Here is a 54,733-nt window from a genome sequence, read left to right on the forward strand (position 1 = left end):
ACCGGCCACGTCTTTCATCAACGACAGCCGTTGGTTCACCAGCTCGCCGATAGCGGCGCCACCGTCCGCCAACGCCGGAAAACTGGTCAGGCAACACGCTATCAATAACGCCCTGAACATGGCGCCTCCCTTATGATGCAGTGAAAAGGTCAGGCGCCAAGTTCACCACGTCAGCCCCGCGCCGGCAAATAAAAAAGGCCCCGCCGCAGCGAGGCCGATGAGACCCAACCGGCGTTAATCGAACACGCCGTTGATGACGGAAGCCACAATCGCGGTGCTGAGCGCGACCAGCACCAGATCGTCGCCGGCGATGCGCCATTCATAACCCGGATACTGCGGCAGTTCACGCAGCATCGAAGACGGCACCATTTTTTTGGCGATGCCCGGCGGCAGCGGTTTGCCGCGCGCCAGATTCTTGGCGATGCCCGGCGGCAACGAGCGGTAGCCGGTCAGCCCGTAGGTGTGCGCCAGCGAACGGGCGCGGTCGCGCGAGAGGCTGACGGAAACCAGATTGTCGTCGTTTCTATAGTCTCTATAGTCGCCTTTATCTTTGTTGCCGTGATTGCCGTTGTTGCCGTGGTTACCGTTATTGCCGTGATTGCCGCTGTTGCCATGCCCGTTGCCGTTGCCGTTACCATTGCCGTTGCCGTTACCATTGCCGCCTTTGTCGGCCATGGCCGGGGCGGATGACAACCCCAGCGATGCAATCAGTGCCAACACCGTGAGAGTCGTACGACGTTTGTTCATGTTGTGTATTCCTGCGTGGGGGACTCTGTTTACTATAGTTGGCCTTTTCCGGGCAAAGTATAAGGAAAACTCCGAGATGACAGTGCGGTTTTACGGCATTCGCGCCACTCTCTTGTTTTAACGCAAAACGCCTCGAGAATTCCGAAATCTACCCCCGATTTTTCTTGAAGAAAAATAAGCCTTCCGCTAGCGTGGGACGGTAACAAAAAAGAGTTAGCGTGCTCTTTTTCGTCGCACCTCAAATCTTATTCTTATCATCCAGAATGATAATATCGAACACTTCCCGCCTTTCCGTGCGGGATTCTTTTTCCCACCGGCATCGCCCCAATCTGGTGCTTTATGTTGAGATTTCGTTGCCGATAATTTACATTCGCTGTCTGAGAAACCTTAACCTCCCGCGGTGGCCAGGCTGGCAACGGGTGGGCGTTCAGGAGCAAAAGACGTGCAAATGACCCTCATGGAATACATCACTCGGCACTTTAACGGCGATCTTCATCGTTACGCGCAGTCGGAAGGCGTCAGCCGTGAACAAATCATTAGTTGGATAAATAATGAATGTCACGTGATCAAAGGCAGGCTGTTTATGCCGGTGAGGCATCTCCCGGTAGAACAAGCCCAGTGATGACGAAAAAAAACCCCGCCTGGCGGGGTTTTCTGTTTCTGATAACACGGAAAATCAGAAGTTATAGCCGACCACCAGGTAGTAACCCCAACCGGTAGACTTGATCGGGCCCTGCGGCGTGCCGATCTCCGCGCCATCCTGCCACTGACCGCCGTTATGGAAATAACGCGCCACGAAAGAATAGTGCCAGTGATCGTAGTTCAGCGCCAAAATATGGCTGGAGGCGATAGAGTTACCGGTGCGCACCTGTTTGCCGGTGCCGTCAACCCAATGGCTGTCCTTGCCCAGATCGGAACCGAAATCGAAGTTGGTGAAGCCGATGTAGCTCAGATTGCCGCCCCACACCTGGGTCAGCGGCACAAAGTATTTCACCTTGAAGCGGTAACCGTCCCAGCTGTTCTCGTTGGCGGCCTGGTAGTTTTCCCACTGGTATTTGGCATAGATGTTCATCGACAGGCTCATCGGCAGGCCGGTGTCGATATCGGTACCCAGGCCCATGTACCAGGTGTTCTGACGGCCGTCGGCGTTATGGCCCAGGTCATAGATGTAGTTGTTGGCGAAGTACCACTCTTTGAACGGACCGAAGCTCAGATCGGTGCCGGTCAGCTTGTCGATGGAGAAGCGCGGTTCAATCTCCATAAACAGCGGGGAGCCTTTGTCCCAGATGCCGCGGTCCGGGGTATTGCCCACGCCGAAGAACTTCGGCACGTCAACGTAGCCGTAGAAATCGAACCAGTCTTTCTTGGCGAAGGCTTCGTATTCGAGATACACGTCGTTATTCAGTTGCGGCCCGAAACGGGTGTGGTAGCTGCCCACCACGTTAACGCTCTGGTGCCACCAGTCGGAGACATATTGACTGTCTTTGCTATCAGCCATTGATGATGCACTGTAAGACGCTGCGAGCAGTACACCTGCTGCGAGAGCTATTTTTTTCATTTTATTACCACATGCTTAAAGGGCCATTTCCTGCCCGTTTAGAAAAGATGACAATGAGTCTGCCGACACCTGGCGTTGTCTTCACACAGAAACTCGGATGACGCGCGCATTATAGAAACCACTGACTGTAAGAATCTGTGATCCAGTTACGCATTTCGCGAATAGGTAATCGATTGCGTTCACATTTGTCAAATTATGTTTCATGCAAATTCACATTCGCTGTGATTTTTGTCATGTGTCGCGTTTTTTAGCGCAGTTTTTAAGCCAAATGACATCAGGGCGTCATCACGAGGTGGAAAAGAAAAAGCCGACGCGCAAGCGTCGGCCTTCATCAGCATCAGGAGAAAGTGCGGAACGTGAAATCAGCTTACCGCCGGCACCGCTTTGGCGATGTTTTCCTGGCGGAACGCCACCTCTTCACCGTTTTTGACCTCCCAGCTGGCGACCGGAATATCGGTTTTGGGCGCCGCCGCGACGACCGAACCGTAAATCAGCTTGTCATCGCGGCGCAAAATATAAACATCGAGCTGATATTCATGCCGCAAATTCGCCGTGGTCAGGCGCACGGTATCGCCGCGCTCATAATGATGCACGTCGATTTCAGGCTGCTGAATAAATTGAATGTCACTTCTCATTGTCGTCGTTCCTTCAGGCAACATGGCTAGTTAAATTCTAGTTCAACATTGCGGCGATGGCGGATAATTTCCGTTAATTTCCGCGAGTTGCCCGCCAACAGATCAGCGAACCCAGGGTAACCATCGCCACGCCCTGCCAGAAATTGACGGTCAGCGAGGTGTGCAGCACCAGCGCGGCGAACACCGCCGACAGCACCGGGGTAAAATAGGAGACGGTCGCCAGCAGCGTCATGTTGCCGTGCAGAATGCCGACGTTCCAGGCGGCATACCCCGCCCCCATCGCCACCCCGGCGCACAGCAGCGTCACGGTCACGCCGACGCTGAACTGCATGCCGCTTTCCGCGCTGAAGGCGTACTTCAGCCACAGCGCCAGCGCGGTCAGCACGATAAACAGCACCACACCGTTGCTGCCCTGGGCGATCTTCTTGGTCAGGTTGCAATACAGCGCCCAGATCACCGCGCCGCTGAACGCCAGCGTATAGCTGAGCGGATTGCTGCGCACGTTGGCCAGCATCTGCGCCGGTGACCAGCCGCCCTCGCCGCTCATGATCCAGCCGATGCCGAACAGCGACAGCAACAGCCCCGGCAGCAGCCACCATTTCGCCTTTTGGCCGTTGAGCGCCAGCGCCATCAGCACGGTGAAACAGGGCCACAGGTAGTTGATCATGCCCACTTCTATCGCCTGCAGGCGGGTATTGGCGTAGCCGAGCGACAGCGACAGGCAGATCTCGTAGCTGACGAACAGCAGGCTGCCGACGATCAGGTAAGGCCGCGGAAAGCTGCGCCATTTCGGCACGCCAAGCGCCACCAGCAAAAACACCGCGCTGACGCTGTAGATCATCGCCGCGCCGCCGACAGGCCCCAGCCCTTCGCTGACGCTTCTGATCAGGCCAACGACGCTGCTCCACAGCACGATGGCCAACAAACCGAACAGCGTGGCACGGGTACGCGAGGGCAAAGCGGGCATAAGGCAGGTCCAATAGGTTATTTTTTATCAGGTTTTTCACTCTACTGCCGCACGTGCCAAAAAGAAAGGCGGGAAACTCCCGCCTGTGAATTTATTGCTGCGGTTGCCGCTCCAACTGCGGCGGCGGCTGGCGAAAGCGTCGGGTCAGCCAGGCCAAATAGCCGAAGCCCAGCGTCGCCCAGATAAGCCCCATGGTCAGCGAGCTTTTCTCCAGGTTCAGCCACAGCACCCCCACCGTCAGCGCCCCCACCAACGGCAGGAACAGGAAGTTGAAGCGATCCTTCCAGCTTTTGTTGCGCCCTTCGCGAATAAAGAAGTGGCTGATCACCGACAGGTTAACGAAGGTAAAGGCCACCAGCGCGCCGAAGTTGATCAGCGCCGTGGCGGTCACCAGATCGAATGACAGCGCCGACAACGCCACCAACCCGACCATCAGTACGTTCAGCGCCGGCGTACGCCATTTGGGGTGGATATAGCCGAAGAATTTCTCCGGGAACACGTTGTCACGCCCCATCACGTACAGCAGGCGCGACACGCTGGCGTGCGACGCCAGGCCGGAGGCCAGCGTGTTGATAAAGGTCACGCACAGGAAGATCGATTGGAACAGCTTGCCGCCGACGTACAGCGCAATCTCCGGCAGTGCGGCGTCGGGCTGATGAAAGCGTTGAATGGACGGGAAAAACAGCTGAATGAAGAACGACACGCTGATAAAGATCACCCCGCCGTACAGCGCGGTCAGGAAGATGGCGCGCGGGATCACCTTGGCGGCGTCGGGCGTCTCTTCACACAGCGTGGTGACTGCGTCAAAGCCGAGGAACGAGAAGCACAGGATAGTCGCGCCGGTAATGATCGGCAGCAGGTGCGCATTCTCGCTGAGGAACGGCCGCAGGCTCCACACCGTACCCATCCCCTCGCCGTTGTGCAGGCCGCGTACCACCAGGTAGATAAATACCAGAATGATCGCCACCTGCGCCAGTACGAACAGGGTATTGAAGTTGGCCACCAGATTGACGCTTTTCAGGTTGATGGCGGTGATCAGAATCACGAAGCCCACCACCCACACCCAGGGCGGCACCTCCGGGAACAGCGCGGTCAGGTAGATCTTGGCCAGCAGCGTGTTGATCATCGGCAAGAACAGATAGTCCAGCAGCGACGACCATCCCACCAGGAAACCGACGTGCGGGTTGATCGCCTTCTGCGCATAGGTGTAGGCGGATCCGGCGGTGGGAAACTGGCGCACCAGTTTGCCGTAGCTGATGGCGGTGAACAGCACGCCGGCCAGCGCCAGCAGGTAGGAGGTCGGCACATGGCCGTCGGTGAGGCCGGAGACGATGCCGAAGGTGTCAAACACCGTCATCGGCGTCAGATAGGCCAGGCCCATCATCACCACCTGCCACAGCTTGAGGGATTTGCGCAGCTGCGGTTTGCCCGCCTGGCCGCCGTCGATGGCTTTAGTCGTCATGGCATTTCCCCTTTTGGTCCTCTGCTGTCAACCGTGCAACGTCATTCAGAGAGGCCGCAGGGAAACTGCTGCTCAGGCGGCGGTAAAAACGGGTTGGGATCGCTGTCGGGCGGCCGGCGACCGGCCCGTCGGCACTGCGGCACAGGCAAACGTCTGCGCAGGGGGATGACTGAGTCATGGTTATTTCCTCGTCGGCGTCCTGTACGCCGTGATAGAAGAAATTCTGTACCGCAGCGCGCAGCCTCGCCGGCCACAGGAGAGCCGATGAAATGCGCCGGACGCGCGCGGTAGTCACAGGGTGAGCGGGATCAGGCGTTTTTCAGCATCCACTCGATCTCGGTTTCGGTGATCAGGCGCTCAAACTGCACCAGCTCATCGGTTTTGCAGGCCAGGTAGACATGGCTGAAGCGTTCGCCCAACAATGCATTGAGCACCGGCTGATGTTCGAACTCGTACAGGGCGTCGCTCTGGCGGATCGGGAACGGCAGCCCGTCCTGCTCCAGCCCGTTGCCGGTCACCGGCTCAGGCAGCGGCAATGCGGTTTCCAGGCCGTAGACGATGCCGGCCAGAATGGTCGCCATCACCAGATACGGGTTGGCGTCGGCGCCCGCCACGCGATACTCCACCCGGTGGTTATCGCGATCGCCGCAGGGAATGCGCAGCGCCACGGTGCGGTTGTTATGCCCCCAGGAGGCCTGGGTCGGCACATACATGCCGGGCTGGAAGCGGCGGTAGGCGTTGACGTTCGGCGCCAGCAGCGCCATCGAGGACGGCATCAGGGCGATCATGCCCGCCAGCGCCTGTTTCAGCAGCGCCGAATCTTCGCCGTCGTCATCGGCGAACACATTGTTGCCCTGCGCATTCAGCATGCTGATGTGCACGTGCATGCCGCTGCCGGCGTGCTCCTCATACGGCTTGGCCATAAAGGTCGCCTGCATGTTGTGGTTCTCGGCCACCATGCGCACCAGCCGCTTCAGCGCCAGCGCATGATCGCAGGCCTGCAGCACGTCGTCGGTATGGTGCAGGTTGACTTCGAACTGCCCCGGCGACGCCTCCGCCACCGCGCCGTCCGCCGGAATGCCCTGCAAACGCGCCAGTTCGTCGATCTCGCTCAGCACATCGGCGAAATGGTTCAGGTTATCGACGGAATACACCTGGCTTTGGGTGTTGCGCTCCTGGGTCCCCGGTGCGCACGGCGGCTGCAGATAGCCCTCTGCGTCGCGTTGACGATCGATGAGATAGAACTCCAACTCTACCGCTACCACGGGGGAAAGCCCGCGCTGACGCAAACGCTGCCACACTCGGTTCAGCACATTGCGCGGTTCAACGTCAAAGGGAGTGCCATCTTCATCCAGCATGGTGAGCAGCACCTGCGCGATATATTGCGGATCCGCCGCCGATGGCGTCAGCGTGCCCGGCACCGGCACGCACACGTGATCCGGCTCGCCCAGCTCCTGCCCCAGCCCGGCCTCTTCGACGACGTTGCCGAGAATATCCATCGCAAATACCGACGCCGGGAAGTAACAGCCCTTCTCCAGCTTGCTCAGGCCGCCGACCGGGATGCGTTTGCCGCGGAAGCTGCCGTTCAGATCGGTCAACAGTACGTCGACATGTTGGGTTAACGGATAACGTTCCAGGTACTTCTTCACTTCGCGCTGGAACGCGCTACTTCGTCTCTCTTCACTGTGCTGAACAAAGTTTTCCACTTCTACGATGTTGGTCTGCATGGTTCACCCGCCGTTTGTGTTTTGCTGTCGTCGATGTTTATTGACCGTCTTGTTCAATATAATGCCCATAAATGAAACGTAGATGAAACAAATTTGTTTTGCAAGTGTTACTTTTGGTTTGAATATTGCCCAATCGACTGCTAGATTTATAGAATATTGAACGAAATCGGCGGTGGAGAAGCTTATCGTTCATAATTTCGAACGTACCAAGGGGATAGCATGGACAATATATTTAACAGACCAGTCATCGGCGTCGTCATGTGCAGGTATAGGTTAAACGGGCACCTTACGCAGACCTTGCAAGAAAAGTACCTGAATGCCGTTATCACCGCCGGCGGTTTACCGATCGCCCTGCCGCACGCGCTGGCGGAGCCTGAGATGCTGGCGGAACTGTTGCCGCGCCTCGACGGCATTCTGTTGCCCGGCAGCCCCAGTAATGTGCAGCCGCACCTTTATGGTGAAAACGGCGATGAGCCTGACGCCGATCCTGGCCGAGACGCGTTGAGCCTGGCGCTGATCCGCCAGGCATTCGACAGGCGCATTCCCCTTTTCGCCATTTGCCGCGGCATGCAGGAAATGGTGGTCGCCACTCAAGGCACCCTGCATCGCCGCTTGTACGAACTGCCCGAGCTGCTGGAGCATCGTGAAGATCACGACCTGCCGCTGGAACAGCAATACGCCCCCGCCCACGAGGTCATCGTTCAGGAAGGGGGGCTGCTTTCGCAACTGATACCGGATTGCAACAGATTCTGGGTGAACTCGCTGCACGGCCAGGGCGCCAAAACCCTGGGCGCGAGCGTTCGCATCGAGGCGCACGCCGCCGACGGGCTGGTGGAGGCGATCAGCGTGCGCGATCAGCCTTTCGCGCTCGGCGTGCAGTGGCACCCGGAGTGGAACAGCGACGAGTACGCCCTGTCGCGCCTGTTGTTTGATGGTTTCATTACCGCCTGTCGGAACTATCAAAAGGAAAAACGCCCATGAGCGACGTCAGCTTGGCACCGGGAAAACGTCTGTCGCAGATCCGTCAACAATTGGGGTTGTCGCAGCGCCGGGTCGCCGAACTGTCTGGGTTAACCCACAGCGCCATCAGTACTATCGAGCAAGACAAGGTCAGCCCGGCCATCAGCACGCTGCAAAAGCTGCTGACGGTATACGGTCTGTCGCTGTCGGCGTTTTTCGCCGAACCGGAAAAACCGGCTGAGCCGCAGATCGTGATAGACAGCGACGACCTGATCGAGATCGGCAGCCAGGGCGTATCGATGAAGCTGATCCATAACGGCGATCCGAATCGCACGCTGGCAATGATGATCGAGACCTACGAACCGGGCACCACCACCGGCGAGCGCATCAAACACCAAGGGGAAGAGATCGGCACGCTGCTGGAAGGCGAAGTGGTGCTGCAGGTCAACGGCCAGAGCTATCACCTGCAGGCCGGGCAGAGCTACGCCATCAATACCGGCATTCCCCACAGCTTCAGCAACACGTCGGCGCGCATTTGCCGGATTATCAGCGCCCATACGCCGACGACATTCTGATCAACGGAGCCAGGCATGAACTTTCACCATTTGCAGTATTGGCAACAACGGGCGCAGGCCCTGAAGATTGAGCACCAGCTGTTTATCGACGGCCGCTACCAGCCGGCCGCCGCGGGGAAACGTTTCGCCGTCGAAGATCCCGCCGGTCGCCGTGAGCTGGCGCAGGTCGCGCGCGGCGAAGCCGCCGACATCGATCGGGCGGTCAGCGCGGCGCGCGCCGCCTTTGAACGCGGCGACTGGGCCCAGGCCGCGCCGGCGCAGCGCAAAGCCACGCTGCTGCGCTTCGCCGAGCTGATGGAACAGCATCACGAAGAGCTGGCGCTGCTGGAAACGCTGGACACCGGCAAACCGATTCGTCACAGCCTGCGCGACGACGTGCCGGGCGCTATCCGCTGCATCCGCTGGTACGCCGAAGCGATCGATAAGGTGTACGGCGAAATCGCCCCTACCGGTCGCGACGCGCTGGCGCTGATCGAACGCGAGCCGATCGGCGTGGTCGGCGCCATCGTGCCCTGGAACTTCCCGTTGCTGCTGGCCTGCTGGAAGCTCGGCCCGGCGCTGGCCGCCGGCAACAGCGTGGTGCTCAAACCCTCCGAAAAGTCACCGCTGAGCGCCATCCTGCTCGGCAAACTGGCGCAACAGGCCGGGCTGCCGGACGGCGTGCTGAACGTGGTGCCCGGCTACGGCCACGACGCCGGCAAGGCGCTGGCGCTGCACCGCGACGTCGACGCCCTCACCTTTACCGGCTCTACGCTGGTGGCGAAACAGCTGATGATTTACGCCGGCGAATCGAACATGAAGCGTGTCTGGCTGGAGGCCGGCGGCAAAAGCGCCAACATCGTCTTCGCCGACTGCCCGGATCTGGATCAGGCCGCCCGCAGCGCCGCCGCCGGCATCTTCTACAATCAGGGGCAGGTGTGCATCGCCGGCACTCGCCTGCTGGTCGAAGCGAGCATTGAGCAAGCGTTCCTGCAGGCGCTGCGCAAACACGCGGCGGCTTTCGTGCCCGGCGATCCGCTCGATCCCGACACAGTGATGGGCACGCTGATCGACAGCGGCCACTGCGAGAAAGTGGCTGGCTATATCGATCGGGGGCTGAGCCAGGGCGCCGCGCTGTTCCTCGACGGGCGCGACCATCCGCAGGGCGACCACGCCGGCTATCTGGGGCCGACCATCCTCACCCGGGTGGACAATGCCATGAGCGTGGCGCGCGATGAAATCTTCGGCCCGGTGCTGGCGGTGACGGCGTTCGACGACGAGCATCAGGCGCTGCAGCTGGCCAACGACAGCGACTACGGCCTCGGTGCCGCGGTCTGGACCCGCGATCTGGCGCGCGCGCACCGCATGGCGCGCCAACTGAAGGCCGGTACGGTGTTCGTCAACAACTACAACGACGGCGACATGACCGTGCCGTTCGGCGGTTACAAGCAAAGCGGCAACGGCCGCGACAAATCGCTGCATGCGCTGGACAAATTCACCGAATTGAAAACCACCTGGATCTCGCTGGAATAAGGGCTTACATCATGACTGAACACGTAAAAAGCTATTATGCGGCCACGGCCAACGCACATCAGCCCTATCTGCAACTGAATGAATCGATCGAATGCGACGTCTGCGTGATCGGCGGCGGCTATACCGGCCTCTCCTCCGCGCTGTTCCTGGTGGAAGCCGGTTACGACGTGGTGGTGTTGGAAGCGGCGCGCATCGGTTTCGGCGCCAGCGGCCGCAACGGCGGCCAGTTGGTCAACTCTTACAGCCGCGACATCGATGTGACTGAAGAGCGTTACGGCGCGGAAAGCGCCCGCCTGCTCGGCAGCATGATGTTCGAAGGCGCGGAGATCATTCGCAGCCGCATCAGCCGCTACGCCATCGACTGCGACTACCGCCCCGGCGGCATCTTCGCCGCCCTGAACAACAAGCAGTTCCATGCGCTGATCGAGCAAAAACGCAACTGGGAGCGCTACGGCAATACCCAGCTTGAGCTGCTCGACGCGGACCGGGTGCGCCAGGAGATCGCCAGCGATCGTTACGTCGGCGCGCTGCTCGATCACAGCGGCGGCCACATCCATCCGCTCAATCTGGCGCTGGGCGAGGCCGAGGCGATTCGCCTGCAGGGCGGGCGCATCTTCGAGCAATCGGCGGTGACGAACATTCGCCACGGCGAACCGGCGCTCATCAGCACCGCCAATGGCCAGGTGAAGGCGCGCTTCGTCATCGTCGCCGGCAACGCCTATCTGGGCGATAAGCTGGAGCCGCGGCTGGCCAAGCGCAGCATGCCGTGCGGTACCCAGGTGGTGACCACCGAACCGCTGGCGCCGGAGATAGCGCAGGCGCTGATCCCGCAGAATTACTGCGTGGAGGACTGCAACTACCTGCTGGATTACTACCGCATCACCGCCGATCATCGTCTGCTGTACGGCGGCGGCGTGGTGTACGGCGCGCGCGATCCGGACGACATCGATAACCTGATCCGGCCGAAGCTGCTGAAGACCTTCCCGCAGTTGAAAGGGGTGCGTATCGACTATCGCTGGACCGGCAACTTCCTGCTGACGCTGTCGCGCATGCCGCAGTTCGGCCGGCTGGAGAATAACGTGTACTACATGCAGGGATACAGCGGCCACGGCGTGACCTGTACCCATCTGGCGGGCAAGCTGATCGCCGAGCTGATGCGCGGCGACGCCGAACGCTTCGACGCCTTCGCCAAGCTGCCGCACCTGCCGTTCTTCGGCGGACGCAATCTGCAGATCCCGTTCACCGCCATCGGCGCGGCCTACTACACGCTGCGCGATCGCATCGGCGTCTAAAACAACAGGCCCGGTCATGATGGCCGGGCCTGCGCATTAACGCTTAGACGATCTTCGGTTGGCCGTCCGAGGCGGTCGCCCCGCCATCGACCGGAATGTTGGCGCCATTGATAAAGCTGGCGTCGTCGCTGGCCAGAAACGCCATCACCGCCGCCACTTCTTCCGGCTCCGCCGCACGCCCCAGCGCGATGCGCTCATTGAACTTGTCGCGGATCTCCTGCGGCCAGCCGTTGGTCATGTTGGTTTTGACCAGGCTCGGGCAGACCGAGTTGATGCGCACGCCGTCACCGCCGTGATCCAGCGCCATGGCGCGCGTCAGGTTAACCACCGCGCCTTTCGCCGCGCAGTAATAGGCCGCGCCCCAGTCGCCGCCCAGGCCGGACACCGACGCGGTATTGACGATACAACCTTTGGTCTTCAGCAGGTGCGGCAAGGCGAATTTGGAGCAGAACACCACGCCGTCGATATCGACCCCGGCGATGCGGCGCCAGTCGTCGACGCTGGTTTCCAGCACGCTGCCCGCCACGTGTACGCCGGCGTTGTTCAGCAGGACGTCGATGCGGCCCAGTTTTTCCGCCACCTCGTTCATCATTTTTTCAACCGCGACGTGATCGGACACGTCGATATGTACCGCCATCGCCCGGCCCTTCGGCAGCGAAGCGGCGACCTTGTCTACCGCTTCCTTGGCCCAGTCGGCCAGCACCACAATGGCGCCCTCGGCGGAGAAACGCCGCGCCGCCGCTTCCCCCATGCCATTGCCCGCACCGGTGATAACCACGACTTTATTGTCAAAACGCATGAGACCTCCTCCATGTAAACGCATTTATATAAGTCATACAAATCTCATTGCCCCGAGGATAAGACGCAGGCTCCCTGAGAGCCAGTCAAAACGTGCGGTTTATTAACCAAAAGGAGGTATGTGAGTCATTTCAATGCGCTGAGTTAATCTTTATCGGATTTTGGCCAACATATTGATGGAGATAATAAAATTGCGGACAGTCACTATTTTCCTGGCGGATTGTCAGCAAGCGGGATTATTGCGGATAGACGGTTATGGCCGCTCAGAGATAAGCGATGCGAATGAAAAAAGCAGCCGCTCGCCGGCGGCCGCGACTACTTTTTCTCGATCGGGATCACCAGCAGATCGACGTTCAACTCATTGATCGCCTGACGCGCCGAAGAAACCAGCCGGCTCCAGACATCGTGGTGATGGCCGAAGATCACCAGATCGAACCCTTTTTCCTTCGCCACCCGATTCAGCTCTTCCGTCAATGCGCCACGGCTGACGATCACCTCTTCCACCGGATAGGAAGACTGCCCTTTGATCGCATTGAGCATATTCTTCACCCGCTCCGAAAACGTGCGATCGGTGTAGTTGTAATCTCCCACGCCCAGATCGACATAATAACCGGCGCGGTGAATATCGATATAAATCAGTGAAAGTTTGGCCTGGAGCGCGGCGGCCAACCTGGCGCCCTTGCCCAACAGGAACTCGGCGTCTTCGCTGAGATCCGTGGCGACAACGATATGCTGATAAGCCATGACGGCGGCCCTCCGCGTCAAACCCATGAACAGGATGGCGTTCCTTGCCGCATGTTTCTCATGCACCTTAAGTTTAGCCCAGCGCCGGCCCCCGCGCCTGCTGCAGTGTCGTTCCATTTATGGAACGATGCATCCCGGCTTTAGGCTCTACCGGATTTCTCTCCTCTCCCTACACTGTAGGCAAGTGCTGAGTTTCAGCCTTATCAATCAAAGAAGATACCCACTGACCTCACGACGAGAAAAGGAAAACACCATGAGCACTCCAGCCAACTTCAACGGCCAGCGTCCTGTTATTGATGCTAATGACGCGGTCATGCTCCTGATCGACCACCAGAGCGGTCTGTTTCAGACCGTCGCCGATATGCCGATGACCGAACTGCGTGCTCGCGCCGCCGCCCTCGCCAGCATCGCCACCCTCAGCAAACTGCCGGTGATCACCACCGCCTCGGTGCCGCAGGGCCCCAACGGCCCGCTGATCCCGGAAATTCACCAGAATGCGCCGCACGCGCAATACGTCGCCCGTAAAGGGGAAATCAACGCCTGGGACAACCCGGACTTCGTGGCGGCGGTCAAAGCCACCGGCCGCAAAACCCTGATCATCGCCGGCACCATCACCAGCGTCTGCATGGCCTTTCCGTCCATCAGCGCGGTGGCCGAAGGCTATAAGGTCTTCGCGGTAATCGACGCCTCCGGCACCTACTCGAAAATGGCGCAGGAAATTACCCTGGCGCGCGTGGTACAGGCGGGCGTGGTGCCGATCGACACCGCCGGCGTCGCCTCCGAGCTGCAGGGCAGCTGGAATCGCGCCGACGCTCAGCAGTGGGCCGAGGTCTACACCAAAATCTTCCCGGCCTATCAGCTGCTGATCGAGAGCTACCTCAAGGCGCAGGACGTGGTGAAAAATAACGAACTGCTGGACTCGCAGCGTTAAGATCGCGGGCATAAAAAACCCCGGCCAAGGCCGGGGCTATTAATCGTGTGCCGGTGACTTTCCCGGCTGTCATGTTATGGCGTAAGCGTCCATCCCACACTCCAACATTACGCAGCCTAAGCGCGACTTTTTCACAACAGAAAAATAGACGGAAACGCGGCGTTATTAATTCTGCGGCAATCTGTTTTTCTGTTGCCAATAATCATTAATTATTGGAACGTCATCGAGGAATCGAACCCCAGTCCGCCAACGAATAATTTCGCTGCCGCTCTTCCTGCTGAGTTAATGACGTATCGAGAAAGACTCCGGGCGAACCCGGAGTTTATTCAGGCTGAGGATTTCATTGCTTAACTGCTCCGGCTTAAACCATCATCGCTGTCGTAAGAAATTGCACCTCGGCCGAAAATTATAACGCGACCACGTTGCCGGCAGAAGGCCCCTTCATGCCATTTTCGATAGTGAACTCAACCTGTTGGCCTTCGTCCAGCGTTTTGAAATCGTTGCTCTGGATAGCGGAGAAGTGTACGAACACATCTTTGCCGCCGTCTGCCGGGGTGATAAAGCCAAAGCCTTTACCTGCATCAAACCATTTTACCAAACCCGTCATTTTATTGGGCATAGAGATATTTCCTTTATATTTTTGCGACGCCATAGGGCGATAGAGGTCTGTTTTTATTGGAAACTTATGGGGCGCTAGAGAAGAGAATTCGCGGAAGAAGAGGTATCTGAGGGATATCGCTAATACTGAGAACTGCTTTACTAAAACTGCTTTCATAAGGTCTGTACTACAAACCGATGACGCTATTTACACACAGCTAAATTATTTAAGCAAGATATATTTTAAATTATATTCATCTGCCTCATAAATTTATTACCGCAAAGCACCGCCTGCATCTGCCGCTAACGGCCTATGAAAAAATTTTTTCGCACTGCTGGATCATGCCGGCGATTCATTATAGAACTAGGTTCCCCCTTCTTACAGGCCGTTAACCGATGATTGATATGCCAGCCGTGCTCGCCGTCTTCACCGTGTATATTGTCGGCGTGGTGATCCCCGGCCCCAACTTTGTCGCCGTTGCACACAAAGCTGTTTCCGCGCGCCGCAGCGAGGCTTTCGCTCTGGTGGCAGGTATTGTCTTGGTCAACCTATTCTGGGCGAGCAGCGCCCTGCTCGGCGTCGGCATGATTTTCACCCTGTTCCCTTGGCTGGCGCTGGCGGTAAAAGTGGCCGGCGCAGGTTATTTGATTTGGTTCGGTTATCGGCTGATCGCCCATGCAGCTCCCGGCTCAGGGGTTATCGGCGCAGCGGGTGGGGTGAACTCCGGCTTCAGATCGGCATTCTTGCAAGGGGTCGCCACCAACATCGCCAACCCCAAATCCGTCGCCTTTTACGCCGCGGTGTTTTCGTCGGCGGCGCCTGCCCATGTCTCCATGCCCACCTTCGCCGCCATGCTGCTGGAGGTCGCGGTAGTCGCTAGCCTGTGGTATGGCCTGGTGGCGCTGGTGCTGTCGCACGCGCCGATCGCCAGCGCCTACCGACGCAGTAAAGCCTGGATCGATCGCGCCTGCGGCGTGCTGATCATCAGCCTGGGCATCAGGCAGCTCTTCAGCCGATGATTGCGATCCCCAGCCGCTCCAGCAGTTGAGCGGCCTGGTGACTGTCCATTTTAACGCCCTGCAGATCGGTGGTGCGCAAATCCAACTCGCCCAGTTCCGCGTTGCTCAGATCGCACTGGGTGACATCGGCGGCGCGCCAGTCAAAACCGGAGAATTCGCCGCCGGACAGATCGGAGCCGCTGAAGCTGGCGCCGAGCACCTGCGCACCGTGCCAACGGTTTTCCCACAGCTCGCATTTCTCCAACACCACTTTGGCAAAATTGGCGTAGCTCAGGTTGCTCTTGGTGATATAGGCGCTGCAAAACCAGGTGCGGCTGGTGATCATATTCATAAAGCTGGCGCCGCGAAAATCTGCTCCCTGCGCGCGACATTCGCGGATCTCCAACCCCAATGCGTCAACGTGGCGGAAATCGGCCATCGATAAATCGCAGCTTCTAAAACTCGCGTCTTTCAGGATCGCGCGGCTGAAGTTACCGCCCTGTCGGCTCTCGCGATCGTAAAATTGACAGCCGATGAATTCGGTGCCGGTCAGATCGGCGCCCGAAAAATCACACAGCATAAAGCTGCCGTTTTCAATTTTTTCGCCGGTAAAGCGGTTACGCGCGATCTTCTCACCCTTCAGCGCCAGGCTCATTGCAACACCCCTGTTTATTTATACAGTCAGTGCGGCATTTAATCCTATTCCGGCGCGGTTGGCAACCGCCGTCGCTCAGCGGCCATCCGCTGCGGGCGGTGCGAACGCCACCTTGACGATGCTGAAGCGCTTGACGCTTTCCGCCTGAGCGACGTCGGCAAAAAGTTTGGGGTAACGCGAGTTGACCACCCACACCTCGCCATCGCGCAGCGCGGCGCCGGTCGGCCCATCCAGCCCCGACGGCGCGGCGACGGCGACGATATGCGCGCTGGCCCAGCCGTCCGTCGAGGAGAGCAGCGACACGTCACCGGACATGCCCCCTGTTCTCCCCGGATAAGACTGTACGATCACCAATTCGTTGGCGTTTTTGAGCCGCAGCCCGTCCGGCCCTTTCAGCCGATGCGGCAGCCTGATTTCACTGACCGCAGGCGTGTTATCCAGCGTCACCTTCCACAGCAGCCCGCGGGTGTAGTCCGACGCAATCAGGTAGCCATCCGGGTGATACACGATGCCGTTGAGATAAGGTTGCGTGCCCTGCGCAGCCGCAGGCGCGTCGGCGGGCAGCAGAAGCGATGAGCGCACCAGGATCGACACCTGGCGCGTTGCCCGGTCGATCTTGTAAATCTGCGGCTGGAAGCTGTCGGTGACGTAGATATTGCCCTGCGCATCGAGCGCCAGATCGTTGGCGAGCGTCGGCCCACGGCTTAACGAAGACAGATCGTACACCTGCTGCAGCGCACCGGTATCGAGACGAAATTCCAACACCTGCGCCACGCGATTGCGCGTGCCGGGCGAAGAGTGGAGGGACACCCCTACGTCTTCATTGCACACCAGCACCCGGTTGCGCTCGGTGTCCACCAGCATGCCGGAGGTGGTAATCAGTCCCTTGCCGGTGGAAAAACGCCGATAGCGGCCATCGGGATAAACCAGGCCAAGTTGCCCGCCGCGCAGGGAAGACACCAAAAACGCGCCGGCGCGCGCATTCCAGGCGACGCCCTCAGGGTAAGCGCCGGCGGGATCCGGCGAAAAGTCGATGCGTTGCGTGGCCTGCGCCTGCATAACGACGCCGATGAACAGTGCGATGCCGGCCAGCCGGGCAGCGCACCGACGTTGCGGCAATAACAAAGAGAATACGCGGAAGGGAAACATGGGCGTGCGCCTGATGAGGAGTCGGAACGCTAGGGTAGCGTCGCGCCGCCGGCGGCACCAGCCGGGAAAAAAGCAATACGCCGCTAAAAAAACCGCAGTAATCGGCGCAAAAAAAAACCGCCCGATACGGGCGGTTGACGTGACGGCGAACCGTTACTTCAGGGCTTCCTGAATAGCGTCGGCCATCGGGCCGATGTGCTTCTCCGCCGCCTTCAGCTGGAAATCCACGCCGTTGCCATCGTTGGTGTCTGACAGCGTAGCCTTGATAAGCTCCAGCGCCGCCTGCACCGCCACCAGCCGCTTGTGCTGTTCGTCCGTGACCGGTTCGGCGCCCATGTTTGCCGGATAGTAATGCTCTAACATCGCGATCTCCTTTTGATGACGTTAAACCTTAACCTACCAGAAAACCGCGCATTTATTAAGGAAACCGCGCCCGGCGCGGCCGAATGGCGATAAATTGCACTATACTGGGCAAACCCGCCCTCCTGCCACAGGATCACCGCCATGTCATTCCAGGGAAGCTGCCACTGCGGCGCCGTCACCTTCTCCGTAGACGCCGAACTGCCGACCGAAGCCCTCAGCTGCAACTGCTCGATCTGCCGCCGCAAGGGGCTGTTGCTGTCGTTCTTTCCCCTCGCGGCCTTCACGCTGCGCAGCGGTGAAGATCAACTCAGCGCCTATACCTTCAATCAGCACCGGATCCGCCATCAGTTCTGCCGAGTCTGCGGAGCCCAGCCCTTCGCCTACGGCACCGCGCCGGACGGCGCCGCGATGTGCGCCGTTAACCTGCGCTGCGTGCCTGACGTCGCGCTGGATGCGTTACAGATCCACCGCTACGACGGGGCCAGCGTCTGAGCGAATCGCGCGCTCAGTCGAAGGCGACCCAGCCGGCGTCGGTTTCGGCGGATTGCACGCAGCGCGCCACCCACTTCACGCCCAGTGCGCCGGCCTGCACGTCCGGGTACCAGAAGTCGGCCAGGAAGGCCGCGTCGCGCCTATCGGTGGCGTCCATCGCCAGCGCGAAGCGGCGGTAAAGATTCGACCAGGCTTCAAACAGCCCCTCCGCATGGCCGCCGCCGATGCGATCGTCCGCCAGCGCCGACGCGGCGAGATACGGCATGCCGCGCTCCAGGATCCGCACCGGCTCGCCCTGCACTTCGAAGCGCAGCTGATTGGGTTGTTCATCCCACCACTCCAGGCTGGCCTTTTCACCGACAATGCGCACCTTTTGGCCGTGCATCGAACCGCAGTTGACCGCCGAAGCCCACACGGAGCCGATGGCGCCGTTGTGATACTCCATCAGCACATAGGCGTTGTCCTCCAACGGCGCGCGCGACGGCACAAAGCTTTGTCGACTGCAGAGCAGCCGCCGGATCTTCAGCTGCGGCGCCATGGTTTCCGCCAGGAACAGCGTGTGGGTCGCCAGATCGCCCAGCACATAGCTGGGGCCGACAAAGCGCGGATCGACCCGCCAGCGAGTGCTGGGATTATCCTGCTCCACCGGCGCGGCGTGAAAGCCGTGGGCGAACTGCATATTCACCAGCCGAATTTCCCCCAGCCGGCCATCGGCAATCATCTGCCGCGCCTGCAAAATCATCTGGTGCCCGGCATAGCCGTAGGTCACGCCGATGACTTTGCGCTGCCGCTCGCACAGCGCCGCCAACGCCTGCGCCTCTTCGACGCGGAAACACAGCGGCTTTTCGCATACCACGTGCAATCCCGCCTCCAGCGCCGCCCGGCAAATGGCGTAATGGGTGTTGTTCGGCGTGGCGATCGAGACCGCTTCGATGCCGTCCGCCCGCGCGGCTTCGGCGCGGAACATCTCGGCATAATCCGCATAACAGCGCTCCGCCGCCACGCCCAGACTCCGGCCAAAATCACGCCCGCGTTCGGCGTCAATGTCGAACGCGCCGGCCAACAGAGTAAACGCACCGTCGCGCAAGGCCGCCGAACGATGGATGTAGCCGATCTGGCTGGTGCCGCCGCCGCCGACCATGCCCCAGCGCAACGATCTCGCCAAAGGTTTGCTGCCGTTGATCATCGTGTTTCTCCTGATTAAAAGCCGAGGCCGCGCAAGTAGCGCAAGCTGGCGGTGACGTCCTGCAGGCTGCCCTGCACATTGCACGGATCGCGTTCCTGCTCGATAGTGATCCAGCCCCGGTATCCGCGCTCGGCCAACAGCGCGCGCAGCTGCGGATAATCGATCGCCCCGCTGCCCAACGGGCACATGACGCCCTCGGCGCAGGCGGTGAAGAAATCGACGCCGCGCGCCAGCACCTCGCGGAACACCTGCGGATCGACGTCTTTGAAGTGCAGATAATCGAGACGTTCAAAGTGCTTGATCAGCCAGGCAGCCGGGTCCAGCCCGGCGTAATACAGATGGCCGGTATCCAGGCACAATCCGGCGGTGTGATGCGGAATGTCCGCCGCCAACCGGTCGATTTCGTCGGCGAACTCGATGCAGCCGCCGGCGTGCGGATGCACCACCGGCCGCACACCGTATTCCCGCCAGGCCAGTTCGCTGATGCGCGTAATGTGCCCGATCATCCTCTGCCACTCCCGCTGCGACAAACGCGGCGCTAAATCTGAACGCCCGGCGAACCTGGCGCGTTGTGGATTGCCGAAATCGATAATCACCAAGAACGGCGGCACGGCGCGATCGCCCTCGGTCGGCTCCGCCCTGGGCGCCCGCGAGAGGTTGCGGCATATCCGATGAGTCAGAGCCAGCAGGCGCTCAATGTTCGCCTCGCTGACCAGATCGTCAAAAATCGTGCCGGCCACCAGCGACAGGCGATGCTGCTCCAGCGCGGCGCACAGCGCCTCGCTCTGCGTCGGCAGATAGCCCCACGGCCCCAGCTCGATGCTGCGGTATCCGGCCGCCGACGCTTCTTGCAGAACCGTGGCATAGGGCGGCAAATGGGGGTTGTTCGGATCATCCACGCCCCAACTGCAGGGCGCATTGGCGATAGGCAAAGTCATGGCGACGGCTCCTTTTTTGCGGGGAATGCCGGCAGTATCAAACAAAAATTCCAAAATCATCAATAATGAAAATTTTATTTTTTGATAGAGATCGCGCTATTTTTGATAAATTATTTGATAGTTTTTAATCAAATTCAGGCGGCACCTGGCTGCGCCCTGACCTCGGCAACCACCACTCAGCGGCCGTCAGAGGTTTTCTTTGGTGATCACATCGAAGCGATTAATGATGTGGCGTAATCCCGGTTGTTCATCGGCGGCGAGAAACGTCTCGACGATCGTGGCGGCCAATTCGGGAATGCGGTGGCACAGCAGCAGATCCACCGTGCCGTCGAGCAGCGCCATTTCACCGCCCTGCACCGGGCCGTGGCACACCAGCGTGATGTCGCGCTGCCGGCCGCTCTCTCGCAACGCCTGAATAATGCCCTCCACACCGCCGCTCGGCGCGTAAAGCGCCGCCAGTTCCGGGTGGTTCGCCAGCAGTTCACGCGTGACCCGGCGCGCCGTTTCCGCGTCCTCGAGGCTGCGCACCGGTTCCAGCACTCGCTGGCCGCTCATCTGCTCACGCAGGTAGGAGCGAAAACCGATCTCGCAGGCTTCCTGGCAAGTAAAACGGTTGTCGCCGATGATCACGCCGACGTCGCCCTGACGCCGGCACAGACGATCCACCGCCCAGCCGGCGGTGCGGCCCGCTTTTTGGTTATCCAGACCGATGTAGCCGGCGCGGCTGGGCACCGATAAATCCGACAGCAGCGCGAAAACGTTGATGCCCGCCTGGGTGGCTTCTTCTACGGCATAGTGGATCAGGGGGTGATCCAGCGCCAGCACGCCGATCGCTTCCACCTGGCGGCTCAATTGGCTAATGGCGGCTGCGGTGTCGCCGATGGCATTGAGAGAGTGGAAGATGAACTGCGGCGGCTGACCCGGCTCATGATACGGCGCCGCTTGCGCCATCAGTTCATCAGCCAGTTGCGCATAGAAAGAGTGTTCACGCCGCAGCAGGATGAACCCCATTCTCAGGCGGCGCTCCGGCCTGCCCAGCACCGCCGACAGGCAGTGGGACTTCTCCAACGCGAACCCCAACTTTTTCGCCGCCTCAATCACCCGGCGCTGGGTGGCGGGCCGCACCGACGCGCGTTGGTTGATCACCCGATCGACGGTGGCGATGCCGACCCGCGCCTCTCTGGCGATGGCCGCCATGGTGGTTTTCTTGCCGCTCATGTTCATCTCCATCAACGATTTGATGGAAAAATATCATAGCCGTTGCCGCCCCTGATGTGATGCCGTTCGCGATTAACGGTAGACGGAGAACTTCTTGGTGAGCGGCTTAAGCTGTTCAGTGTCGCCGTAGAGCGCTACCGCTACGAAGTCCAACTGCTCGTAGGGGGTATTGGCGGTGTCGGCGATCTGCTGCTCGGCGGAATGCGACAGCATGGTGGTGGTGAAGAAGTTGGACAGCACGCCCTCCTCCTTGCATTTGAGGATCAGGTTGCTGAGCTGGCTGCTGTTCTTGGCCTGCAGGATGACGATCGGGTAGTGGCTCATATTGGCGCTGACGCCGTCGAGACTGCTCGGGTAGTGGTGAAACTCGCGCTGCTCGATAAGATCGGTGATGCCCGCCGTCAGATGGCAGGAGGCGTTAAACAGGGTGGCCGGTTCGTGGTTGCGGTTGAGGATGATGTAGAATTTTTTCTCGTTGTCGCTGTACATACTCTTCTCCTTGAATAGGCAGCCAGTTTTACCCAAGCTGCACACGGTTTCAAGGCGTGAAAAGGGGCCGCGTTCGGCCCCCATGATAACGCTGCCGGCTCAGACGGCGCCTTCACCTGGGCCGAGCGGTTGCGCCACCTGATGCAGCACGGTGATGTTCTGCAGGATAGTGCCGCCGTCGATCGGTTTCATCTGGCCATCGCGATCTTTATAGTGCGTCGGTTTGGCACCGTGGAAGAACAGCCCGGCGTTGACCTGCACACCCAGATAGCCTGCGCTGGCCGGCAGGCGCTGCACGTCGGTCCAGGGATTGGAAACCGGCACATACTGGAATCCCTCGCTCGTCCTGGCGTATAGCGGGCGCAGCAGCGTGACAAAGGCCATCATCGGCGACAGCGCGTCTTTAAAGATCTGCACCGGCCGGTCAACCGTCATCAAGAAACCCTGCGGCTGCTCCTCGACCGTGTCGAGACTCAGGCTGCTGCTGATATCGTCACCCCGGCCGCCATAGCTCCATTCAATGGCCGGCGCCCCACTCTCGTTCATCATCTCTGACATACACTGCTCCTTATAAAATGAATTCAACACGCCTGCTGCGTGCCGGAACAGTAAACCGCCGCAGGGGGACCCGCGTCCACGCCGGGCGGCACGCTGGCGAACCAAACAACGAAGGCGCGCAATCAATAAAGCTCGAAATGAATAATTTCCCCGCGTGATAGCGCAGCATTTGAACGACCTCAGCCGTTGCAAGAGCACATAGTGATGGCGTTACCGCCACTGGAGAGTGTTATGACCACGATTAAACCGGACGCCATCGACCGCGTTTCCCCTGCCGCCACGCCCTGGCTAGCCGTCATCAACGTGCTGTTCGCCGGCATCGCCGCGGCGCTGCACGTGGGCAAGGCCACCATCGCGCTGCCGGCGCTACAGACCGAGTTCGGCCGTTCGCTCGAGGCGCTAAGCTGGGTTATTTCGGCCTTTCCCTTCGTCGGAGTGTTCGGCGGCATCGCCGCCGGGCTGCTGGTGCGCCGCTGGGGCGACCGGCGCCTGCTGGCGCTCGGATTGCTGATCGTCAGCGCCGCCAGCTTTACCGGCGCCACGCTCCACGACTTCAGCGGCTTGATCGTCAGCCGCTTTGTCGAAGGCCTCGGCTTCGTCATCGTGGTGGTCGCCTCGCCAGCGGTGCTAAACCGCATCGTCGCCCCGGCGCAGCGCAGCCTGGTGTTCGGCATCTGGAGCACCTTCATGCCGGCGGGCATCGCCATTTCGCTGTTTTTCGGTCCTCACCTGGTGGGCTGGCAACAGAACTGGCAGGCCGGTGCGGCGCTGACGCTGCTGGCCGCGCTGCTGCTGCCGCTGACCACGCCGCGCCGCGCCGCCGACGCGCACGCTCCGCCGTTGCCGCTGCGGCAAGCGCTGGGCGCGATGCTGCGGGCGCGCCAGCCGCTGTTGCTGGCGCTGATGTTCACCGCTTACAACCTGCAGTTTTTCTCGGTGATGACCTTTTTACCGATCTTTCTGATGCAGCGCATCGGTCTGACGCTGGCGGTCGCCGGCGGCATCAGCGCAGCGGCGGTGGCGGCGAACATCATCGGCAACCTCGCCGCCGGGTTCTTGCTGTCGCGCGGTCTGCGGGCCGGTAGCCTGCTCGCGGCCACCAGCCTGGTCATCGGCATCTTCGGCATCGGCATTTTCCTGCCGATGACGCCCAATGGCCTGCTGATCCCGCTGTGCTTCCTGTTCTGCGCCATCGCCGGCATGCTGCCCGCCACCATTCTGGCCGCCACGCCGGCGGCGACGCCGGAGCCCACGCTGCTGCCGCTGAGTCTGGGGTTGGTGATGCAGGGGAACTACCTCGGCCAGGTGATCGGCCCGGTCGCGCTGAGCGCCATCGTGGCCGCGGCCGGTTGGGCGGCGCCGGCGTGGCTGGTGCTGGCGGCGGCGGTGTCAGGGGCGGGCTTGGCGCTGATTTTTCGCCGCGAGCCGCGCAATGCGGCGTAATGGCGCAATAATGAGAAAGGAGGTTCTATTTATTATTAGCGGTGCTGAATATTCCCTGGTGCGGGCGCGTGCTTATCGTGAAGGATAAGGCCAGTGATGATCCAGGCCCGACAATGACAAGGCGCCGGTCGCAACAAGATAAATCAGCAGACCGGCGAAAGCGATCAGCAATGCCTTTTCGATAACGGCAAGTCGTTTGTGTTCTGTCATTTGCATACTCCTGCGTGGTATCGGGCGAACGGCCGCCCTCATCAACACTAGGAAAGTCTGGCGCAGGCGGCAAGCGCAACACACAAAATGAAACACAATCAATAAATTTTGTTAACTATTTAGCGTTCTTTCTTTCCTTGCGCCGCCGCCTGAGCCTCGCGCGGCGCCCTCCTTTCCCCTTAGTAACCCTATGGAATACGCCGTTAAAAATCCCCTACCGGATAAGCAAAGGTAATGATAGTGTTGTTTTCATTCAGTTCATCTATGCTGAAAATTCATCTTTTGAGGGACGACTATGATGTCTAAAGGCATTTCCAAGGGATTCTTTATTCTGATCCTGTTCATCGTTACCGCCGCCTTTCTCGACGTGCTGGGGCCTTATTACTCCTCGGTGCTGTGGGCGGTTATTCTGGCGGTGATTTTCCATCCGGTGAAAAAGAAGTTGAAACAGTACGTCGGCGAACGCAACGGCGTGGTGTCGCTGCTGACGGTGGCGCTGATCTGCCTGATCGTGTTCACGCCGTTAGCGATCATCGCCTCATCGCTGGCGATGGAATTCAACATGATTTACACCAAGCTGCAGACCAACAACAGCCAATTGCCGACCATGCTGGCGGACTTCATGCGTCATCTGCCCGGCTGGGCGCAGCGCTTCCTGGCGGAACATAACCTCAACAGCGCCGCCGAGATCCAAAAACAACTTTCCGAGGTGGCGCTCAAGGGCGGGCAATACCTGGCGGGCAGCGTGTTCCTGATCGGCAAAGGCACCTTCAACTTCGTCGTCGGCTTCGGCGTGATGCTCTACCTGCTATTCTTCCTGCTGAAAGACGGCCCGTACCTGGTGAACCTGGCGCTCGAAGCGCTGCCGCTCTCACAGCACGTGAAGCACCACCTGTTCGTGAAGTTCGCCGCCGTCTCCCGCGCCACCGTCAAGGGCACGGTGGTGGTCGCCGTGGTGCAAGGCGCGCTCGGCGGGCTGGCGTTTTACTTTACCGGCATCGACGGCAGCTTGCTGTGGGGCGCGCTGATGGCGTTCCTGTCGATCATCCCCGCCGTGGGCTCCGCCATCATCTGGGTGCCGGCGGTGATCTACTTCTTCGCCACCGGCATGCTGTGGAAAGGCATCTTCCTGGTGGTGTTCTTCGTGGTCGTAATCGGCCTGGTGGACAACATTCTGCGCCCGCTGCTGGTAGGCAAAGACACCAAAATGCCGGACTACCTGATCCTGATCTCCACCCTGGGTGGCATGGAGATTTACGGCATTAACGGCTTCGTCATCGGGCCATTGATCGCCGCGCTGTTCATCGCCTGCTGGAACATCCTGTCCGGCCGCGACAGCAAGGAAAACATCGAAGAGATCGACGAAGAATTCATCGAAGAAGGCAAGAATCATCCCGACGTGGCGGAGTAAACCTCTCGCGCCGTATCGCACCGGGGCCCGTTTGGGCCCCTTTTTTGTCTGTGGTATCCTTGCCGCGCTAACAAGGAAGAACGGGTTTCGTTATGCTTATTCTCTACGCCACGCTGGCCATCGCCTTCACCCTGCTGTGCCTGCTGGCCTTTATCTCTTGCGCTTACCAGCTTTCGAAGCAGGGCGACGTCAAATTTTTGGCCTCGCTTTCCGTGCTGATCTTCGCGCTGCTGGCCTTCTATGCCGCTTATGGCTACGTCAGCACCTGGCTGCAACAGCAGGCGGTGGATGTCCGGCTGTATTAGCGCAGCGGGATGAAAAAGACCTGCTCCGGATCGCCGTCATCGAGATTGTCAATTTGGCCGCTGGCGACAAACCCGGCGTTCAATAGCAGCCGCTGCATCGGCAGGTTGGAATGATTGGTGGAGGTGAACAGCTTCGGGTGCCGGCAGTGCAACTTAAGCGCCGCAATCAGCGCCTGCCCGACGCCCCGGCGGCGATAGCGCTCGCCGACCATCAGCATCTCCACAAAGCCGCAGCCGAAGAAGTGATAGTGCAGCACACCGTATCCCATCGCCATGCCCTGCTCCTCGGCAAGATAACAGACGCCCTGCCCGCACCAGGCGCGGATCTGCGCCGCGCGCTGCGGCTCGTATTCGGCGACGCTGTCGAGGGCGATCAGGGCTGAGGCATCGCTGTCGGTGGCCTGGCGAACAAACATGTTTTAATCCTCATGCTGATGGATAACGGCGATACCGCATCAACGAAACGGCAACCGCGGCGGGATAGTTTTTACATCCCGGTCGAATTTTGTAATCCTATTACAGAGTTACCAAAACACACGCCAAGGAAGGAAAGCATTTCCCGATGAGAATACCGCAAATCTCCGCCGCCCTGCTGTTTACCCTGCTGCTGGCCGGCTGCCAGTTCCACAAAACCGTGTTCCCGCCGCCGTATATCGGCACCCCGCAAGAGATCGGCACCTACGAAGTGAAAGGGCTGACGTTCGTCACCACCGTCACCTTCAGCGGCCTGTTCGCCGAAGATCTGGTGCGCGAATACGCACAGAAACACCACTATCGCTACTATGTGGTAACGATGCGCAGCAACGGTTTTAAAGACCGAAGCGAGCGCGTAAGCGCGATGATGTATCGGTAGAGAGTGGCGCCACATGCCGTGAAATAATGCCGAAAAAACGGGCTTTAGCATGAGGAAGCGCTATACGAAATATTGCACAACCCAATACTCACAGGCCGCATGAAAATACGGCCTGTGACTTTGGTTTAATTGTCTGACATCGCAGTTTCCGCCCTGCATTTTCACTGCGGACGAAATTCCAATACGCTGCTTTTGACCGCTTCGTAAGCCGCGGCCGTTGGCGGTTTAGGCAAACGTGCATTGACGATTGCTTTTATCGCGGCCTGGCAAAGTTCCGGATCCCCTTGAACAGCCCGAATGCTGATCAGCAGGCCATCCGGCGCCAGCTTGATGCTTAATGTACAACTTCTGCCTGAGTAGGTTTCGGCGTCTTTAAAATGGCGTTGGATCTCCGCTTGCACCTGAGACAGGTAATGTAATTCCTCTTTTCCCGGCGCCTTTGGGTTGCCAAGGTTGGCGAAAAGATCGTCAACCTCTTTATTTGCCGGATCGGTTTGGCTGAGGGCAGTACTCTTGGCACACCCGGTTAACGCCAGTGCGAACATTCCCGCCAATAATGTGGCGGCGCCGGTTTTAAAGCCTGAATGCGTGATTTTCATATCCCTGTCCTTATGGATGACTATCAGCCAAAATCAACGTGGTATTCGACAAGATCCCCGGCGCATACTTATACAGAATTAACGCCAAACCGCCAGAGACATTGCGAGTATCAAGCATCGGCATGCGGAGAATCGTGGGCCGATGATGACATGAAGCCATAGCTCCCCAGGCGGGGCGTACAGCTGAAAACCCTGACCTATCGATAACCTTGTTATCCGAACGAGTAATCACTCCATCAATAAATTAAGTTATTCTTAATTTTTTATCCCATTAGAAGCGCTTTCAACCCTGGCAATCTGGAAAATCTGCCTATACTTACTTTCCTGATATTAAATTTGTTTAAGTAACCAGGATGGTAGGTATGAAAAGCAAACGCCCCTTTGCCGCGCTGCTGGCGGCAACAGCATTGATGTCCCTGGTGGGCTGCGCTTCCAATCAGGCGATCAAAACGACGGATGGTAAAACCATTGTTACCGACGGCAAGCCCCAGATCGATAAAGATACCGGATTGGTCTCCTATCGAAATGCTGAAACGGGCAAAACGGAACAGATCAATCGAGACCAGATTGCAAACATGAGTGAGTTGAATAACTAAAAGGAGCTACAAATGAAAAAAGCGCTTGTTCTTCCCGCGATCGCCCTGGTTGCCATCGCCGCACTGTCAGGCTGCACACGCACCAGCTACGCTATTCATACCCACGATGGCCGAACGATCATCAGTGACGGCAAACCGAAAGAGACTTCTGCCGGGTTGATCGGGTATACCGACGCCAATGGCGTCAAACAGCAAATCAACAAGACGGAAGTCAAAGAGGTGTCGGAAATCCCTCATTAAGGTTCCGATAATCTGAGCCTGCTAAAACAAAGGGAGCCGATGGCTCCCTTTCTATTCAAACAGTAAGCGCGCCCATTGGCGTTTAACGATAACGTCGATAAACGCCTGACATTTCAGCAGACAACGTTGCCAGGTTTGCCATACGGATCTCCCCTTTCCCGGCGTCGAACGGCTATAATCCGATAAGTGGAGTTTTTTAAAACGATAAGGAGGGAGTATGTACAAAACTATTTTGGTTCCCGTGGATATTACCGAGCCGGAATTAACACAGCAGGTCATCCCGCATGTCAACGCGCTCGCCAGGCTCGAAGACTCCCACGTCCATTTCCTGGCGGTGATCCCGTCGCGCGCCACCTACGCGGCCTTCGGCTTTGCCGCCACGGCGGCGGTGGAAACCAAAGATGAAACCATTGCGATAGCGACCGAGGGGCTGGCGAAAGCGGCAAAACAATTCAGCGTTCCCGAGGATCGAGTGACCACGCATGTCGCCGTCGGCGATCCCAAAGATCAGATCCTGGAACTCGCCGATGCGCTTAACGCGGAGATTATTGTGATGGGTTCCAACCGCCCTTCTGCAATGACTTACCTCCTCGGCTCGAATGCCACCGCGGTAGTGCGCCACGCCAATTGCCCGGTGCTGGTCGTGCGTGAATCGGCTAACGCCGCGCGGTGATCTTGTCCGATACCTTTGCATTCGGACAGTAGACAGTCAAAGGCCACCTCCTGCGGAGGTGGCTTTACACGAAGCCCCCTAAAAGGGGGCAATATTCGAGTTAATCCTGCTACAACTCCATCTGCTGCTCGATCTCCTGGTCTTTCTCATCCTGATGCTTTACGTATCGTCTGATAATTTCCTCGTTTACCCTTACCGTATTCCCTTGCCCAAAAATGGTTGCCTCACAGCTTCTTGCGTATGTGCAGAAAACGACTGTAAAGGCGGATTGCACTGCGTCCTTTTAGGACATCCATCAACGTATAAGTCGATAGCTTCGATGGGACAAATGCTCGTGAGTTGGTGAATATTTAGCTCCAAAACCTCACAGACCTTCATGTTGCAGAGGATGTAAATTGTTCAATAGAGCTCTTTCCCCACCTTGTCGCAAAGTATTTGAAATCGATACTTCGGCGTCCAGACTTGGTGGTATTTGCAACGACAGAACACATGTGATGAACTCCTGAATAAACCCATATTGGTAATTTCCAGCTTACTTGTGGTGAGTAAGCTGGAATATTCCGGCATGGGTTTCCTTCAGACTAGATCCTCCCAAGAATAATCCCTCCCCTCCCCCCAGCTTTCCAGCATAAATTTTTGGAAATCAGGTAGAATTGCAGCAAGGGCTTTTAATGTTTAAAGTGGACGTCCGGAGAATAAACGGTAAACTCTCCCCGCTCCCGCTTTCAGAATACCTTAGAGACAAATGCATTTAATTTCAGGAATCTTAAAAGGCATACCCACCCCATAAAAAAACCGCGCATAGCGCGGCTTTCTTGAGGAATAATTTTTATTTAGCAAGCCAGTATTTTAATCTTTTTACAAACTCGTCTTGAACAGCTTTAGGGAGTTTGTATTTAATGTATGTGATATTTGATTGATGCTCGCCAAAAATATAAGAATCACGATTTGACTTTGATATTGACTTGATTTTATTGGCTAATTCCATCACTTCACTGTCATTTAGTGATGGGCTATCATCTTCTGATAGCAATAAGTTATGATCAAATCCATAAAATGAGAACTTGTTTTCTTTCTGTACTTTCAACTGAACCGATACATCACTACCGCAATGCTTGCATTTTATTGCTTCAGGATTTATTTCTTCAGCACAGAACGGGCATTTTACATATACATTGGTTGCCTTAGACGACGATTTCCCAAAGATGATCATCAAAATGGCGCAAATAGAAATAACTGATGATATCAGCAAGTGATTCTGTTTAGATGCGATCAAACCAATGTTATTGACACGTTCACCATAGCCAGTAAAAACATAGGTGTCCATGTTAAAAGCTATCAGCAGCCAAACGACACCTACTGCCAGCAATAAAAACCCAAACTCTCTCATTTAATCCTTTTCCTATAGAATAGTAATCCCCTTTGATGTTAACAGTTGAAGTTAAGAAGTTCACCCGTTAAAACGCAAAATCGTGATCGTTCGTTCTTGCCAATATCACTCGTAAGGGACACGATTACTTAGCTGACCGCACATGTGATGGAGCATCACGCCACCAGCGAGTACACACCAGCATGGTTCAGTTCATCCGTTCTCACTGAGATTATGATGACGTCGCCGATCAGCAACTTTCGTGAGATCAGCACAAATCCAGCCTCCGCACAGCGTGCCATGTAGAGGTTTTCACCACGATTCCATCAGCCGTCTGTCCGGGAATAATGAGGTAACTCGACCCCTTGTTCGTGCTGAAATCAATCTCGCGCAATTGCATAACAGCCCAGCTCTGTTGGCTCCGGCGCCAGATTGCGGCAGCGTAATAACCCATGCAATTGGAACAATAAAAAAAACGGGAGCCCTTAGGCTCCCGCTCTCATTCAAACGCAAACACACTTACATGTGTTTAACGATAGCGTCGCCAAACTCTGAACATTTCAGCAGTTTAGCGCCTTCCATCAGGCGTTCGAAGTCATAGGTCACGGTCTTGGCCGCGATGGCGCCTTCCATGCCTTTAACAATCAGGTCAGCCGCTTCGAACCAGCCCATGTGGCGCAGCATCATCTCTGCGGACAGGATGATGGAGCCTGGGTTCACTTTGTCCTGGCCGGCGTACTTCGGCGCGGTGCCGTGAGTCGCTTCGAACAGCGCGCAGTCGGAACCGATGTTGGCGCCCGGCGCGATGCCGATACCGCCTACCTGGGCCGCCAGGGCGTCGGAGATGTAGTCGCCGTTCAGGTTCATACAGGCGATCACGTCGTATTCCGCCGGGCGCAGCAGGATTTGCTGCAGGAAGGCGTCGGCGATCACGTCTTTAACCACGATCTCTTTGCCGGTGTTCGGGTTCTTGATCTTCAGCCATGGGCCGCCGTCGATCAGCTCGCCGCCGAACTCTTCGCGCGCCAGCTCATAGCCCCAATCCTTGAAGGCACCTTCGGTGAACTTCATGATGTTGCCTTTGTGAACCAGGGTCACGGAGTCACGGTCGTTGGTGATGGCGTATTCGATCGCCGCACGCACCAGACGCTTGGTCCCTTCTTCGGAGCATGGCTTCACGCCGATACCGCACTGCTCTGGGAAGCGGATTTTCTTCACGCCCATTTCGTCGCGCAGGAATTTGATCACTTTGTCCGCTTCGGCGGAGCCGGCTTTCCACTCGATGCCGGCGTAGATGTCTTCGGCGTTTTCGCGGAAGATCACCATGTCGGTCAGCTCAGGCTGTTTCACCGGGCTTGGGGTGCCCTGGTAGTAACGCACCGGGCGCAGGCACACGTACAGGTCCAGCTGCTGGCGCAGGGCCACGTTCAGAGAACGGATGCCACCGCCGACCGGGGTGGTCAGGGGGCCTTTGATGGCGACGCGGTAGTCGCGGATCAGGTCCAGAGTTTCGTCCGGCAGCCACACGTCTTTACCGTAAACGTGGGTAGATTTTTCGCCGGTGTAGATTTCCATCCAGGAGATTTTACGTTCGCCGTGGTAAGCCTTTTTAACGGCCGCATCAACCACGTGGATCATGGCAGGAGTCACGTCAACGCCGATGCCGTCGCCTTCGATGAACGGGATGATCGGGTTATGAGGAACAACCAGTTTACCCTGGGCGTCAACCGTGATTTTTTTACCTTCTGCCGGAACAACTACTTTGCTTTCCATCAACCTCTCCTTCAAGCGCAATTTTGTTAATGCTTTGTAAGATGCGTGTAGATACTACTTGAATATTCGGTCCGCGCCAATCCGAAACGGATTCGGTTATAATGCGCTTATCATCCGTAATCTCAACTGTTATGAAAAAATTCTCTGTTAGAAATCACAACGTTAAACGATTCAGCAAGCCGAATGCCGCCAAACCCGCCGCGCCGAAGGGGCCGCGTCGAATTGTGTTATTCAACAAGCCCTTCGACGTGCTGCCGCAGTTCACCGATGAAGCCGGCCGCACCACGCTGAAAGAGTACATCCCCTTCCCCGACGTTTACGCCGCCGGGCGCCTGGATCGCGACAGCGAAGGGCTGCTGGTGCTGACCAACGACGGCCAGCTTCAGGCGCAGCTCACCCAGCCGGGCAAGCGCACCGGCAAAATCTACTATGTGCAGGTCGAGGGCGCGCCGCAGGAGAGCGATTTGGCGCCATTGCGCTGCGGCGTTACGCTGAAAGACGGCCCGACGCTACCCGCCGGTGTTGAGTTGGTGGCCGAGCCTCAGTGGCTATGGCCGCGCAACCCGCCGATCCGCGAGCGTAAATCCATCCCCACCAGTTGGCTGAAAATCACCCTGTTCGAAGGGCGAAACCGCCAGGTGCGTCGCATGACGGCGCATATCGGGTTCCCTACCCTGCGCCTGATTCGCTACAGTATGGGTAATCTTTCGCTGGGCTCACTGCAGCCTGGTGAATGGAAAAGCATCGATTCTCTGTAGACCGATAACTGATGGAGGCGCCATGAAATCCACGCCGATCGCGCTGCTGCTCGCCGCTCTGGCGGCCCCGTTTGCCGCCCAGGCCGCCAGCTTCGACTGCGCCAAGGCGGCAAGCCGCGATGAGCAAGCCATCTGCGCCAACCGCACGCTGAACGATTTGGATGTGCAAATGGCCACCCAATACCAATTGCTGCGCGGCCTGTTCGCCATGGGCGCGCGCGGCGCGATGCAGGACAGCCAGCAGGCCTGGCTGGCAAAACGCCAGCGGTGCGGCGGCGATACCGCCTGCCTGCTGCAAAGTTACCGCACCCGCATCGCCGAGCTGGACGATATCTATCGGCGCATCGACAAACCGCTGTAAGGAGACCGCATGTTCAAACCGCACGTCACCGTGGCCTGCGTGGTGCACGCCGCCGGCAAATTTTTAATTGTCGAAGAGACCATCAACGGCAAAGCGCTGTGGAATCAGCCGGCCGGCCACCTGGAGGCCGACGAGACGCTGGTGCAGGCCGCCGAGCGCGAGCTGTGGGAAGAGACCGGCATCCGCGCCACCCCGCAGGCGTTTTTACGTCTGCACCAATGGATTGCGCCGGATCGCACGCCGTTCCTGCGTTTTTGCTTCGTCATCGAGCTGGAACAGCCGCTGCCGACCGAGCCGCACGACAGCGACATCGATCGCTGCCTGTGGTTGAGCGCCGACGAGATTTTGCAGGCGCCCAACCTGCGTTCCGCGCTGGTGGCCGAGAGCATTCGCAGCTACCAGCAGCCGGAGCGCTACCCGCTGTCGCTGGTCGGCAGCTTCGCCTGGCCGCATTGAGGGCGCCGGGCAGCACAAGATGAACAGTGCGCCGGCGCGGGCAACGTGGTAAAATCCTGCGCTTGTTTTTATCAGCACGGTTCGTGTTCAAGTTCGTGAGATCCCCATGTCAGACAACAGCCAGAAAAAAGTAATCGTCGGTATGTCCGGCGGCGTCGACTCTTCCGTTACCGCCTATCTGTTACAGCAACAGGGCTATCAGGTCGCTGGGCTGTTCATGAAAAACTGGGAAGAAGACGACGACGAAGAGTACTGCTCCGCCGCGACCGATCTGGCCGACGCGCAAGCGGTCTGCGACAAGCTGGGCATCGAACTGCACACGGTGAACTTTGCGGCGGAATACTGGGACAACGTGTTTGAGCTGTTCCTGGAAGAATACAAGGCCGGCCGCACGCCGAACCCGGACATCCTGTGCAATAAAGAAATCAAATTCAAAGCCTTCCTGGAGTTCGCCGCCGAAGACCTGGGGGCCGATTTCATCGCCACCGGCCATTACGTGCGCCGCCAGGACGTGGACGGCAAAAGCCGCCTGCTGCGCGGCGTCGACGGCAACAAAGATCAGAGCTACTTCCTCTATACCCTGAGCCACGAGCAGGTGGCGCAAAGCCTGTTCCCGGTTGGGGAACTGGAGAAGCCGGAGGTGCGCCGCATCGCCGAGCAACTGGAGCTGGTCACCGCCAAGAAGAAAGACTCCACCGGCATCTGCTTTATCGGCGAGCGCAAATTCCGCGACTTCCTCGGCCGCTACCTGCCGGCGCAGCCGGGCCCGATCGTCAGCGTCGACGGCCAGACCGTCGGTGAACACCAGGGCCTGATGTATCACACCCTGGGCCAGCGCAAAGGGTTAGGCATCGGCGGCCTGAAAGACAGCAGCGAAGATCCGTGGTACGTGGTGGATAAAGACGTGGCCAATAACGTGCTGGTGGTCGCGCAAGGGCACGATCACCCGCGCCTGATGTCAGTCGGCCTTATCGCGCAGCAGCTGCACTGGGTTGATCGCCTGCCGCTGACCGGCCCGTTCCGCTGTACGGTGAAGACCCGCTATCGCCAGCAGGACATCCCTTGCACCGTGACCCCGCTCGACGACGAACGCATCGAAGTGCGTTTCGACGAGCCGGTCTCTGCCGTCACCCCCGGCCAGTCGGCGGTGTTCTACCAGGGCGAAATCTGCCTCGGCGGCGGCATCATCGAACAGCGCCTGGCGTAGTTCGCCTGCCGCCCAAGAAAAACGCTGCGTTTACCGCAGCGTTTTTTTTATTCAGAATTCCACCTGCGCCCCCAGTTCGATCACCCGGTTTGGCGGGATTTCGAACAGATCCGGCGCCCGCAGCGCGTTGCGCTGCAACAGCTGGAACACCTTGCCGCGTACGCGCAGATACCAGGGGCGCTTGCCCAATACCAGCGTATCGCGCGACATGAAGAACGAGGTCTCGTTCATGGTGAAACTCATCCCCTCCAGGCCGCAGCGATAAAGGATATCCGTCACGTTGGGTGTTTCGCGCCAGCCGTAGCTCGCCACCACCCGCCAAAAGCTCGTCGACAGCTGTTCGATCGCCACCCGCTGCACGTTGTGCACATACGGCATGTCGGTAGTCACGATAGTCAGCAGCACCACGCGCTCATGCAACACCTTGTTGTGCTTCAGGTTATGCAGCAGCACCAGCGGCACCGCATGCGGCGTGCGCTCCATAAACACCGCGGTGCCCGGCACCCGCTTCGGCGGCGCCTTCTCCAGCGACTCGATCAGCGCGGTCAGCCCTTCCTGGTTGTCGCGCAGCCGGCGGATCAGGCGCGAGCGCTCGGTCTTCCAGGTCAGCATGATCAGCAGAATGATCAACCCCAGCGCCACCGGCAGCCAGCCGCCGGTCGCCAGTTTGATCAGGTTGGCGCCGAACAGCGGCACGTCGATGCACAGCATGGCAAGCAGCATCAGCCCACCCAGATAGCGCGGCCAGCCCCAGTTTTTCACCGCCACGATGCTCAGCAAAATCGACGACAGCAGCATGGTGCCGGTCACCACGATGCCGTAAGCCGAGGCCAGGTTGCTGGAGTGTTTAAAACTGATAATCACGATCAACACCGCCGCGAACAGCAGCCAGTTCACCACCGGAATGTAGATCTGCCCGGACTCCTGATCGGAGGTATAGATGATGCGCATCGGCGGCAGGTAGCCCAGCCGCACCGCCTGGCGCGTCAGGGAGAAGACGCCGGAGATCACCGCCTGCGAGGCGATCACCGTCGCCAACGTGGCGATCACCAGCAGCGGGATCAGCGCCCAGGTGGGCGCCAGCAGGAAGAACGGGTTATTGATCGCCGCCGGGTTGGCCAACAACAGCGCCCCCTGGCCGAAGTAGTTCAGCACCAGCGCCGGCGCCACCAGCGTAAACCACGCCAGGCGGATCGGTTTTTTGCCGAAGTGGCCCATGTCGGCGTACAGCGCTTCGGCGCCGGTGACCGACAGCACCACCATGCCCAGCGCGAAGAACGACACTGCCTTGTACTCGAGGAAGAAATTCACCGCCCAGTAAGGGTTCAGCGCCCGCAGCACGCCGGGGTGATGCAAAATGCCGCCGATGCCGAGCAGCGCCAGCGTCAGGAACCAGATGACCATCGCCGGGGCGAACAGTTTGCCGACGCTGCCGGTGCCGTGTTTCTGGATCGCGAACAGCGCGGTCAACACCAGCAGCGACAGCGGCACGATAAAGCTGTCCAGCTCGGGGGCAATAATCTGCAGGCCTTCGATAGCCGAGAGCACCGAAATGGCCGGGGTAATCACCCCATCGCCATAAAAGAAGCTGCCGCCCACCAGCCCGACCAGCACCGCCGCCGGCACCCAGCGCGCATCCAGCTTGCGGATCGCCAGCGACATCAGCGTCAGAATTCCCCCTTCACCGTCGTTGTCGGCACGCATCACGAAGCAGACGTATTTGATCGACACCACCAGCGTCAACAGCCAGAAAATCAATGACAGAAAGCCGTAGATCGACGTCGGCGTCAGGGTGATCCCTTCTTCCGCCGTCAGGCATTCGCGCAGGGTATACAGCGGGCTGGTGCCGATATCACCGTACACCACGCCGATGGCCGCCAGCGTCACCGCCGGCAGCGGCTGCTTGTTTTTTACGTGCATATAAAGGTCTTTATTTGAGGGGTCACGTTGGCAGTATAGATGCAGCCGCCGCACTTTATTTGCCGCCGCAACAATAAGTTCGTGCCGCGCCACCGGCGATTTTCGCCGTCTATTTGCGCAGTTCTGCGCCGCACGGCGCATCCGCCTCGCCACAGGCGTATTAGACGCTGGGTTTACCCTCAATTTTATGGCATGATCCGCGGCATTCGTTGTCATCGTTGTTACAGCCACGCCCGATCGTTACCGTTCGCGGCCGCCGCCGTTACCCTGGCGATACGCACAACCTTATACAGTAAGCCATGTACCGTTCACCGCGTTTACAGGAGTCATCGTGGCGAAGAATTATTATGACATCACGCTGGCCATGGCGGGTATCAGCCAGTCGGCGCGTTTGGTTCAGCAATTGGCCCATGAAGGGCAATGCGACCGCGAAGCGTTTCACACCTCGCTGAAAAGCCTGCTGCAGATGGACCCACCCTCTACGCTGGCGGTGTTCGGCGGCGAGGAGCGCAATTTGATGGTCGGCCTCGAAACCCTGATGGGCGTGCTTAACGCCAACAACAAAGGGCCGGGCGCGGAACTGACCCGCTACACCATCAGCCTGATGGTGCTGGAGCGCAAGCTCAACGCCAACAAACAGGCAATGAACACGCTCGGCGAACGCCTCGGCCAACTCGAGCGCCAGCTGGCGCACTTCGATCTTGAGTCGGACACCATCATCAGCGCGCTGGCCGGCATTTATGTCGACGTGGTCAGCCCGCTCGGGCCGCGCATCCAGGTGACCGGCTCACCGGCGATCTTGCAGAACCCGCAGGTGCAGGCCAAAGTTCGCGCCACGCTGCTGGCCGGCATTCGCGCCGCCGTGCTGTGGCAACAGGTCGGCGGCAGCCGCCTGCAGTTAATGTTTTCCCGTAATCGTCTGTTCAAGCAGGCGCAAAATATCGTTGCTCATTGTTAATCGATCCCAGGAGTTGCTACCGATGGAATTATCCTCACTGACCGCCGTTTCCCCCGTTGATGGACGCTACGGTGATAAAGTCAGCGCACTGCGCCCCATTTTCAGCGAATACGGTCTGCTGAAATTCCGCGTACAGGTTGAAGTACGTTGGCTGCAAAAACTGGCCGCCTGCGCAGAAATCAAGGAAGTTCCCGCTTTTGACGCCGACGCAAACGCTTTCCTCGACAAAATCGTCGCTGAATTCAACGAAGAAGACGCTCAGCGCATCAAAACCATCGAGCGCACCACCAACCACGACGTGAAAGCGGTCGAGTATTTCCTGAAGGAAAAAGTGGCGGCGGTGCCTGCGCTGCACGCGGTGTCCGAGTTCATCCACTTCGCCTGCACCTCCGAAGACATTAACAACCTGTCGCACGCGCTGATGCTGCAAAGCGCTCGTCAGGACGTGGTGCTGCCTTACTGGCGTAAAATCATCGATGCGCTGAAAGGGCTGGCGCTGGAATACCGCGATATCCCGCTGCTGTCGCGCACCCACGGCCAGCCGGCTACGCCGTCGACCGTCGGCAAAGAGTTCGCCAACGTGGCTTACCGCATGGAGCGCCAGTACCGCCAGCTGGAGCGTGTGGAGATCATGGGTAAAATCAACGGCGCGGTCGGCAACTACAACGCCCACATCGTCGCCTACCCGGAAGTGGACTGGCATCAGTTCAGCGAAGCGTTCGTGACCTCGCTCGGCATCACCTGGAACCCGTACACCACCCAGATCGAACCACACGACTACATCGCCGAGCTGTTCGACTGCGTAGCGCGTTTCAACACCATTCTGATCGACTTCGACCGCGACATCTGGGGCTACATCGCCCTGAACCACTTCAAGCAGAAGACCATCGCCGGGGAAATCGGCTCCTCCACCATGCCGCACAAGGTCAACCCGATCGACTTCGAAAACTCCGAAGGCAACCTGGGCCTGGCCAACGCCGTGCTGGGCCACCTGGCGGGCAAACTGCCGGTGTCCCGCTGGCAGCGCGACCTGACCGACTCCACCGTGCTGCGTAACCTGGGCGTGGGCCTGGGCTATGCGCTGATCGCCTATCAGGCCACCCTGAAGGGCATCAGCAAGCTGGAAGTGAACCAGGCGCACCTGCTGGACGAACTGGATCACAACTGGGAAGTGCTGGCCGAACCGATCCAGACCGTGATGCGCCGTTACGGCATCGAGAAGCCTTACGAGAAGCTGAAAGAGCTGACCCGCGGCAAGCGCGTGGACGCCGCCGGCATGCAGGCGTTCATCGACGGTCTGGCGCTGCCGGAAGAAGAGAAAACCCGTCTGAAGGCGATGACCCCGGCCAACTACATCGGCCGCGCCACCACCCTGGTCGACGAGCTGAAGTAAGCGCGTTAGACCCACAACGACAAGGCGGCCCGCGGGCCGCCTTGTTGCTTATTATTCGCCGCGCAACACCTGCAGCCGGGCTATCTGCCGCCCCTGCGCATCGAAGTTCTCGGCACTCAGCCAACGCGCCAGCGCCTGCCGCACCGTCGGCCAACGGTCAGCGGTGATGGCGAACCAGTCGGTATCCCGGCTGCGCCCCTTGACGATCACCGCAAAGCGGAAGTTGCCCTCGTAACGGAAACCAAAGCGCAGCGCGGCCTGGCGCGACGGCGCGTTGTGGCTGTCGCACTTCCATTCGCAGCGGCGGTAGCCCAGCGTATCAAAGGCGTAGCGCAGCAGCAGCGCGATGGCTTCGGTGGCGCTGGAGCGCTGTTTCATCAACGGCGACCAGCTGACGTGGCCGATCTCCAGCACGCCGTTGGCCTCGTCGATGCGCATCAGCGCCACCGTCCCCACCGGCGCGTCGCTGGCGGCGTCGAACACCGTCAGGTTGACCAGCGTCGGGTTGGCCTGCAGCGTCTCCAGATGCTGCAGCATCGCCGCCGGCGTATCGGGCCGTTCGATAGACAGATAGGTCCAGTCGCGGCCGTCCGGCGCCAGCTGGAAAGCATCGTACAGCGCGGCGTAATCCCGCTGCGGCTCGAGCGGCGCCAGTGAACAGAAACGCCCGCCGAGCGTTGCGCCGCCCGGGCGGCGAGCCGGCTGCCAATCCGGCATCGGTTCGCCAATCGGCTGACCATAACGATTCATTGCCATACGCGCCTCCTGCGGTTAACGGGTATAAACGATAAACGAACTTCTTCTGCCGATTTTGTCGTACAGCGAACGCGCCGGCGCGTTGTACTCCTGAGTCATCCAATAGACCCGATCGCTGCCGCGCGCCTCCGCCAGCCGATACGCCTGTTCGAACAGTTTTTCCGACACTTTATGGCCGCGCGCCTGCGGCGACACAAAGAGATCTTCGATATAACAATAGCCCACCGCGCTCCAGGTGGACGGATGGAATACCAGGTTCATCAGCCCCAGCAGCCGGCCGTCGGCATCCTCCGCCACCAGCCCGTACACCTGTTCATCCTGCCCCAACCGTTCGAAGGTGCGATCGGTCACCTGCGGCGCCACGTCGGCGCGGTAGAAGTCGAGATAGCCCTGCCACAACGCCAGCCATTGCGCTCTGTCGTCGCCATTGATTCTGCGGATAGTCACTTCACGATTTGATGGGTTCATAGCGCCTCACGGGGTTAAGATATTATTTCCATTAGGGAAATAACCGAATAGCGGCAGGATACACCGCGCAGCGACGGTGTAATACGGACCAATTCAAAACGCCGAGCAGACCAATTTTAACCGCCGTTTTCCCGCGGCAGCGCGTTGAACACCTGCGCCAGCGTGGCGATAAAGCGCACGATCTCGTCCGGCGCATAGGCCGAGAAACCGAGCACCAGCGCCCCGCGCTGCGGCGCGCCGGTGTAGAAATCCGCCAGGCCGTACAATCGTATTCCCCGCTCGGCCGCCGCCGTCACCAGCCGCCGCTCCGTCGCCGCATCCGCCAGCGGGCAAACCAGCTGCAGGCCACCCTGCGGCAAGGCCGGGCGCGTCCAGGGCGCGAGATGGCGATGCACCGCGTCGTACAGGACGTCCAGCCTCGCCTTGTACAGCGTACGCATATTGCGCAGATGCTCGGCGTAGCCGCCCTCGTGCAGGCAGTGGAACAGCGTCATCTGCGCCAGTGCCGACGTGTAGCCGTCCTGAAACTGCCTGGCGGCGACCAATGGCCGCACCAGCTGCGGCGGCGCGATCATGAAACCGATGCGCAACCCCGGAAACAGCGTCTTGCTGAAGGTGCCGATGTACAGCGTGCGCCCGCCGCTGTCCAGCCCCTGCAGCGCCGCCTTGGTTTGTCGATCGTAGTTGAACTCGGCGTCGTAATCGTCTTCGATGATCCAGGCCCGCCGGCTCTGGGCCCACTGCAACAGCGCCAGGCGCCGCTCGAGGCTCAGCGAGTATCCCAGCGGGTAATGATGGGACGGCGTGATGTAAACGCCCCGCCCGCCCCCCGAAGCCTGCATCAGTTGCCCGACGTCCAGCCCTTGCTCATCAATGCCGATCGGCCGCGCCTGCAGCCCCGCCGACTGCACCAGTTTTTTCGCCCCCTGGTAACCCGGCTCTTCGACGAATACCGCATCGCCGGGATCGAACAGCACCTGCGTGCACAGCGCCAGCGCCTGCTGAGAGCTGGTGACCACGATCACCTGCTCCGCCGTCGCCTTGACGCCCCGCTCCCGCTGCAAATAGTGCGCGATCTCCGCACGCAGCTCCGGCAAGCCCTGCGGATCGGCATACCCCAACAGCCGCTCGCCGTGCCGCCGCAGCGCCTGCTTTTCCCACTGCAGCCACGAATCGATGGGAAACGCCCGCAGATCCGCCAGCGAGGGCGTCAGCGACGCCTGACGGCTGGTGTGCGGCGTATGGCTGACCGCCAGCAACGCCCGGCCGCGATCGCTTAGCTCGCGTTCCGCCAGCCGCGCCTCCTGGCCCGCCTGCGTCGCCAGCAGTTCACGGCCGAGCAACGTATCGCAGCGATAGCGAACATAGCTGCCTCGCCCCACCGCCCGGCTGATGTATCCCTCCGCCTCCAGCCGCGCGTAGGTCTGCTCCACCGTATCGCGCGCCACTCCCAGCCGGGGCGCCAATGCGCGGCTTGGCGGCAGCTTCGCCCGCCACGGCAGTTCCCCGGCGGTGATGAGCCGCAACAGGGCCTGATGCAGCGCCGAACGTCGGGTCAACCCCTGCTGACGCTGCTGGGTGAAGGCCGCCAGGATTGCCGCGTCGTCCGCGCAGGATGGGTGGTCACTCATGGGCTGTCTGTTTCTCCAAACTCGGGGCGATTGCACACTACTCTACCTTATTTCATCCCCTCGGCGGCGGCAGTTGCGCTGCCCGGCGAAATCCCCTTAAATAAGCCATTGCATTGAGGCTACAGGATTTCCGTCGGCTATGAGCAAGGAGACCAACCAGCGTCTGCTGGAAAAACTGCTGCAGGATCTGGCCAGCGCGGGCGCGATGCCGCTGTATCTGCGCTTTAACGCCTCGGTGCGCCAGGCCATCGAGCAAGGATTGCTGAACGCGGGGGATTTCCTGCCCAGCGAGCGTCTGTTTACCGAACGGCTCGGCATCTCGCGCATCACGGTGCGCAAAGCGCTGGCCTGTCTCGAGCAAGACGGCATCATCGGCCGTTCACGCGGTTACGGCACTTTCATCCAGGCGCAACGGCCCGCGCCGAAGCTGCGCTATTCATTAGCGGACGTCAAAGGGTTCTCGCGCGAGGTGATGCAACAAGGGCGCCGGCCGGACACGCAATGGCTCAGCCGCGAACGGGTGCCGGCCAGCGCCGAACTGGCGGAAAAGCTCCAGCTGGCGACCGGAACGCCGATCTATCAACTCAAACGCATTCACTTTCTCGATCGGCAGCCGATGTCGGTGGCGGTGTCCTACGTGGTGGCGGCGGCGATTACCAACGTCGACGAGATTGGCATCTCGCTCTATGACTACTTCCGCCGAAATAACGTGGAGATGGGATCGCTGCGCAGCCAGGTCAGCGCGGCCATGGCCGATGACGACATCCGCCGGGCGCTGCAATTATCAGAACCGATGCCGCTGCTGATCGTGCGCCAGACGCTGTTCGACCACCGCAAGAAGCCTATCGAATACAGCGAAAGCTTCTGCCGCAGCGACATGTACGAATTTACCAGCGAAAGCTGATCCGTTACGCCTCGCCCTGCCGACGGCGGCGAAAACGCACGAACGCCTGGGCATACGCCTCGACGTCCAGTGGATTCACCCGCTGCAACTGCGCCAGCAGCGCAGGATCCATCGCTTCGGCGCCGTGCAGCGCGCCGCAGACAGCGGTGGCCATCGCGCCGATGGTGTCGGTATCGCCCCCCAGGTTGGCGCACAGCACGGCGCAACGGGTAGGATCGGTTTGCGCCAGCTGCACCATCGCCAACGCCGCCGGCACCGACTCGATGGTGCTCACCCCGGCGCCAATCAGTTGATATATCCGCTCGGATGCCTGTTCGGGATCGGCCGCCTCATCCACCACCTGAAACGCCAACTCGATGCGCGCCGCCAGCGAAGGGCTGAACGTCGTCACCTGACGGCACTGGGCATACTCCGCCACGCCCGGCAACGCCAGGCGAATCGAGGCCCAGTCCGCCCCCTCCACCGCACGCGAAACCGCCCAGGCGATCGCCACGGCACCGGCGACGGCGATGTCGGATTTGTGCGTCGGGCTGGAGGCCAGCCACACCTGCTGACAGAACCCCTCCAGCGGCGCAGACGGCAGCACGCAGCCCAAAGGCGAAATGCGCATCGCCGCGCCGTTGGTAATGCCGTTGTTTTCCAACGCGGCGATCGGCGTGCCCGCTTTCTGCTCGCTCAACGCCAGTTTGGAACTGGGGCCGAGAATGTTCTTGTTGAAGGCGTCAAAACTGTCCACCCAGCGGATCACGTTGCGGGCGATCAGTTCTGGCACCACCTCGCCTTCCGCTTCCAGCAGCGCATCGGCCAGCGCCAACGCCATCGAGGTATCGTCGGTATATTGCCCGGCCTTGAAGTAACAGGCGGCCGAGTTCTCCGCCGGCCCATCGAGGAAGCCGTCTATCCAGCCGAAGTGGCGCTTAACCCGCTCGCGCGGCCACAGCTCGGAAGGCATGCCGAGCGCGTCGCCCAGCATCTGTCCGTAAAATGCGCCCGCTATACGTTCTGCCTGGGTTAATTGCTTCATCCATCGCTCCTGAGAAAATATGCCGATACCTCAATAATACCTTATTAGTACCTTTAAAGCTTATCAAGCGCTCCGGTTCACACTTTCCTTTCGCGGCAATGCCCGACGCGTTTAAGTTGCGTTTAACGTTGCCCCGCCGCTGTTTATCCGACGTTTATCAGAACTTGTCGATAATGTCGGCGAACAAATTGATAACGCTTATTTTAATACATTGCTTCGGCTCTCTTGCGGGCCGGGCGGGTTATACCTACCATAACCTCAGCATTTTTTGCCAAAATGGTTCAGGTGGCCGCGTTATCCCCTGACACGCCGCAGAGCGTGTTCCCTTTTATCGCGTGGGTGACAGGACATTCACCCGCACAGTCACAGGAGTTCGCCATGCGAGTACTGGTTGTTGAAGATAATGGTTTGCTGCGCCACCACCTTTCCGTTCAGATGCGCGAGATGGGCCATCAGGTCGATGCGGCTGAAGACGCCAAGGAAGCCGATTATTTCCTGCAGGAGCATGCGCCGGATATCGCCATCGTCGATCTCGGCCTGCCGGGCGAAGACGGCCTGAGCCTGATCCGCCGTTGGCGCGCGCACCAGACCAAGCTGCCGATCCTGGTGCTGACCGCCCGCGAAAGCTGGCAGGACAAAGTGGCGGTGCTGGAAGCCGGCGCCGACGACTATGTCACCAAGCCGTTCCACCTGGAAGAAGTGATCGCCCGCATGCAGGCGCTGATGCGCCGCAACAGCGGCCTGGCATCGCAGGTGATCGTGCTGCCGCCGTTCCAGATCGATCTGTCGCGCCGCGAACTGAGCGTCAACGATCAACAGATCAAGTTGACCGCCTTTGAATACACCATCATCGAGACCCTGATCCGCAACGCCGGCAAGGTGGTGAGCAAGGATTCGTTGATGCTGCAGCTTTACCCGGACGCCGAACTGCGCGAAAGCCACACCATCGACGTGCTGATGGGCCGCTTGCGCAAGAAGGTGCAGGCGGAATACCCGCATGAAGTGATCACCACGGTACGTGGCCAGGGCTATCGTTTTGACGCGAAGTGAACATGATGTTCAACAAGAATAAAAAACCGTTTTCGCTGCGCGCCCGCTTCCTGATGGCGACCGCCGGGGTGATCCTGGCGCTGTCGCTCTCTTACGGTTTGGTGGCGGTCGTCGGCTACATCGTCAGCTTCGACAAGACCGCCTTCCGCCTGCTGCGCGGCGAAAGTAACCTGTTCTTCAGCCTGGCGCAGTGGAAAGACAACAAGCTCACCATCGCCATTCCTCCCGATATCGATCTCAATTTTCCCACGCTGGTGTTTATCTACGACGATAAAGGCAACCTGCTGTGGAGCCAGCGCAAGGTGCCGGAGCTGGAGAAGCTGATCAACAAGGAATGGCTGGAGGAGTCCGGCTTCTACGAAATTGACACCGATACCCGCATCAGTAGCGAAGTGCTGGGGGACAACCCCAAAGCGCAGGATCAGCTGAAGAATTATGACGATACCGATCAGAACGCGCTGACGCACTCGGTGGCGGTCAATACCTATGCCGCCACGGCGCGGCTGCCGGCGTTGACCATCGTGGTGGTCGACAGCATTCCGCAGGAGCTGCAGCGCTCAGACGTAGTGTGGGAGTGGTTCAGCTACGTGCTGCTGGCCAACCTGCTGCTGGTGGTGCCGCTGCTGTGGCTGGCGGCCTACTGGAGCCTGCGGCCGATCAAGGCGCTGGTCAATCAGGTGGGCGAGCTGGAGAACGGCGAACGCGATCAGTTGGATGAGAACCCGCCCAGCGAACTGCGCGGCCTGGTGCGCAATTTGAACATTCTGGTGCGCAACGAACGCCAGCGCTACACCAAATACCGCACCACCCTGTCGGATCTGACCCACAGCCTGAAAACGCCGCTGGCGGTGCTGCAAAGCACCCTGCGCTCGCTGCGCAGCGGCAAGCAGACCACCATCGAAGAAGCCGAGCCGATCATGCTGGATCAGATCGGGCGCATCTCTCAGCAGATCGGTTACTACCTGCATCGGGCCAGCATCAACTCCGGCCAGACGGTGCTGACGCGCGAGATCCACTCGGTGCCGGCGCTGCTCGACAGCCTGGTGGTGGCGCTGAACAAGGTTTATCAGCGCAAAGGGGTGGTGATCACGCTGGACATCTCGCCGGAAGTGACCTTTATGGGCGAGAAGAACGACTTTATGGAAGTGATGGGCAACGTGTTGGAAAACGCCTGCAAATACTGCCTCGAGTTCGTGGAAATCACCTCGCTGCACTCCGAGAAAAACCTCATCCTCGTCATCGACGACGACGGCCCGGGCATCCCGGAAAGCAAGCGCCAGCTGATCTTCCAGCGCGGCCAGCGGGTGGATACCCTGCGTCCCGGTCAGGGCCTTGGCCTGTCGGTGGCGGCGGAGATCATCGAGCAATACGACGGCGAAATCGTCATCAGCGACAGCCCGCTCGGCGGCGCGCGCATGCAGGTGACCTTCGCCCGCCAGCACGACACCCACCACAACGAGTAAATTATGCCTCTGCGGCCCCGATCCACGGGGCCAAACTTCCGTTATAATCGCACTCAGGCTCACTCCTCTATCCTGGAATAGAACATGGATTATCAATTAGACCTGGACTGGAACGATTTTTTGCAACGTTATTGGCAAAAACGTCCGGTGATTCTGAAGCGCGGCTTCAAAAACTTTATCGATCCGATCTCCCCGGATGAGCTGGCCGGGCTGGCGATGGAAAACGAAGTGGACAGCCGCCTGGTCAGCCACCAGGACGGCCGTTGGCAGGTCGCGCACGGCCCCTTCGAGAGCTTCGATCACCTGAGCGAAAACAACTGGTCGCTGCTGGTGCAGGCGGTGGACCACTGGCATGAGCCTTCCGCAGCGCTGATGCGCCCGTTCCGCCAACTGCCGGACTGGCGGATGGATGACCTGATGATCTCCTTCTCGGTGCCGGGCGGCGGCGTCGGCCCGCACCTCGATCAGTACGACGTGTTCATCATTCAGGGCACTGGCCGCCGCCGCTGGCGAGTCGGGGAAAAAACGCCGCTGAAACAACACTGCCCGCATCCGGATCTGCTGCAGGTAGAGCCGTTCGACGCCATCATCGACGAAGAGATGGAGCCGGGCGACATTCTCTACATTCCGCCGGGCTTCCCGCATGAAGGCTACGCGCTGGAAAACGCGCTCAACTACTCGGTGGGCTTCCGCGCGCCGAACGGCCGCGAGCTGGTGAGCGGCTTCGCCGATTACGTGCTGGCGCGCGAGCTGGGCAGCAAACGCTACGGCGATCCGGACGTTAAACTGCGCGAACACCCGGCGGAGATCCTGCCGCAGGAAGTGGACGCCTTACGGCAGATGATGCTGGATCTGGTGCAACAGCCGGAACACTTCCAGCACTGGTTCGGCGAGTTTATCTCCCAATCGCGCCACGAGCTGGATCTGGCGCCGCCGGAGCCGCCGTATCAGGCCGGGGAAATCTACGAACTGCTGCAACAGGGTGAAGCGCTGCAGCGCCTGGGCGGGTTGCGCGTGCTGCGCGTCGGCGATCGCTGCTTCGTCAACGGCGAACTGATCGACACCGACCAGCTGCAGGCCGCAGACGCCCTGTGCCAGCACTTCAGCGTCGACGCCGCCCTGCTCGGCGACGCGGTAGACGATCCGTCATTCCTGGCGCTGCTGACCGCGCTGGTCAACAGCGGCTATTGGTACTTTAACGACTGATTGCGAGTACGCGAACAAGCCACCCTATCGGGTGGCTTTTTTTATGCCTGCCGCGCCTGCGCGCGAAAACCGGCCAGCGCTTCATTCGCCATGCCCGCCTGCTCCGCCGCCGCGCAAATCTGCCGCCAGGTATTGGCGTCTATCGGTATGCCCTGCTCCAGCCGCGCCGCGCGGTTGGCCTCTTCCCATTCTCCCGGCACCGCGATCGGTTGTTCGCCGCTCGGCGGCGACGCCTTCACCCAGCCGATAAACGCTTCGGCCTCGGCCTGCATTTGCGGGGCGTCGAAGGCCTGAGGATCGAGGATCAGGGTCGTCATGCAGTTGAAGATGGCGTCGCTGTCGGCTTTCAGCGTGGCGTCGTGGGTGGTGCGGCCACCGGAGAGCGCGCCGCCGAGGATCTCACACATCGCCGCCAGCGCATAGCCTTTGTGCAAGCCGAACGGCAACAGTGACCCGAACGGCGCTTCGTGCATCACCTTCGGTTCGGTGGTGGGTTGCCCGTGTTCGTCGATCAGATAGCCCGGCGCCACCGACAAGCCTTTGTTATAGGCCACCCGAGTCTTGCCGAAGGCGATGCCGCTGGTGGCGAAATCCAACAGCAGCGGCGTGCGGCCCGGCCGCGGGAAAATGGCGCAGAACGGGTTGGTGCCGAAGCGGCGATCGCTGCCGCCGAACGGCGCCACCATCGGATCACCTACCACGTTGACGAAGTGAATCGAGATAAAACCGGCGCGGGCGCACTGTTCCGCCCAATGGCCGATGCGGCCGATATGGTGCGCGTTGTGCAGCGCCACCGCCGCCAGGCCCAGTTTGCCGGCGCGCTCAATGCCCAGCGCCATCGCTTCGCTGGCCACCACCTGGCCGAAGCCGCGCGCGCCGTCGAGCGTCAGCACCGCGCCGGCGTCGCGCACCACCTCGGCATGTTGATTAAGCTGCAATTGCCCCTGCGCCAGCGATGCCATGTAACTGGGGATCATGCCGACGCCATGCGAATCGTGCCCGGCCAGATTAGCCTGCACCAGGTGATCGGCCACCAGCTCGGCTTCGCGCGCCGTGCTGCCGGCCTGGCGCCAAATCGCCTGAACGAACTGCGTCAAATGCGAGCCGGCGATGCGGAATTCGGTGCTCATCATGCGGTCCTTATGCGTGGGGAATGGACTTCCACACTATGAGCAACGCCTTGTTGCGGCAAGCGATTATGATAATCGCAAGCGTCCCGTTTTACCGCGCCCGCTCGGCGGCCAGCGCCGCGATGCGCATAATTACCGCCACCGCTTGCTCCATGCCTTCCAGCGTCACGAATTCGTGCTTGCCGTGGTAGTTGTAGCCGCCGGTGAACAGGTTCGGGCACGGCAGGCCGCGGAACGACAGCTGCGCGCCGTCGGTGCCGCCGCGGATCGGTTTCATCACCGGTTCAATGTCGCAGTCGCGCATCGCCTGCTGCGCCAGCGCGATCGCGTGCGGGTGCTCCGCCACCTGTTCGCGCATGTTGTAATAACTGTCTTCGATACTGACTTCAATATAACAATCGCGCGGCAGGCCTTTGCCGACCTCGCGGGCGATCTCCACCATCTTGCGTTTGCGCGCCTCGAATCCCTCGCGCTCGAAATCCCGCAGGATGTAGTGCATTTCGGCGCGTTCCACGCTGCCCTTGATGCTGCTGAGGTGATAAAAGCCCTGGTAGCCTTCGGTGGTCTCCGGCGCTTCGTCCGCCGGCAGCGCCTGATGAATGCGGGTGGCCAGCGACAGCGCGTTGACCATCACGCCCTTGGCGCTGCCGGGGTGCACGCTGTTGCCGAGGATTTTGATCGTCACCGAGGCGGCGTTGAAGTTCTCGCACTCCAGCTCACCGACGCCGCCGCCGTCCACCGTGTAAGCCCATTCGGCATTGAAGGCCGCCACGTCGAACAGCTGTGCCCCCTTGCCCACCTCTTCATCCGGGGTGAAGGCCACGCGGATGTCGCCGTGCGGGATTTTGCGCGCGCGCAGGCGCGCCATGGCGGTGAGGATCTCGGCGATGCCGGCCTTGTCGTCGGCGCCCAACAGCGTTTTGCCGTCGGTGGTGATCAGGGTCTGCCCCAACATCTGGTGCAGGATCGGGAACATCACCGGCGATAGCACTTCATCGCCAATGCCGAGCGCAATGTCGCCGCCGCGATAGTTCTCGACGATCTGCGGATTGACGTGTTTGCCGCTGAAATCCGGCGAAGTATCCAGATGGGCGATAAAACCGACCGCCGGCACCGGCCAGGCGACGTTGCCCGGCCAGGTGCCCATCACGCAGCCGTGCTCGCTGAGCGACACCCGCTCGAAGCCGAGCGCGATCATTTCCTGCTGCAACGCACGCGCCAGCTTCAACTGCCCGTCGGTGCTCGGCACATGCTTTACGTTCGCTTTGGACTGGGTGTCGAAAGAGACGTAGTTGAAAAAGCGGTCAAGTAATTTATCCATGGTAGCGGCCCCTCAGAATATCGCGTTTCATTATGCTGAACCGATCAGGATCAAATATTGCGTCAGGTCATTTTTAACCAGAATTCGCCAATATCATTAATCTTTGTGATGATTTCAGAGGGAAATAACGCTGTCATCACAGGGTCATTTGTCGCTATCATGATGAAAAACGCGGCATCTGGGCCGGATCGGCTTTCAATTCCGGCATTCAGCGTCTATCATGCGCGCTCGAAAAATTTCCATTGGCGCAACTGGTTTGAGCTTCTTTTGAATCGCGGGCCTGCCCGCAAGCTCCGGCAGTCTTTTCCAGTTGCGGTTCTATCTGCATTAGCCCACGGGATAGAGTAAGACGATAAATGACTGAGACATCCTCTCGAGCACCCCTTGTTGAACTGCATGCCCTGAGCAAAGCGTTCGATGGCAAAACCATCATTGCCGATCTGGACCTGACGATTAATCACGGCGAATTCCTCACCATTCTTGGCCCCTCCGGCTGTGGCAAAACCACGGTGCTGCGCCTGATTGCCGGTCTGGAAGACGCCGATCGGGGCCGCATCGCGCTCGACGGCCAGGACATTACCGCCATTGCGGCCGAGCATCGCCACGTCAACACCGTGTTTCAGAGCTATGCCCTGTTTCCGCACATGTCGGTGTTCGACAACGTCGCCTTCGGCCTGCGTATGCAAAAGGTGCCGGCGGCCGAACTGACGCCGCGCGTCGAAGAGGCGCTGCGCATGGTGCAGCTGGATGCCTTCGCCAAGCGGCGGCCGGGCCAGCTCTCCGGTGGCCAACAGCAGCGTGTGGCCATCGCCCGCGCGGTGGTCAACAAGCCGAAAGTGCTGCTGCTGGACGAATCGCTGTCGGCGCTGGACTACAAGTTGCGCAAGCAGATGCAGAACGAACTGAAAGCGCTGCAGCGCAAGCTGGGCATCACCTTCGTGTTCGTCACCCACGATCAGGAAGAAGCGTTGACCATGTCGGATCGCATCGTGGTGATGCGCGAAGGCCGCATCGAGCAAGACGGCACGCCGCGTGAGATCTATGAAGAGCCGAAAAACCTGTTCGTCGCCAGCTTCATCGGCGAGATCAACATCTTCGACGCGGTGGTCCTGCAACGCCTCGATCCGCAGCGGGTGCGCGCCAACGTGGAAGGCCGCGAGTGCGACATCTATGCCGATCTGCCGGTAGAACCGGGCCAAAAGCTGAAGGTGCTGCTGCGCCCGGAAGATCTGCGGGTGGAAGAAGTGAACGACAGCGCGCAGCACGACGGGCTGATCGGTTACGTGCGTGAGCGCAACTACAAAGGCATGACGCTGGAATCGGTGGTCGAGCTGGAGAACGGCAAAACGGTGATGGTCAGCGAGTTCTTCAACGAAGACGATCCGGACGTCGATCACTCGCTCAATCAGAAGATGGCGGTGACCTGGGTCGAAAGCTGGGAGGTGGTGCTGGCCGATGAAGAAATCGCGTAAAGTCTTCCAGAATGTGGTGATCGTCGGCGTCGTCGCCTGGCTGTTGCTGTTCGTGTTCATGCCGAACCTGATGATCATCGGCGCCAGCTTCCTGACCCGTGATGACGCCAACCTGGTGCAGATGGTGTTCACGCTGGATAACTACCGGCGCTTGTTCGATCCGCTGTATGCCCAGGTGCTGCTGCACTCGCTGAACATGGCGCTGATCGCCACCCTGTGCTGCCTGGTGATCGGCTATCCGTTCGCCTTTATTCTGGCGCGCTTGCCGCAGAAGGTGCGGCCGCTGCTGCTGTTTCTGCTGATCGTGCCCTTCTGGACCAACTCGCTGATCCGCATCTACGGCCTGAAGCTGTTTCTCAGCACCCGCGGCTATCTCAACGACGCGCTGCTGTGGATCGGCGTTATCGACAAGCCGCTGCGCATCATGTACACCTCGGAAGCGGTGATCCTCGGCCTGGTATATATCCTGCTGCCGTTTATGGTGATGCCGCTCTACTCCAGCATCGAAAAGCTCGATAAATCCTGCCTGGAGGCGGCGCGCGATCTCGGCGCCAGCAAGCTCCAAACCTTTATCCGCATCATCGTGCCGCTGACCATGCCGGGCATTATCGCCGGCTGCCTGCTGGTGGTGCTGCCGGCGATGGGGCTGTTCTTCGTCGCCGATCTGATGGGCGGAGCCAAAAACCTGCTGATCGGCAACGTGATTAAAAGCCAGTTCCTCAATATCCGCGACTGGCCGTTCGGCGCGGCCACCAGCATCTGCCTGACGCTGGTGATGGGGCTGTTGCTGCTGGTCTATTATCGGGCCGCCCGCCTGCTGAACAAGAAGGAGGATCTGGCATGATCGGACGTCTGCTGCGCGGCGGCTTTATGACGCTGGTATACGCCTATCTGTATATCCCGATCGTCATCCTGATCGTCAACTCCTTCAACGCCTCGCGCTTCGGCATCAACTGGCAAGGGTTCACCACCAAGTGGTACAGCACGCTGCTCAACAACGACAGCCTGTTGCAGGCGGCGGGCCACTCGCTGACCATGGCGGTGCTCTCCGCCACCTTCGCCACGCTGATCGGCTCGCTGACCGCGGTGGCGCTGTACCGCTACCGCTTCCGCGGCAAACCGTTCGTCGGCGGCATGCTGTTTGTGGTGATGATGTCGCCGGACATCGTGATGGCCATCTCGCTGCTGGTGCTGTTCATGTTGCTGGGCATTTCGCTCGGCTTCTGGTCGCTGCTGTTCTCGCACATCACCTTCTGCCTGCCGTTCGTGGTCGTGACCGTCTACGCGCGCCTGAAAGGCTTCGACGTGAAGATGCTGGAAGCCGCGCGCGATCTCGGCGCAAGCGAGTTCACCATCCTGCGCAAAATCATTCTGCCGCTGGCGATGCCGGCGGTGGCGGCCGGTTGGCTGCTGAGCTTCACCCTGTCGATGGACGACGTGGTCGTCTCCTCCTTCGTCACCGGGCCGAGCTACGAGATTTTGCCGCTGAAGATCTATTCGATGGTGAAAGTCGGCGTCTCGCCTGAGGTTAACGCGCTGGCCACCATTTTGCTGCTGCTGTCGCTGACGCTGGTGATCGCCAGCCAGTGGGTGATGCGCGATCGCTCGCCCAAGGCCGAGTAATCCTTCCCGCCGGGCGCTGCGGCGCCCGTCTCTTTCATTGACCACAATGATATGAAAGCGGCCTTTGGTGATGGCCCTGACTCGGTTAACCCGCTGATTTGCCGCTGGGATAACCGCCTTTACCCACCCCGCCCCGGCCCCTATAATGGCCCCTTTCTGGGGTATGGCGCGGCCGAAAACGGCGGCTCATACGGGTTCGGCTCACTACTGCTGAAGGATACGCTGCATGAAAAAGTGGTCACATCTGCTCGCAGCCGGGATGATGGCGCTGAGTTTCTGCTCTGCAAACGCCTCTGACGGCAAAACGCTGTATTTCTATAACTGGACTGAATACGTCCCGCCGGGGCTGCTGGAGCAGTTCACCAAAGAAACCGGCATCAAGGTGATTTATTCCACCTATGAATCCAACGAAAGCATGTACGCCAAGCTGAAGACCTACAAGGACGGCGCGTACGATCTGGTGGTGCCTTCCACTTACTTCATCGCCAAGATGAGCAAGGAAGGCATGCTGCAAAAAATCGACAAGAGCAAGCTCAGCCACTTCAAGGATCTCGATCCTACCCTGCTGAACAAGCCGTTCGATCCCAACAACGACTACTCCATCCCTTACATCTGGGGCGCCACCGCCATCGGCGTTAACAGCGACGCGCAGGATCCGTCCACCGTCACCTCCTGGGCCGATCTGTGGCAGCCGCAGTACAAAGGCCGTCTGCTGCTGACCGACGATGCGCGCGAAGTGTTCCAGATGGCGCTGCTCAAGCTGGGCTATTCGGGCAACACCACCGATCCGAAAGAGATCGAAGCCGCCTACCGCGAACTGCAAAAATTGATGCCGAACGTGCTGGCCTTCAACTCCGACAACCCGGGCAACCCGTTTATGGAAGGGGAAGTCAACGTCGGCATGGTGTGGAACGGTTCGGCCTTCGTGGCGCGCCAGGCCGGCACGCCGCTGGAGATCGTCTGGCCGAAGGAAGGTGGGATCTTCTGGATGGACAGCCTGGCCATTCCGGCCAACGCGCGCAACGTCGAAGGGGCGCTGAAGCTGATCGACTTCCTGCTGCGGCCAGAAATCGCGGTGCAGGTGGCGGAAACCATCGGTTACCCGACGCCGAACCTGGCGGCGAAGAAGCTGCTGTCGCCGGAGATCGCCAACGATCCGTCTCTCTACCCGGATAAGACGGTGATTGAGCACGGCGAGTGGCAAAACGACGTCGGCGACGCCAGCACGCTGTACGAAAGCTACTTCCAAAAGCTGAAAGCCGGGCGCTAACACGCCCGCCATCCCATCAGGGCGCGCATTGCGCCCTGATGTCTTTAGGGCTTATCGGCCCGCGCCACCTTGCCCACCAGGAATTTGTGCACAAAACGCGGCACCACTTCGCTGGCCAGGCCGTAGTGTTTCTCGTCGAACTGGCTTTCCACCTGACTCGGCTCCAGGTTCAGCTCCATCGCGTAGGCGCCGCCCAGCCGCGCCTCATGCACGAACCCGGCCGCCGGATAGACATGGCCGGAGGTGCCGATGGCGACGAAGAAATCGGCCTTGCTCAGCGCCTGGTAGATGTCGTCCATGCCCAGCGGCATCTCGCCGAACCACACCACGTGCGGCCG

61 protein-coding genes and 2 pseudogenes (2 of these 63 running past the window's edge) are annotated in these 54,733 nt (G+C 59.6%); 30 read left to right on the plus strand and 33 right to left on the minus strand.

The window, feature by feature from the left end; translation table 11 throughout:
- Positions 1–120 carry the 5' portion of a chorismate mutase gene (locus J0X03_RS13530; protein WP_129993142.1) on the minus strand. 411 nt of this gene lie to the left of the window's left edge, so only the first 120 of its 531 coding nucleotides appear in the window; its start codon is at positions 118–120; its stop codon lies off the left edge, out of view.
- 114 nt (positions 121–234) lie between these two features.
- The gene (locus tag J0X03_RS13535) at positions 235–747 is read right to left on the minus strand and encodes an anti-virulence regulator CigR family protein (RefSeq protein WP_160204200.1); all 513 of its coding nucleotides are present in this window, start codon (positions 745–747) and stop codon (positions 235–237) included.
- A gap of 442 nt (positions 748–1,189) precedes the next feature.
- On the opposite strand from J0X03_RS13535, the gene J0X03_RS13540 reads away from it, so the two are divergent.
- Positions 1,190–1,369 carry a hypothetical protein gene (locus J0X03_RS13540; protein WP_033642811.1) on the plus strand — a complete coding sequence of 60 codons (180 nt, stop codon included), beginning with the start codon at positions 1,190–1,192 and terminating at the stop codon, positions 1,367–1,369.
- 54 nt (positions 1,370–1,423) lie between these two features.
- On the opposite strand, the gene J0X03_RS13545 is transcribed toward J0X03_RS13540, so the two are convergent.
- The 5 genes from J0X03_RS13545 to J0X03_RS13565 form a co-directional block, all read right to left on the minus strand.
- Positions 1,424–2,305 carry a nucleoside-specific channel-forming protein Tsx gene (locus J0X03_RS13545; RefSeq protein ID WP_033642808.1) on the minus strand — a complete coding sequence of 294 codons (882 nt, stop codon included), beginning with the start codon at positions 2,303–2,305 and terminating at the stop codon, positions 1,424–1,426.
- Positions 2,306–2,667: 362 nt separating this feature from the next.
- Positions 2,668–2,940, minus strand: a complete 273-nt coding sequence (locus tag J0X03_RS13550) for a hypothetical protein (RefSeq protein ID WP_033642807.1) — start codon at positions 2,938–2,940, stop codon at positions 2,668–2,670.
- A 73-nt stretch (positions 2,941–3,013) separates the two neighbouring features.
- Complete coding sequence (yddG, locus tag J0X03_RS13555) at positions 3,014–3,907, minus strand: aromatic amino acid DMT transporter YddG (protein WP_033642805.1); 894 nt, start codon at positions 3,905–3,907, stop codon at positions 3,014–3,016.
- A 91-nt stretch (positions 3,908–3,998) separates the two neighbouring features.
- Complete coding sequence (locus J0X03_RS13560; RefSeq protein WP_033642803.1) at positions 3,999–5,369, minus strand: APC family permease; 1,371 nt, start codon at positions 5,367–5,369, stop codon at positions 3,999–4,001.
- Between the two features lie 308 nt (positions 5,370–5,677).
- Positions 5,678–7,096, minus strand: coding sequence for a glutamine synthetase family protein (locus J0X03_RS13565; protein WP_123894721.1), 1,419 nt, complete (start codon positions 7,094–7,096; stop codon positions 5,678–5,680).
- A 219-nt stretch (positions 7,097–7,315) separates the two neighbouring features.
- Between J0X03_RS13565 and puuD the strand changes: the two genes are divergently transcribed.
- Genes puuD through J0X03_RS13585 form a run of 4 tightly spaced genes read left to right on the plus strand, consistent with a single transcriptional unit; the run spans position 7,316 to position 11,435 of the window.
- A complete protein-coding gene (gene puuD, locus J0X03_RS13570; protein WP_025302552.1) occupies positions 7,316–8,077 on the plus strand; it encodes a gamma-glutamyl-gamma-aminobutyrate hydrolase in 762 nt (253 codons plus the stop codon).
- Positions 8,074–8,631, plus strand: coding sequence for an HTH-type transcriptional regulator PuuR (puuR, locus tag J0X03_RS13575; protein ID WP_033642801.1), 558 nt, complete (start codon positions 8,074–8,076; stop codon positions 8,629–8,631). The genes puuD and puuR overlap by 4 nt, the downstream gene beginning before the upstream one ends.
- Positions 8,632–8,646: 15 nt before the next feature.
- Positions 8,647–10,143, plus strand: coding sequence for an aldehyde dehydrogenase PuuC (gene puuC / locus J0X03_RS13580; protein WP_047575690.1), 1,497 nt, complete (start codon positions 8,647–8,649; stop codon positions 10,141–10,143).
- 11 nt (positions 10,144–10,154) lie between these two features.
- Positions 10,155–11,435 (plus strand): NAD(P)/FAD-dependent oxidoreductase, encoded by a 1,281-nt coding sequence (locus J0X03_RS13585; RefSeq protein ID WP_206975654.1) that lies wholly within the window; start codon positions 10,155–10,157, stop codon positions 11,433–11,435.
- A 43-nt stretch (positions 11,436–11,478) separates the two neighbouring features.
- Here the strand turns inward: J0X03_RS13585 and budC are convergent, their stop codons facing one another.
- Complete coding sequence (gene budC, locus J0X03_RS13590) at positions 11,479–12,234, minus strand: meso-2,3-butanediol dehydrogenase (RefSeq protein WP_025302549.1); 756 nt, start codon at positions 12,232–12,234, stop codon at positions 11,479–11,481.
- A 314-nt stretch (positions 12,235–12,548) separates the two neighbouring features.
- Complete coding sequence (locus J0X03_RS13595) at positions 12,549–12,977, minus strand: universal stress protein (protein ID WP_033642798.1); 429 nt, start codon at positions 12,975–12,977, stop codon at positions 12,549–12,551.
- Between the two features lie 253 nt (positions 12,978–13,230).
- On the opposite strand from J0X03_RS13595, the gene J0X03_RS13600 reads away from it, so the two are divergent.
- Positions 13,231–13,908: an isochorismatase family protein gene (locus tag J0X03_RS13600; protein WP_016928046.1), complete on the plus strand. Its 678-nt coding sequence runs from the start codon at positions 13,231–13,233 to the stop codon at positions 13,906–13,908.
- Between the two features lie 213 nt (positions 13,909–14,121).
- Here J0X03_RS13600 and J0X03_RS13605 read toward each other — a convergent pair.
- Both J0X03_RS13605 and cspE read right to left on the minus strand, forming a co-directional pair.
- Positions 14,122–14,200, minus strand: a pseudogene (locus tag J0X03_RS13605).
- 114 nt (positions 14,201–14,314) lie between these two features.
- Positions 14,315–14,527, minus strand: coding sequence for a transcription antiterminator/RNA stability regulator CspE (cspE, locus tag J0X03_RS13610; protein ID WP_160204711.1), 213 nt, complete (start codon positions 14,525–14,527; stop codon positions 14,315–14,317).
- A 374-nt stretch (positions 14,528–14,901) separates the two neighbouring features.
- Between cspE and J0X03_RS13615 the strand changes: the two genes are divergently transcribed.
- Entirely contained in the window at positions 14,902–15,525 is a 624-nt protein-coding gene (locus J0X03_RS13615) for a LysE family translocator (protein ID WP_047026242.1), read from the plus strand.
- Here the strand turns inward: J0X03_RS13615 and J0X03_RS13620 are convergent.
- The 3 genes from J0X03_RS13620 to J0X03_RS13630 all read right to left on the minus strand — a co-directional run bounded on the left by J0X03_RS13620 (position 15,515) and on the right by J0X03_RS13630 (position 17,671).
- The gene (locus J0X03_RS13620; protein WP_033642796.1) at positions 15,515–16,159 is read right to left on the minus strand and encodes a Qnr family pentapeptide repeat protein; all 645 of its coding nucleotides are present in this window, start codon (positions 16,157–16,159) and stop codon (positions 15,515–15,517) included. The two genes, J0X03_RS13615 and J0X03_RS13620, sit on opposite strands and share 11 nt — an antisense overlap.
- Positions 16,160–16,234: 75 nt before the next feature.
- Positions 16,235–17,308, minus strand: a complete 1,074-nt coding sequence (locus tag J0X03_RS13625) for an SMP-30/gluconolactonase/LRE family protein (RefSeq protein WP_160204199.1) — start codon at positions 17,306–17,308, stop codon at positions 16,235–16,237.
- A gap of 153 nt (positions 17,309–17,461) precedes the next feature.
- Complete coding sequence (locus tag J0X03_RS13630; protein ID WP_004941260.1) at positions 17,462–17,671, minus strand: hypothetical protein; 210 nt, start codon at positions 17,669–17,671, stop codon at positions 17,462–17,464.
- Positions 17,672–17,812: 141 nt separating this feature from the next.
- Between J0X03_RS13630 and J0X03_RS13635 the strand changes: the two genes are divergently transcribed.
- Positions 17,813–18,163 (plus strand): GFA family protein, encoded by a 351-nt coding sequence (locus J0X03_RS13635; RefSeq protein WP_033652085.1) that lies wholly within the window; start codon positions 17,813–17,815, stop codon positions 18,161–18,163.
- Positions 18,164–18,176: 13 nt separating this feature from the next.
- On the opposite strand, the gene J0X03_RS13640 is transcribed toward J0X03_RS13635, so the two are convergent.
- The 5 genes from J0X03_RS13640 to J0X03_RS13660 form a co-directional block, all read right to left on the minus strand.
- Entirely contained in the window at positions 18,177–19,349 is a 1,173-nt protein-coding gene (locus tag J0X03_RS13640) for a Gfo/Idh/MocA family protein (protein ID WP_197666342.1), read from the minus strand.
- Positions 19,350–19,363: 14 nt separating this feature from the next.
- Positions 19,364–20,287, minus strand: a complete 924-nt coding sequence (locus J0X03_RS13645) for a TIM barrel protein (RefSeq protein WP_160204197.1) — start codon at positions 20,285–20,287, stop codon at positions 19,364–19,366.
- A 186-nt stretch (positions 20,288–20,473) separates the two neighbouring features.
- Complete coding sequence (locus J0X03_RS13650) at positions 20,474–21,505, minus strand: LacI family DNA-binding transcriptional regulator (protein ID WP_160204196.1); 1,032 nt, start codon at positions 21,503–21,505, stop codon at positions 20,474–20,476.
- Between the two features lie 72 nt (positions 21,506–21,577).
- The gene (locus J0X03_RS13655; protein ID WP_004941246.1) at positions 21,578–21,994 is read right to left on the minus strand and encodes a DUF2000 domain-containing protein; all 417 of its coding nucleotides are present in this window, start codon (positions 21,992–21,994) and stop codon (positions 21,578–21,580) included.
- 99 nt (positions 21,995–22,093) lie between these two features.
- The gene (locus J0X03_RS13660; RefSeq protein WP_046686918.1) at positions 22,094–22,552 is read right to left on the minus strand and encodes a hypothetical protein; all 459 of its coding nucleotides are present in this window, start codon (positions 22,550–22,552) and stop codon (positions 22,094–22,096) included.
- Positions 22,553–22,783: 231 nt separating this feature from the next.
- On the opposite strand from J0X03_RS13660, the gene J0X03_RS13665 reads away from it, so the two are divergent.
- Positions 22,784–23,995, plus strand: a complete 1,212-nt coding sequence (locus tag J0X03_RS13665; protein ID WP_206975656.1) for an MFS transporter — start codon at positions 22,784–22,786, stop codon at positions 23,993–23,995.
- Between the two features lie 72 nt (positions 23,996–24,067).
- Here the strand turns inward: J0X03_RS13665 and J0X03_RS13670 are convergent, their stop codons facing one another.
- Entirely contained in the window at positions 24,068–24,205 is a 138-nt protein-coding gene (locus J0X03_RS13670; RefSeq protein ID WP_016928056.1) for a hypothetical protein, read from the minus strand.
- Between the two features lie 295 nt (positions 24,206–24,500).
- On the opposite strand from J0X03_RS13670, the gene J0X03_RS13675 reads away from it, so the two are divergent.
- Both J0X03_RS13675 and J0X03_RS13680 read left to right on the plus strand, forming a co-directional pair.
- Complete coding sequence (locus J0X03_RS13675) at positions 24,501–25,616, plus strand: AI-2E family transporter (RefSeq protein WP_123061630.1); 1,116 nt, start codon at positions 24,501–24,503, stop codon at positions 25,614–25,616.
- A gap of 92 nt (positions 25,617–25,708) precedes the next feature.
- Positions 25,709–25,921 carry a hypothetical protein gene (locus J0X03_RS13680; protein ID WP_033652077.1) on the plus strand — a complete coding sequence of 71 codons (213 nt, stop codon included), beginning with the start codon at positions 25,709–25,711 and terminating at the stop codon, positions 25,919–25,921.
- Here J0X03_RS13680 and J0X03_RS13685 read toward each other — a convergent pair.
- Positions 25,918–26,337, minus strand: coding sequence for a GNAT family N-acetyltransferase (locus tag J0X03_RS13685; RefSeq protein WP_123061629.1), 420 nt, complete (start codon positions 26,335–26,337; stop codon positions 25,918–25,920). The two genes, J0X03_RS13680 and J0X03_RS13685, sit on opposite strands and share 4 nt — an antisense overlap.
- A 146-nt stretch (positions 26,338–26,483) precedes the next feature.
- Here J0X03_RS13685 and J0X03_RS13690 point away from each other — a divergent pair, with 146 nt between their 5' ends.
- Positions 26,484–26,774 carry a hypothetical protein gene (locus tag J0X03_RS13690; RefSeq protein WP_033642787.1) on the plus strand — a complete coding sequence of 97 codons (291 nt, stop codon included), beginning with the start codon at positions 26,484–26,486 and terminating at the stop codon, positions 26,772–26,774.
- A gap of 161 nt (positions 26,775–26,935) precedes the next feature.
- On the opposite strand, the gene tolA is transcribed toward J0X03_RS13690, so the two are convergent.
- Entirely contained in the window at positions 26,936–27,373 is a 438-nt protein-coding gene (gene tolA / locus J0X03_RS13695) for a cell envelope integrity protein TolA (RefSeq protein ID WP_103101233.1), read from the minus strand.
- Between the two features lie 410 nt (positions 27,374–27,783).
- Between tolA and J0X03_RS13700 the strand changes: the two genes are divergently transcribed.
- The 3 genes from J0X03_RS13700 to uspF all read left to right on the plus strand — a co-directional run bounded on the left by J0X03_RS13700 (position 27,784) and on the right by uspF (position 28,882).
- Positions 27,784–27,969, plus strand: a complete 186-nt coding sequence (locus J0X03_RS13700; protein WP_372507307.1) for a YgdI/YgdR family lipoprotein — start codon at positions 27,784–27,786, stop codon at positions 27,967–27,969.
- A 12-nt stretch (positions 27,970–27,981) separates the two neighbouring features.
- Entirely contained in the window at positions 27,982–28,209 is a 228-nt protein-coding gene (locus J0X03_RS13705; protein ID WP_019454813.1) for a YgdI/YgdR family lipoprotein, read from the plus strand.
- 217 nt (positions 28,210–28,426) lie between these two features.
- Positions 28,427–28,882 (plus strand): universal stress protein UspF, encoded by a 456-nt coding sequence (gene uspF, locus J0X03_RS13710; RefSeq protein WP_033642784.1) that lies wholly within the window; start codon positions 28,427–28,429, stop codon positions 28,880–28,882.
- A 109-nt stretch (positions 28,883–28,991) separates the two neighbouring features.
- On the opposite strand, the pseudogene tnpA reads toward uspF, so the two are convergent.
- From tnpA to icd, 3 genes and pseudogenes are all read right to left on the minus strand, one after another.
- Positions 28,992–29,398: pseudogene (gene tnpA, locus J0X03_RS13715) on the minus strand (IS200/IS605 family transposase).
- 313 nt (positions 29,399–29,711) lie between these two features.
- On the minus strand, positions 29,712–30,272 hold the full coding sequence (locus J0X03_RS13720) for a zinc ribbon domain-containing protein (RefSeq protein ID WP_052133794.1): 561 nt from the start codon (positions 30,270–30,272) through the stop codon (positions 29,712–29,714).
- Positions 30,273–30,770: 498 nt separating this feature from the next.
- Positions 30,771–32,024 carry an NADP-dependent isocitrate dehydrogenase gene (gene icd / locus J0X03_RS13725; protein ID WP_015377612.1) on the minus strand — a complete coding sequence of 418 codons (1,254 nt, stop codon included), beginning with the start codon at positions 32,022–32,024 and terminating at the stop codon, positions 30,771–30,773.
- A gap of 131 nt (positions 32,025–32,155) precedes the next feature.
- Here icd and rluE point away from each other — a divergent pair, with 131 nt between their 5' ends.
- The 4 genes from rluE (at position 32,156) to mnmA (ending at position 34,806) form a co-directional block, all read left to right on the plus strand.
- The gene (gene rluE, locus J0X03_RS13730; RefSeq protein ID WP_033642783.1) at positions 32,156–32,782 is read left to right on the plus strand and encodes a 23S rRNA pseudouridine(2457) synthase RluE; all 627 of its coding nucleotides are present in this window, start codon (positions 32,156–32,158) and stop codon (positions 32,780–32,782) included.
- A 22-nt stretch (positions 32,783–32,804) separates the two neighbouring features.
- Positions 32,805–33,143: a lysozyme inhibitor LprI family protein gene (locus tag J0X03_RS13735; RefSeq protein ID WP_033642782.1), complete on the plus strand. Its 339-nt coding sequence runs from the start codon at positions 32,805–32,807 to the stop codon at positions 33,141–33,143.
- A gap of 9 nt (positions 33,144–33,152) precedes the next feature.
- A complete protein-coding gene (locus tag J0X03_RS13740; RefSeq protein WP_004941205.1) occupies positions 33,153–33,599 on the plus strand; it encodes an NUDIX hydrolase in 447 nt (148 codons plus the stop codon).
- 106 nt (positions 33,600–33,705) lie between these two features.
- Positions 33,706–34,806: a tRNA 2-thiouridine(34) synthase MnmA gene (gene mnmA, locus J0X03_RS13745; protein WP_016928066.1), complete on the plus strand. Its 1,101-nt coding sequence runs from the start codon at positions 33,706–33,708 to the stop codon at positions 34,804–34,806.
- A gap of 51 nt (positions 34,807–34,857) precedes the next feature.
- Here the strand turns inward: mnmA and kup are convergent, their stop codons facing one another.
- Positions 34,858–36,726: a low affinity potassium transporter Kup gene (kup, locus tag J0X03_RS13750; protein ID WP_033642781.1), complete on the minus strand. Its 1,869-nt coding sequence runs from the start codon at positions 36,724–36,726 to the stop codon at positions 34,858–34,860.
- 331 nt (positions 36,727–37,057) lie between these two features.
- Between kup and hflD the strand changes: the two genes are divergently transcribed.
- Together hflD and purB are read left to right on the plus strand one after the other, a co-directional pair.
- Complete coding sequence (gene hflD / locus J0X03_RS13755; RefSeq protein WP_033642780.1) at positions 37,058–37,684, plus strand: high frequency lysogenization protein HflD; 627 nt, start codon at positions 37,058–37,060, stop codon at positions 37,682–37,684.
- 22 nt (positions 37,685–37,706) lie between these two features.
- A complete protein-coding gene (purB, locus tag J0X03_RS13760) occupies positions 37,707–39,077 on the plus strand; it encodes an adenylosuccinate lyase (protein ID WP_033652066.1) in 1,371 nt (456 codons plus the stop codon).
- Positions 39,078–39,128: 51 nt separating this feature from the next.
- Here the strand turns inward: purB and J0X03_RS13765 are convergent, their stop codons facing one another.
- The 3 genes from J0X03_RS13765 to pdxR all read right to left on the minus strand — a co-directional run bounded on the left by J0X03_RS13765 (position 39,129) and on the right by pdxR (position 41,932).
- Complete coding sequence (locus tag J0X03_RS13765; RefSeq protein WP_033642778.1) at positions 39,129–39,833, minus strand: GNAT family N-acetyltransferase; 705 nt, start codon at positions 39,831–39,833, stop codon at positions 39,129–39,131.
- A gap of 15 nt (positions 39,834–39,848) precedes the next feature.
- A complete protein-coding gene (locus J0X03_RS13770; protein ID WP_033642777.1) occupies positions 39,849–40,301 on the minus strand; it encodes a GNAT family N-acetyltransferase in 453 nt (150 codons plus the stop codon).
- Positions 40,302–40,417: 116 nt separating this feature from the next.
- A complete protein-coding gene (gene pdxR / locus J0X03_RS13775) occupies positions 40,418–41,932 on the minus strand; it encodes a MocR-like pyridoxine biosynthesis transcription factor PdxR (protein WP_046686904.1) in 1,515 nt (504 codons plus the stop codon).
- Between the two features lie 139 nt (positions 41,933–42,071).
- Here pdxR and J0X03_RS13780 point away from each other — a divergent pair, with 139 nt between their 5' ends.
- Complete coding sequence (locus tag J0X03_RS13780; RefSeq protein ID WP_046686903.1) at positions 42,072–42,836, plus strand: GntR family transcriptional regulator; 765 nt, start codon at positions 42,072–42,074, stop codon at positions 42,834–42,836.
- Positions 42,837–42,840: 4 nt separating this feature from the next.
- Here J0X03_RS13780 and J0X03_RS13785 read toward each other — a convergent pair whose 3' ends face one another.
- Positions 42,841–43,860 (minus strand): ADP-ribosylglycohydrolase family protein, encoded by a 1,020-nt coding sequence (locus tag J0X03_RS13785; protein WP_122016916.1) that lies wholly within the window; start codon positions 43,858–43,860, stop codon positions 42,841–42,843.
- Between the two features lie 378 nt (positions 43,861–44,238).
- Here J0X03_RS13785 and phoP point away from each other — a divergent pair, with 378 nt between their 5' ends.
- The 3 genes from phoP to J0X03_RS13800 all read left to right on the plus strand — a co-directional run bounded on the left by phoP (position 44,239) and on the right by J0X03_RS13800 (position 47,579).
- Positions 44,239–44,910, plus strand: coding sequence for a two-component system response regulator PhoP (phoP, locus tag J0X03_RS13790; protein ID WP_004941169.1), 672 nt, complete (start codon positions 44,239–44,241; stop codon positions 44,908–44,910).
- Between the two features lie 5 nt (positions 44,911–44,915).
- The gene (gene phoQ / locus J0X03_RS13795) at positions 44,916–46,373 is read left to right on the plus strand and encodes a two-component system sensor histidine kinase PhoQ (protein ID WP_033652118.1); all 1,458 of its coding nucleotides are present in this window, start codon (positions 44,916–44,918) and stop codon (positions 46,371–46,373) included.
- 84 nt (positions 46,374–46,457) lie between these two features.
- A complete protein-coding gene (locus J0X03_RS13800; RefSeq protein ID WP_004941161.1) occupies positions 46,458–47,579 on the plus strand; it encodes a ribosomal protein uL16 3-hydroxylase in 1,122 nt (373 codons plus the stop codon).
- Positions 47,580–47,620: 41 nt separating this feature from the next.
- Here J0X03_RS13800 and J0X03_RS13805 read toward each other — a convergent pair whose 3' ends face one another.
- Positions 47,621–48,709: a malate/lactate/ureidoglycolate dehydrogenase gene (locus tag J0X03_RS13805; protein ID WP_047026341.1), complete on the minus strand. Its 1,089-nt coding sequence runs from the start codon at positions 48,707–48,709 to the stop codon at positions 47,621–47,623.
- 91 nt (positions 48,710–48,800) lie between these two features.
- Complete coding sequence (pepT, locus tag J0X03_RS13810; protein WP_047026257.1) at positions 48,801–50,030, minus strand: peptidase T; 1,230 nt, start codon at positions 50,028–50,030, stop codon at positions 48,801–48,803.
- Between the two features lie 57 nt (positions 50,031–50,087).
- On the opposite strand from pepT, the gene J0X03_RS13815 reads away from it, so the two are divergent.
- The 5 genes from J0X03_RS13815 (at position 50,088) to potD (ending at position 54,395) form a co-directional block, all read left to right on the plus strand.
- Complete coding sequence (locus J0X03_RS13815; RefSeq protein WP_129993149.1) at positions 50,088–50,378, plus strand: hypothetical protein; 291 nt, start codon at positions 50,088–50,090, stop codon at positions 50,376–50,378.
- A gap of 8 nt (positions 50,379–50,386) precedes the next feature.
- Positions 50,387–51,502: a spermidine/putrescine ABC transporter ATP-binding protein PotA gene (gene potA / locus J0X03_RS13820; protein WP_033642772.1), complete on the plus strand. Its 1,116-nt coding sequence runs from the start codon at positions 50,387–50,389 to the stop codon at positions 51,500–51,502.
- Positions 51,486–52,346, plus strand: coding sequence for a spermidine/putrescine ABC transporter permease PotB (potB, locus tag J0X03_RS13825; protein ID WP_033642771.1), 861 nt, complete (start codon positions 51,486–51,488; stop codon positions 52,344–52,346). Before potA ends, potB begins: the two co-directional genes overlap by 17 nt.
- On the plus strand, positions 52,343–53,125 hold the full coding sequence (gene potC / locus J0X03_RS13830) for a spermidine/putrescine ABC transporter permease PotC (protein WP_033642769.1): 783 nt from the start codon (positions 52,343–52,345) through the stop codon (positions 53,123–53,125). The genes potB and potC overlap by 4 nt, the downstream gene beginning before the upstream one ends.
- Before the next feature lie 226 nt (positions 53,126–53,351).
- Positions 53,352–54,395 carry a spermidine/putrescine ABC transporter substrate-binding protein PotD gene (gene potD / locus J0X03_RS13835; RefSeq protein ID WP_033642768.1) on the plus strand — a complete coding sequence of 348 codons (1,044 nt, stop codon included), beginning with the start codon at positions 53,352–53,354 and terminating at the stop codon, positions 54,393–54,395.
- Positions 54,396–54,439: 44 nt separating this feature from the next.
- On the opposite strand, the gene cobB is transcribed toward potD, so the two are convergent.
- On the minus strand, positions 54,440–54,733 hold the 3' portion of the coding sequence (gene cobB, locus J0X03_RS13840; RefSeq protein WP_046899329.1) for a Sir2 family NAD+-dependent deacetylase. 543 nt of this gene lie beyond the right edge of the window; the window shows 294 of its 837 coding nt (coding positions 544–837); the start codon falls outside the window, past its right edge — the gene reads right to left on this strand; the stop codon is at positions 54,440–54,442.

Source organism: Serratia ureilytica (assembly GCF_017309605.1).
In the GTDB taxonomy this organism is placed as follows: Bacteria; Pseudomonadota; Gammaproteobacteria; order Enterobacterales; family Enterobacteriaceae; genus Serratia; species Serratia ureilytica.

Coding starts and splice junctions, on each gene's coding strand:
- J0X03_RS13720 (WP_052133794.1), bottom strand. CDS start 30,272: ATGAGAGAGTTTGGGTTTTTATTGCTGGCAGTAGGTGTCGTTTGGCTG.
- J0X03_RS13650 (WP_160204196.1), bottom strand. CDS start 21,505: ATGAGCGGCAAGAAAACCACCATGGCGGCCATCGCCAGAGAGGCGCGG.
- tolA (WP_103101233.1), bottom strand. CDS start 27,373: ATGAAAATCACGCATTCAGGCTTTAAAACCGGCGCCGCCACATTATTG.
- J0X03_RS13635 (WP_033652085.1), top strand. CDS start 17,813: ATGTCATTCCAGGGAAGCTGCCACTGCGGCGCCGTCACCTTCTCCGTA.
- J0X03_RS13565 (WP_123894721.1), bottom strand. CDS start 7,096: ATGCAGACCAACATCGTAGAAGTGGAAAACTTTGTTCAGCACAGTGAA.
- potB (WP_033642771.1), top strand. CDS start 51,486: ATGAAGAAATCGCGTAAAGTCTTCCAGAATGTGGTGATCGTCGGCGTC.
- uspF (WP_033642784.1), top strand. CDS start 28,427: ATGTACAAAACTATTTTGGTTCCCGTGGATATTACCGAGCCGGAATTA.
- potC (WP_033642769.1), top strand. CDS start 52,343: ATGATCGGACGTCTGCTGCGCGGCGGCTTTATGACGCTGGTATACGCC.
- J0X03_RS13765 (WP_033642778.1), bottom strand. CDS start 39,833: ATGGCAATGAATCGTTATGGTCAGCCGATTGGCGAACCGATGCCGGAT.
- phoP (WP_004941169.1), top strand. CDS start 44,239: ATGCGAGTACTGGTTGTTGAAGATAATGGTTTGCTGCGCCACCACCTT.
- J0X03_RS13655 (WP_004941246.1), bottom strand. CDS start 21,994: ATGTACAGCGACAACGAGAAAAAATTCTACATCATCCTCAACCGCAAC.
- J0X03_RS13585 (WP_206975654.1), top strand. CDS start 10,155: ATGACTGAACACGTAAAAAGCTATTATGCGGCCACGGCCAACGCACAT.
- J0X03_RS13690 (WP_033642787.1), top strand. CDS start 26,484: ATGAGAATACCGCAAATCTCCGCCGCCCTGCTGTTTACCCTGCTGCTG.
- J0X03_RS13665 (WP_206975656.1), top strand. CDS start 22,784: ATGACCACGATTAAACCGGACGCCATCGACCGCGTTTCCCCTGCCGCC.
- J0X03_RS13785 (WP_122016916.1), bottom strand. CDS start 43,860: ATGAAGCAATTAACCCAGGCAGAACGTATAGCGGGCGCATTTTACGGA.
- J0X03_RS13595 (WP_033642798.1), bottom strand. CDS start 12,977: ATGGCTTATCAGCATATCGTTGTCGCCACGGATCTCAGCGAAGACGCC.
- J0X03_RS13640 (WP_197666342.1), bottom strand. CDS start 19,349: ATGATCAACGGCAGCAAACCTTTGGCGAGATCGTTGCGCTGGGGCATG.
- kup (WP_033642781.1), bottom strand. CDS start 36,726: ATGCACGTAAAAAACAAGCAGCCGCTGCCGGCGGTGACGCTGGCGGCC.
- J0X03_RS13770 (WP_033642777.1), bottom strand. CDS start 40,301: ATGAACCCATCAAATCGTGAAGTGACTATCCGCAGAATCAATGGCGAC.
- J0X03_RS13560 (WP_033642803.1), bottom strand. CDS start 5,369: ATGACGACTAAAGCCATCGACGGCGGCCAGGCGGGCAAACCGCAGCTG.
- J0X03_RS13645 (WP_160204197.1), bottom strand. CDS start 20,287: ATGACTTTGCCTATCGCCAATGCGCCCTGCAGTTGGGGCGTGGATGAT.
- J0X03_RS13535 (WP_160204200.1), bottom strand. CDS start 747: ATGAACAAACGTCGTACGACTCTCACGGTGTTGGCACTGATTGCATCG.
- J0X03_RS13800 (WP_004941161.1), top strand. CDS start 46,458: ATGGATTATCAATTAGACCTGGACTGGAACGATTTTTTGCAACGTTAT.
- J0X03_RS13740 (WP_004941205.1), top strand. CDS start 33,153: ATGTTCAAACCGCACGTCACCGTGGCCTGCGTGGTGCACGCCGCCGGC.
- J0X03_RS13615 (WP_047026242.1), top strand. CDS start 14,902: ATGATTGATATGCCAGCCGTGCTCGCCGTCTTCACCGTGTATATTGTC.
- J0X03_RS13780 (WP_046686903.1), top strand. CDS start 42,072: ATGAGCAAGGAGACCAACCAGCGTCTGCTGGAAAAACTGCTGCAGGAT.
- rluE (WP_033642783.1), top strand. CDS start 32,156: ATGAAAAAATTCTCTGTTAGAAATCACAACGTTAAACGATTCAGCAAG.
- cspE (WP_160204711.1), bottom strand. CDS start 14,527: ATGCCCAATAAAATGACGGGTTTGGTAAAATGGTTTGATGCAGGTAAA.
- J0X03_RS13705 (WP_019454813.1), top strand. CDS start 27,982: ATGAAAAAAGCGCTTGTTCTTCCCGCGATCGCCCTGGTTGCCATCGCC.
- potA (WP_033642772.1), top strand. CDS start 50,387: ATGACTGAGACATCCTCTCGAGCACCCCTTGTTGAACTGCATGCCCTG.
- purB (WP_033652066.1), top strand. CDS start 37,707: ATGGAATTATCCTCACTGACCGCCGTTTCCCCCGTTGATGGACGCTAC.
- phoQ (WP_033652118.1), top strand. CDS start 44,916: ATGTTCAACAAGAATAAAAAACCGTTTTCGCTGCGCGCCCGCTTCCTG.
- J0X03_RS13680 (WP_033652077.1), top strand. CDS start 25,709: ATGCTTATTCTCTACGCCACGCTGGCCATCGCCTTCACCCTGCTGTGC.
- yddG (WP_033642805.1), bottom strand. CDS start 3,907: ATGCCCGCTTTGCCCTCGCGTACCCGTGCCACGCTGTTCGGTTTGTTG.
- puuD (WP_025302552.1), top strand. CDS start 7,316: ATGGACAATATATTTAACAGACCAGTCATCGGCGTCGTCATGTGCAGG.
- J0X03_RS13620 (WP_033642796.1), bottom strand. CDS start 16,159: ATGAGCCTGGCGCTGAAGGGTGAGAAGATCGCGCGTAACCGCTTTACC.
- J0X03_RS13685 (WP_123061629.1), bottom strand. CDS start 26,337: ATGTTTGTTCGCCAGGCCACCGACAGCGATGCCTCAGCCCTGATCGCC.
- J0X03_RS13600 (WP_016928046.1), top strand. CDS start 13,231: ATGAGCACTCCAGCCAACTTCAACGGCCAGCGTCCTGTTATTGATGCT.
- icd (WP_015377612.1), bottom strand. CDS start 32,024: ATGGAAAGCAAAGTAGTTGTTCCGGCAGAAGGTAAAAAAATCACGGTT.
- potD (WP_033642768.1), top strand. CDS start 53,352: ATGAAAAAGTGGTCACATCTGCTCGCAGCCGGGATGATGGCGCTGAGT.
- puuC (WP_047575690.1), top strand. CDS start 8,647: ATGAACTTTCACCATTTGCAGTATTGGCAACAACGGGCGCAGGCCCTG.
- J0X03_RS13550 (WP_033642807.1), bottom strand. CDS start 2,940: ATGAGAAGTGACATTCAATTTATTCAGCAGCCTGAAATCGACGTGCAT.
- J0X03_RS13735 (WP_033642782.1), top strand. CDS start 32,805: ATGAAATCCACGCCGATCGCGCTGCTGCTCGCCGCTCTGGCGGCCCCG.
- J0X03_RS13545 (WP_033642808.1), bottom strand. CDS start 2,305: ATGAAAAAAATAGCTCTCGCAGCAGGTGTACTGCTCGCAGCGTCTTAC.
- pdxR (WP_046686904.1), bottom strand. CDS start 41,932: ATGAGTGACCACCCATCCTGCGCGGACGACGCGGCAATCCTGGCGGCC.
- budC (WP_025302549.1), bottom strand. CDS start 12,234: ATGCGTTTTGACAATAAAGTCGTGGTTATCACCGGTGCGGGCAATGGC.
- puuR (WP_033642801.1), top strand. CDS start 8,074: ATGAGCGACGTCAGCTTGGCACCGGGAAAACGTCTGTCGCAGATCCGT.
- pepT (WP_047026257.1), bottom strand. CDS start 50,030: ATGGATAAATTACTTGACCGCTTTTTCAACTACGTCTCTTTCGACACC.
- J0X03_RS13805 (WP_047026341.1), bottom strand. CDS start 48,709: ATGAGCACCGAATTCCGCATCGCCGGCTCGCATTTGACGCAGTTCGTT.
- J0X03_RS13660 (WP_046686918.1), bottom strand. CDS start 22,552: ATGTCAGAGATGATGAACGAGAGTGGGGCGCCGGCCATTGAATGGAGC.
- J0X03_RS13625 (WP_160204199.1), bottom strand. CDS start 17,308: ATGTTTCCCTTCCGCGTATTCTCTTTGTTATTGCCGCAACGTCGGTGC.
- mnmA (WP_016928066.1), top strand. CDS start 33,706: ATGTCAGACAACAGCCAGAAAAAAGTAATCGTCGGTATGTCCGGCGGC.
- J0X03_RS13630 (WP_004941260.1), bottom strand. CDS start 17,671: ATGTTAGAGCATTACTATCCGGCAAACATGGGCGCCGAACCGGTCACG.
- J0X03_RS13670 (WP_016928056.1), bottom strand. CDS start 24,205: ATGACAGAACACAAACGACTTGCCGTTATCGAAAAGGCATTGCTGATC.
- J0X03_RS13700 (WP_372507307.1), top strand. CDS start 27,784: ATGTCCCTGGTGGGCTGCGCTTCCAATCAGGCGATCAAAACGACGGAT.
- J0X03_RS13675 (WP_123061630.1), top strand. CDS start 24,501: ATGATGTCTAAAGGCATTTCCAAGGGATTCTTTATTCTGATCCTGTTC.